We start from the raw sequence: 57,671 nt of genomic DNA, 5'->3' as shown, positions 1-57,671 counted from the left end.
TCCTCGCAGGTCACCGGGCAGCTCGGCTTCCGCTTCCTCGAGGACAAGCTTACAGTCGGCGGCGAGGTGCAGTACAACGGCAAGCCGAAGGGCAATCCTGTTGCCAAGGATTATACGCTGGTCAACGCCTTCGCCAGTTACCAGGCAACCGACAATTTGAAGGTGGACTTCCGCGCCGACAATTTGTTCGATGTCAAATACACCAACCCGCTGAACGGCGGCACCACCGCCGTCATCTACGAGCCCGGCATCACGCTGAAGCTGGCCGCAACCATGCGCTTTGGAGGCTGACACCATGACAAGCTTGACGACATCGCTTCGTCTCCTGACCTCGACGCTGGCGATGTCGCTTGGCTTGGCGTCGGCGTGGGCGCAGCCCGCGCCGGCGCCGCAACTCAGCCTCGAACTCAATGCCGCGCAGCCCTCCGACAAGGGTTGCCGCCTGACTTTCGTCGTCAACAATGCGCTCGGCGCCGATCTGTCCAAGGCGGCCTTCGAGATCGCGTTGTTCAACGAGGCCGGCGTCGTCGACCGTCTGAGCGTGCTCGACTTCAAGGATCTGCCCGCCGGCAAGACCAAGGTGACCCGCTTCGACCTCGCCGGCACCAACTGCACCAAACTCAGCCGCGTGCTGATCAACAGCGCCACCGAATGCGCCGGCACCGGCGTGGAGCCGGAAGCCTGCATGCGCGGTCTGAAGACGCAGACCAAGACCGGTATCGCTTTCGGCGTCTGAGGTGGGCCTGCATCCCACCTTCAAGCACAACAGCGCGGCTTGGCCCGTCTCCGGCCCGCCGTCATGGCCGGCAACCGATCTTGATTTGACAATCCCGCCTCGCTCGCGGCAGGTCTCGCCGCGACACATGCAGGACATCAGCCCCCTCCCCGACGACGCCGGCAACGAACTGGCGATTGCGCCGCCCGTGCCGCTTGAGCAGGCGCGTCCGTCAGCAGGAGACCGCAAATGGACGATGGCGATCATCGCTTCCTGCCTGTTCCATGCTGCGGCAGCGGCGGCGTTTTTTATCGCGCCGGCTGGAACATTCGATTCAAGCAACGCGATACAATCCGAAGGCACCGATCAACCGGGCGCCGACGTGGTCGGCAGCGCTTTGGATAGCCAGGCGCCCGACGCGATCGATGTCGCCTTGGTGACCGATCCGCAGCCGCCCAAGCCCGAGGCTGTTCAACCCGCCCCGCCAACCGAGGCGCCTCAATCCGTCAAGGAGCCGCCGGCACCCAAGCCTGCGCCGGAGGCTGCCGAACAGGCAACCGTCGCTCCAGATACACTGACGGCCGCCATCCCGAATGATAAAAGTGTCGCCCCAGCGGTTGAGAGGTCGACACCGCCAGCGGTTCAACCGCAAAGTTCAGAGGCGCCTCCCGCCGCCGAGCCTCCTGTTGATTTGCCTGCCGCCAAGCCGCCGGTCCCGAGCCCGAGGCCAAGCGCACCAGCCGGATCGGGAGAGGTTCGCGGCGCGGCAGATGGCGAGGAGCGCGACGCGCCAGCGGTTGCTAGCAAGGGCAAAAAACAGGGCGCGGCCGGCAATGCGATGGAAGCCCGCTACAGCGGTGAAATTCAAAAGAAGCTTGCTCGCGCCAACCGCCGCGTTTCGAAAGCGATTCAAGAAAAGGCCAGCAACAATGCCAGGGTCGTCTTCGTCGTCATGGCCGATGGCAGCATCGGCGAGGTACAGCTTGCCGAAAGTTCAGGGTCGGATGAGCTTGACCAATTCGCCTTGAAGCTGGTGCGCCAGCAGGCGCCCTTCCCGCCCATTCCACCGGAGACCGGCAGATCAAGCTGGGTGTTCAGGGCGCGGATCGGTCCGTTTTAAGAATCTGCGCCCCGCAATCTCTTCAATGCCCGAGGTAACCCATTCAGAAAGGACGCCAATGTACATCGCCATGAACCGCTTCAAGGTCCAGAACGGCTCGGAGGCCGCCTTCGAGGATGTCTGGAAGAACCGCGATTCCAGCCTCTCGGAGATGAAAGGTTTTAGGGAATTCCATTTGCTGCGCGGCCCGGTCAACGAGACCGAGGGCTACACGCTGTTTGCCTCGCACACGGTGTGGGCAAGCCATGAGGATTTTGTCGCCTGGACCAAATCCGAGAATTTCCGCGCCGCCCACCGCAACGCCGGCACCTCGAAGGTGCACTATCTCGGCCATCCGCAGTTCGAAGGCTTCTCGGTCGTCGAAGGCGCCTGAGATATTTTCGCCTCAGGCAGCCGCATTCGGGACCGTCAAGCCCGACCGATCAATCGCCGCAAAGAGCGGGTGACGCGCTTGCGCAGCCATCGCAACCGGCCTCTGCGATCCAGAAAGGGCGGGACGCGCGGATCATCTCCCAGGCGGCCGAACCGCCTGATGTGTTGCGCCAGGAATCCAGGCACGAACTCGCGGCCATTGACGGCACCGAGCCGCTCGGCATTGGCGAGCACATAGTCGAGAACATCCGTACCCAACGTGATCTCATGCGTACGATAGGCCGCCGACTGCTGCACGTGGCCTCCGGCATAGGAGACGCCGGCCGATGCGTTGGCGCCGTGCAGGCGATAGAGGCCGAGACATTCCGACAAGAGCAGGCTGCCGGCCGACAGATGCGCGCATGTCGCAGCCAGATAGTCGGTCCCTATCCTGGTCTTGAAGGGGAACGCCAGAACCGGTTCCAGTGCGCCACGCCTGAAAACCATCGATGATGTCGGCGCCCACATCCAGCCATAGACCCCTGGCCCAAAATAGATGACCGGATGATCCGATGCATAGGCGAACTCGGGCGCCATCTCGCCAAGCTCCTTGCCGGCCGGGATGATGGTCCCGAGGCTATCCGGCTTCGGACGCGGCTTGCGCAACAGGACATAGGTGCCGCCCAGCAACGTTCGGTCGCCATCGACCAGGAACACGTCTGAACTGGACAGCGCCGCAGAGCGCACTGCATTGAGATGGGCCGAAATATGCGCCAGCAGAAAATCCGGCAGCCAGACGTCATCCGCGTCAAGGAACGCTACGAACGGCGCATCGGTCGCTGCGAAGCCGTCGCGAAATCCCGCGATTTGCCCGCCATTCTCGGAACGGACCAGCAGACGAAAGCGCGGATCGTCTATTGTCTGGAGGAGTTGCCGGATATGTTCGGCCGAGCCATCGGTCGAGGCATCGTCAACGATGACGCAGTCCCATCTCTGATAGGTTTGCGTCAGGACCGAACGAATCGCGTCCTCGACATAGGGCCGGTAGTTGTGACTGGTGATAACCACCGACACGCGCGGCAGCTCAAACGGTCGGAACGTGTCTTCCATCTGATCGGCTGCGCCTGCTCAAGTTGCTGCCCTGTAGCATTAGCGCATACCCTTACAATCCAACGCAGGCAAGCGAGCCGCGAAAAGCCCCCTACGCCGCGGCCAGCAGGCTGGCATTGCCGCCGGCAGCGGTGGTGTCGACGCAGACGGCGCGTTCATGCGCATAGGCCGCCGGGTTGAGCACTTCGCTGACCAGCGGCACGATCGGGCCGCTCCGGTTGGCGATGACCTTGCGCACGATCCGGGCTGCTTCCGGCTTGCCCGAGAAGGCGACAACATCGACGCGCAGCGAACGCGCCTCGACCGGGTCGGGCCGGCCATCTATGGCTGCCAACGGCAGCCCCTTGCCGGTCAACGCGGAGAGGGCTGCCGGCGCGCCGGGCGCCACGGCCAGCACCGCGTTGCCGGCGGCAAGCGCCTGGATCGTCTGGGCAAGCAGCGTGTCGGCGTCCGGCCCGAGGCACAGCACCCGGCCGCGCGGCGACAGCGACAGCGTGTTGGCCTCGCCGGTCGGCCCGGGCAGGTCGACCTGGCCGAAATCGATTGCAGCGGCAGCGCCGATCGCCGCTGCACCCTTGCCGCGCAGATGCTTTCTCAAAATGGCGATGCGGTCCGGCCGCGTCGACCAGCCGCCAAGCGTCGGCTCGGGCAGATTGTCGGCGAGTTCGGTCGCCGTCACCTTGTGGCCCTCGGCAATCTCGGTGCCGGCCTCCGGCCCCTTGCGGAAACGCCGGAGATAGTGCGGCCCGCCGGCCTTCGGCCCGGTTCCCGAAAGCCCCTCGCCGCCGAATGGCTGCGAACCGACGACGGCGCCGATCTGGTTGCGATTGACATAGATGTTGCCGGCATGGATGCCGTCGACAAAATGCTGGACGCGGCCCTCGATGCGGGTGTGCAGGCCGAAGGTGAGGCCATAACCCTTGCGGTTGATGGCGGCGATAACGGCGTCGATCCCGTCGGCGTCGAAGCTGGCGACATGCAGCACCGGCCCGAACACCTCGCGCTCCATCTCCTCGATGCCTTTGACCCGAAAGACATGCGGCGCGACGAAGCGGCCATCCTTCGGCGCCTCAAGTTTGGCGATCAGCCGGCCCTGCAGGCCCATCGTGGTGCAATACTCGCGGATCGAGCTCTGCGCCTCATCGTCGATCACCGGACCGACATCGGTCGAAATCTGCCAGGGATCGCCAATGGTGAGCGCCTCCATGGCGCCCTTCAGCATCTCCAGCATCTTCTTCTCGACGTCCTTCTGCACATACAGCACGCGCAGCGCCGAGCAGCGCTGGCCGGCGCTCTGGAAGGCCGACGCCAGGATGTCGCGCACCGCCTGTTCGGGCAGCGCGGTAGAATCCACGATCATGGCGTTGAGGCCGCCGGTCTCGGCGATCAGCATGGCATCAGGCGCTGCCGTCTCGGCCAACTGCTTTTCGATCAGCTTGGCGACCTCGGTCGAGCCAGTGAAGCAGACGCCGGCAATGCGCGGATCCGCAGCCAGCGGTCCGCCGACCGACGGGCCATCGCCGGGTAGAAGCTGGATGACATCCTCCGGCACGCCGGCCTCGCGCAGCAGTTCGACGGCGCGGAAGGCGATCAGCGGCGTCTGTTCGGCCGGCTTGGCGATGACCGAATTGCCGGTGACGAGCGCGGCCGCGATCTGGCCGGTGAAGATGGCGAGCGGGAAGTTCCATGGCGAGATGCAGACTATGGCGCCGCGCGCCTCGGTGCCCGCTTCATTGTTCGCCGCTTCGGCAGCGTAGTAGCGCAGGAAGTCGACGGCTTCGCGCACTTCCGCCACACCGTCGGCCAGCGACTTGCCGGCCTCGCGGGTGGCGAGCGCGAAGAACTCGACGGCATTGGCCTCATAGAGATCGGCGGCGCGGTTGAGGATCGCGGCGCGCTCGGTGACGGGACGTTTTGCCCAGGCCGGCTGCGCTTCCACCGCGAAGCGCACGGCGGTCGCGACCTGCTTGGCGGCGGCTTCGGCGACCGTGCCGACGATCTCGGCAGGCTTCGCCGGATTGACCACAGGGCGCTGCTTGCCATAGCCGGCGGCGCGCGTGATCGGCTTGGCATGCCAGCGCTCGGGCCCGGCAAAGGCCGCCTTGGCTTTGTCGATCGCCGCCAGCGTCACCGGATCGGTGATGTCGAACCCCTTCGAATTGCGGCGGCCAGCGCCGAAGATCGTCGCCGGACGAGCGATTGCCGGATTGGCGGCCGGACCCTGGTTCTCGACCGTTTCGAGCGGATCACGCGCAATATCCTCCGGCTCGACATCCTCGTCGGTGAGCTGATGGACGAAAGAGGAGTTGGCGCCATTCTCAAGCAGACGACGCACCAGATAGGCCAAAAGATCGGAGTGCGCGCCCACCGGCGCATAGATGCGGCAGCGCGTGCCTTCGGCCTGGCGCACTGTCTCATGCAGCGCCTCGCCCATGCCGTGCAGGCGCTGGAACTCGAAGGCGTCGCGATTGTCGGCCATCGACAGGATGGCGGCGACGGTATGGGCATTGTGGGTGGCGAATTGCGGATAGATGCGGTCAGTCATCGACAGCAGCTTCTTAGCGCAGGCGATGTAGGAAACGTCGGTGTTGGCCTTGCGGGTGAAGACGGGGTAGCCGGAAAGTCCGAGCGTCTGCGCCCGCTTGATTTCGGTGTCCCAATAGGCGCCCTTGACCAGCCGCACCATGATGTTGCGGTCGTACTTTTTCGCCAGCGCATAGAGCCAGTCGATGGTGAAGGCCGCGCGTGGCCCATAGGCCTGGACGACGACGCCAAAGCCGTTCCAGCCGGCAAGCTCCGGCTCGGCCAGCACGCGCTCGATGACATCCAGCGACAGATCCAGCCGGTCGGCTTCCTCGGCATCGATGTTGAGGCCCATGCGCGAATGCCGCGCGGCCAGCGCCAGCGACAGCAGCCGCTCGGCCATGACAGGCAGCATCTTTTCCTTCTGCGCCTCTTCGTAGCGCGGATGCAGCGCCGACAGCTTGACCGAGATGCCGTGGTTCTGGCGGATATCGGGACCGTTGGAGCCGGAATCGAGCGAGGAAATGGCGTCGGCATAGGCCTTGAGATAGCGCAGCGCGTCGGCCTCGGTGCGAGCCGCCTCGCCCAGCATGTCGAAGGAATAGAGATAGCCTTTCTGGATCATCGGCCGGCCGCGCTTGACGGCTTCGGCGATAGTGCGGCCAAGCACGAACTGCTCGCCCATTTCGCGCATGGCGGCGGCCACCGCCTTGCGGATCACCGGTTCGCCCAGCCGCCGCACCATCGAGCGCAGCGTGCCTTCGATGCCGCCCTCGCCCTCGTCGAGCACGCGGCCGGTCAGCATCAGCGCCCAGGTCGAGGCATTGACGAAGATCGAGCTCGAACCGCCCGAATGCGCCGACCAGTCATGCGGCGCGATCTTGTCGGCGATGAGGTCGTCCATGGTCTCGGTGTCGGGCACGCGCAGCAGCGCCTCGGCCAGGCACATCAGCGCCACGCCTTCCTTGGTGGAAAGGCCGTAGGCCGAGAGAAAAACCTCCATCAGCCTGGGGTCGGACGAGCCGCGCACCGCCCGCACCAGGTCGGCGGCACGAGCCGAGATCGCATCGCGGTCTTCGGTAGAAAGCCCGGTTGCTTCGGCAAGCCTCTTCACCGCCGCGTCTTCGTCGGGCAGGTAGTTGGCGCGGATCTGCTGGCGGATGGTGTCGAGCGGCATGGCGGTCCTGCGGAGCGAGCATCAGGGAACGGGCCGGCGGTCGCCGGACCGAATGGCGCAAGCTAGCACAGAGCCGTATTTTCAGCCGGTCCAAAGAAATCGACATGGCAAGCCGATCGATCTATCATTGCGATCAAATCGCCATCAAATGGACTGCAATATCAGTGACAGAAGACCAATTGGACCGCATCGATAAAAACATCCTGTCGTCTCTGGCGCGCGACGGGCGGTTGTCCATGTCGGAGCTGGCCGGCAAGGTCGGCCTATCGAAGACGCCGGTGCAGGCGCGGGTAAAGCGCTTGGAAAAAGACGGCTACATCAGGGGCTACCAGGCGATCATCGACCGCGAGCGCATGGGCGAAGGCCATGTTGCCTTCGTACAGGTCAAACTGTCGGACACGCGCTCGGCCGCGCTCGACGCTTTCAACCGCGCGGTGCAGGCGGTGCCGGAAATCGAGCAGTGCCACATGATGGCGTCGAGCTTCGACTATCTGCTGAAAGTCCGCACCACGGACATCGCCGCCTACCGCCGCGTGCTCGGCGAGCGCATCTCGGCGCTCCCGCACGTCGCCCAGACCTCGACCTTCGTGGCGATGGAGACGGTGAAGGACCGCTGACTCCTCACTCCGACAGCGTCTTCAAGAACGCCACCAGCGCCGCGCGCTCGCGGTCCGACAGTTGCAGCGGGTGCACCTCGGAGGTACCCTCGACAGCAGCGGGTGCCGCCGAATAATGCGCCACCACCTCCTCCAGCGAGGAGAACTGGCCGGCATGCATATAGGGCGGCCTCGTCGCCGCGCCCCGCAACGACGGCGTCTTGTAGGCGCGCATCAGTTCGGGCGCGTCCTTGACCATGAAGCGCAGTTCGCCGCAGGCGCCGGCGCCACCGTCGCGGAAGGCGCCGAAGCAGTTGAAGGGATCAGCCTCGACCTGGGCTATCGCGTCGAAGCGGCCGCGATCCAGCGGCAGGTCCTTGACCGGCGGCACGCCGGTGTTGTGGAAACTGTTGTCGGTGAAGCGCGGCCCGTTGTGGCAGGTCACGCAATTGGCCTTGCCGATGAACAATTTCAGCCCGAGCATTTCCTCCAGCGAAAAGGCATCGTCGGCTTTCGGCTTGGCGCCGGACGCCAGGTCGATGGCAAAACGGTCGAAGCGCGTCTGCGCCGGTTCGATCGACCGTTCGAAGGCGGCGATCGCCTTGCCGATATTGGAAAAGACACGGTTGACATCGTCCATCTGGGCCGCAGTCATCGCCTTCCACGCCGCCTGCTCTGCTTCATTGCCGAGCGGACTGGCATTGGCCGGCACGGCGGAAAGGTCAGGCAGCGGCCCGAAGATCCGCTCGTAGCGCTCGCCGAACCGCTTCTGGATATAATGCGCGAAGGCGGCGCGGTTTCCCGCCTGCTCGAGCGGGTTTTCCAGCGGCGTCAGCGCCTGCGCCCACAGGCTGTCGCGCCGCCCATCCCAGAAGAACCACGGATTGCGCGCTACCCCGGCCAGCGGCATCGAGCGCCTATTGGTGCGGCCGACGCCGACGGCCTGCGGCAGGTCGTCCTGGAATTGCCGGTCGATCTTGTGACAGGTCGAGCACGACACGTTGCCGTCATGGCTCATGCCCTGATCGAAGAACAGAGTGGAGCCCAGGGCCGCCGCGGCGGGCACGTCGGCAAAGCGGTTGGTGGTATCGGGCTTCAGCGCCGGCAAGGCGTTCAGCGCCAGCGAGGCAATGGTCTTCTTCTCGGCATCGGAAAAATCCGGCTTGCCGCAGCCGGCAACCAGCAAAACCGCCGCCAGGGCCAGAAAGCGCAACAGGCAGTTCATCTGGTCACAGCACCACGTTGAAGACGACCGTGTCGGAACCGGCCGCCGCTGAAATGGCGAAGCGCAACTGCCACACGCCGCTCATGGTGAATTTCAGCCCCTCGATGCGGTAGCGCCCCTCGCCCAGATAGTCGGTCGCCTGCGGACTGGTCGGCAGGCCGTGATTGTGCTGCGGCATGCCGCCGGAGACCGAGATCGCCGCGCCTTCCACGGGATTGCCTTTGACCGTCTTCAGGGTGAGCAGCCAGGATTGCAGTTCGCCTTGTTTGATAACGCCCCGCTCCGGCTGGAAACTGGCGACAAACAAGCCGTTCGCCGTTTTCTTCGAGCGCGAAATATCCGGGCCCGGCGCCGATTGCGGCGCGGTCAGATAGACGATCGCCAGTATGCCGGCCAGCAGGGCGGCCAGACCAAGGCCCGCAAGAAGATAACGCCATAGTGATGCCAAACCGGTTCCTCTTCCAAACATAACGTCCCGGGGAGCAATTCGCGTCCCGCCGCTGCTGTGGGAAAACGCTTCTGGCGCAAAAAACCGCCGCCGCCAAGCATGGCGCTGCCGGCCGCAAAAAGCTACAGGACCGAAACCAAACCCCGAGGGAGAGTTATGGCAGCAGACGGCGTCGCTTCGATCGGTGAATGCATGCTCGAACTGTCCGGCCAGACCGGGCCCAACTGGCGCATGGGCTTTGCCGGCGACACGTTCAACACGCTGTGGGCACTGCATGCGCTGAGCGGCGAGAGGCCCGCCACTTACGTCTCTGCCTTTGGCGACGACCCGTTCTCGCAGGGTCAGATCTCGTTCTTCGCCGAAAACGGCATCGGCATCGGCGCCAGCCCGATCATCCCGGGTGCCCGGCCCGGCCTTTACGCCATCACCTTGACCGGCGCCGAACGCGCCTTCACCTATTGGCGCAGCGACGCGGCGGCCAGACGGCTTGCCTCGGACCCGGCGGCCTTGGCAAAAAGCCTTGAAAACCAGGCGCTTGTCTATTTCTCCGGAATCACTTTGGCAATTCTGGACGCCGCCGCGCGCAAGACGTTGCTGGCAGCGGTGGCCAAGGCGCGCGCTGCCGGATCGCTGGTCGCCTTCGACCCTAACTACCGGCCGCGCCTGTGGCACGGCCGCGAGGAGGCGCAAGCCGCGATCCTTAACGCGCTTGCCGTCACCGACATCGCGCTGCCGACCTTTCCCGACGAGCAGATGCTGTTTGGCGATACGGCACCCCAGGTGACCGCCGAGCGGATGGGAAAACTGGTCGGCGAAGTCGTCGTCAAGAATGGCGAGGAGCCGGCGCTGATCGCCACTGGCGGAACCCTGCAGCCCGTTCCGGCCCAGCATGTCGCCACCCCCGTCGACACCACCGGCGCCGGCGATTCCTTCAATGGCGGCTATCTAGCCGCCCGGCTTGCCGGCCATGCGCCAGCAGAGGCCGTGCAGCACGCGCATCGTGTCGCCGCCGCCGTCGTGCAGGTGCGCGGCGCGCTGGCGCCGTTCGAGGTTCTAAGAACCGCTTTCGAAGGCTAAGACCTTAGGGAAGCCGGAAGCGATATTCCGTCACCTGATGATAGATCTGCCCCGGCCACAAAGTGGCTTGCGGGAAATAGGGCCGGTTGGGCGCGTCGGGCCAGGCCTGTGCTTCGAGGCAAAAACCGGAAAACGCCTTGTAGCGCCGCCCGTCCAGGCCGCCCGACGTCGGCACGACATATTGGCCGGTGTAAAGCTGCAGGCCGGGCTCGGTGGTCCAGACCTCCATCTCGACGCCTGAACTGGCGCCTTGCGCCCACGCCACCTGGTGAAGCGGGCCTCGAGCTGACGCCAGACAGAAGTTGACGTCGTAGGCGAGCTGCTCGCCTTCTGTTTCCATGCGCAGCGGCCGCGCCTGGCGGAAGTCAAAAGGGGTATCGTCGACAGGCTTGACGACACCGGTCGGGATCATCTCGCCATCAACCGGCGTGTAGGCGCCGGCATTCAGCATCAGCCGGTGATCGAGGATGTCACCGGTGCCGCCATCGTCGAGATTGAAGTAGGAATGCTGCGCCAGATTGCACAGCGTCGGCTCCTCGCAGGTGGCGGTGAGCTCCATCGAGAGCGTGCCGGGGATCTTCAGCCGGTAGGTGCAGGTGACGTCGAGCGCGCCGGGAAAGCCCATCGTGCCGTCGGGATCGTGCAGCGTCAGCGTGACAAAATCCCGGCCGTGCAGCGAAACCGTCCATGGCCGGTGGAAAAAACCCCGCGAACCGCCATGCAGCGTGTGCTTGCCGAGGAAATTGCGCTCGGTCTGGTAGCGCTGGCCGGCAATGGTGAAGCGGCCGTCGCGGATGCGGTTGGCATAACGACCGACGACCGCGCCGAAGAAGGCCCGGTCGGTCTCGTAGGGCTCGAAGCGGTCATAGCCCAGCACCAGCGGCGCATCGTGGCCGGCGAGCCGCAGATCCTGGATGATGGCGCCGAGCCCGATGATGTTGGCGCTGATGCCGCCGCCACGGATGGTGAAACGGCGGACGGGTTCGCCCGCCTGGGTCGTGCCGAAGACTTCGCCGTCCTTCATCGCTATGCCCAAATGCTATTTCGTGGATCTGTCGACTTAGAGCAATTCCAGGAAAAGTGTGAAACGGTTTTCCGTCCGGAATTGCGAAAAACAAAGAGATAGAGCGGTTCGGCGTTTCCGCTGAACCGCTCTAGGCCGGCTGAATGTCATCTGGCAAGGGCAGGCGCATGGCCTGCCCTGCCCGTCAGCGGTTTAGAGGCCGAGGCCGCCAATGCAGACATATTTGGTGTCGAGGTAATCCTCGATGCCCTGATGTCCGCCTTCCTTGCCGAGGCCCGATTCCTTGACACCGCCGAACGGCGCTTCCGGCGTGGTGATCAGGCCTTCATTGACGCCGACCATGCCGTATTTCAGCCCTTCCATGACCCGGAAGGCGCGGCCGAGATCGCCGGTGTAGAAATAGGCGGCGAGGCCGAACTCGGTGTCGTTGGCGAGCGCGATGGCCTCTTCCTCGGTCTCGAACTTGAACACCGGGGCGATCGGGCCAAATATCTCTTCCTTCATGAAGCGCATGTCAGGCTTGGCATTGGCGATGACGGTCGGCTGGAAGAACGAGCCGCCAAGCGCGTGGCGCTTGCCGCCGGCGACGACCTTGCCGCCCTTCGAGGTGGCGTCGGCGATGAATTCCTCGACCTTCTCGACCGCCTTCACGTCGATCAGCGGTCCCTGCTGCACGCCCTCTTCCAGGCCCGAGCCAACCTTCAGGCCATTGCTGGCTGCGACCAGCTTCTCGACAAACTTGTCGTAGATGCCGGCCTGCACGAGGAAGCGGTTGGTGCAAACGCAGGTCTGGCCGGAATTGCGGTACTTGGCGGTGATGGCACCGGCAACGGCACGGTCGAGATCGGCATCGTCGAAGACCAGGAACGGCGCGTTGCCGCCAAGTTCCATCGACACTTTCTTGACGGTGACGGACGACTTCTGGATCAGAAGCTTGCCGATCTCGGTCGAACCGGTGAACGTGATCTTCGATATCAGCGGGTTGGCGCAGATCTCGTCGCCGATTTCGGCAGCCGAGCCGGTCAGGATGTTGACGACGCCCTTGGGGAAGCCGACTTCCTCGGCCAGCGCACCCCAGGCAAGACCGGAATACGGTGTCTGCGAGGCCGGTTTGACCACGGTAGTGCAGCCGGCGGCAAGCGCAGGGCCGAGCTTGCGGGCAAGCATCGAGGACGGGAAATTCCACGGCGTGATCGCCGCGATGACGCCAACCGGCTCCTTGGTCACCAGGATGCGGCGATCGCCCCACGGCGACGGCACGACATCGCCATAGGTGCGGCGGCCTTCCTCGGCGAACCACATGATGTAGGCGGCGGCAGAGCCGATCTCGCCCTTGGATTCGGCCAGCGACTTGCCCTGCTCGATGGTGAGCAGTTCGGCCAGCACGTCCTGATTGTCCATCATCGCGTCATGCAGCTTGCGCAAGAGCTTCGAGCGTTCGAGCGCGGTGGTCTTGCGCCAGGTCTTGAAAGCCTCGGCGGCGGCTTCGATGGCGCGGCGGGTTTCCGCCTTGCCCGACTTCGGCACGGTGCCGATCTTGAGGCCGGTGGCCGGGTTGTTGACGTCGACCGTCTGGCCGCTGTCGGCCTGCACCCATTCGCCGTTGATGAGATTGGCCTGGCGCATGAAATGGCTGGTTTTCTGAAGCATGGTCTAGCCTCCGTTCGGCGCACTGACGGGCCGGTTTCTGGATCTCTTCGATGAGCGTGCGCAAAGGCTGCGGAGCCGGCACGCTGAAGCCACTGCTCTTAACCTAGGGCAAGCCCCGCAAGCAATCGCAAGATGGCATATAGGGGTTGGGCCAGAGCAAGACGAGAGCCGCAACAGGCAAATTGCCGTGTGGCCTAACCGAAGACGTGAACCACCACCGTCAGCCAGCAGGTCGTGGTGAGAACGGCACAGGCGGTGGCGATGGTCATCTGGTTCGACGCCAGCGCCTGGCCGGTGTTGAACTGCACGGCGATCAGGTAGGAATTGATGCCGGACGGCATCGCGGCCACCATCACCGCCACCTTGGCCGTCAAGGGCGGCAGGCCGAGCAACCAGACGAAGACAAGCACCAGCGCCGGCATCAGGAACAGTTTCAGCGCCGAAAGCACCAGCGCCGGCCTGACATTGCCCGAAATGCCGAAGCGGCGCAGGCTGAGCCCCATGGCGAACAGCGCCACCGGCGCCGCCGTAGCGGCCAGCGTATCGACCAGGCGCATGGCGACAGCAGGCAGCGGCGCGCCGGTGATGCGCCATGCGAGCCCCGCCAGAATGCCGATGATCAACGGATTCATGAACAGCCGCCTGAGGAAGCTGCGGACAACGCGCAAGGGATGCACGGGTTCGCCGCTACCGCGGCCGAACACTTCGAACAGCACGATCGAGGCCATCAGCATGGTCGGCAGATGCACCGAGACCAGCAGAGACAGCACCTCGAAGCCATCCGTTCCGAATATGCCGAGGATAAAGGGCACGCCGAGCAGCACGACATTGGAAAACGCCGACGACACGCCGCCGACGACACCGGCGCGAGAATCCCTGCCGAAGACACGGGTGGTAACCAGATGGCCGGCGGCCCAGGTGATCGCGACGGCCGCAAAATAAGCGCCCCATAGCGACCATGGCGCAACACGATGGAAGTCGGACTTCACCATCGTCTGGAACAGCAGCAGCGGCATCGCCACGTTGATGGCGAATTCGGAGATGCCCTCACCGCTCGCTGGCCTGAGATAGCGTGTCCACCCGGCGACATATCCGAGCGCGACAAGGCTGAAGACGAAGAGGACGGTTTCGGTGAGCGGCGACATTTCCAGAGGGATAAGCGAGCCATGCTCGCGGCGCAATCGCGCCCGAATTTGATCATCGTCGGCTGGCAGGCTTATAGAGGGTTTGGATCATTGGGCGGACGACACGACAAATGGGCTTTGTCGGCACCTCGAAAGGCAATCGTGTCCGGCGGCTGACGGCTTTCGTCGCTGTGCTGCTTTGCCTTGCCGTATCGGTAGCTCAGGCGGCCGAGACCAAAAGTCTCAAGGGCGTGGCGCTGATCATCGGCCAGTCGAAATACGACCATATCGCCGCTCTTGCCAATCCGGCCAATGACGCCCGCGACATGGCCAAGATGCTGACCGACCTCGGCTTCGATGCCCGCAACGTCACCGATCGCGATGCCGCCAAGCTGAAGCGCGACCTGGAGCGGTTTACCGAGGATGCCGAAGGCGCAGACGTCGCCTTCATCTACTATTCCGGCCATGGCATCGAGGCCGGCGGCGAGAACTATCTGGTGCCGGTGGACGCCGACGTCTCCTCGCTGAAACATGCCGGTGAGGCGCTGGTGCCGATTTCGGCCGTCATGGACGAATTGAAGAAGACCGTGCCGGTGACGATTGTGCTGCTCGACGCCTGCCGCACCAATCCGTTTCCGGCCGACGCGGTCGTGCGCCGGGCGCCAACGGCTTCCGCCGAGCCCATCGGCGCCGGCGGGCTGGAACCGGTGCGCGGCGCCAAGGCGCTCGGCAATGCCTCGGTGGACGATGCGAGCCTCGGCACGGTGGTCGGCTTTGCCGCCGAACCGGGCCGCCCGGCGCTCGACGGCGACGCCGGCGAAAACAGCCCCTACGCGGCGGCGCTTCTGCGTCACCTCACGGCGATGAAGGGTACGGAATTCGGCTCGGTTATGCGCATGGTGACGGAAGAGGTCTATCTCGACACCAAGGCAAAGCAGCGCCCCTGGGTCAGCGAGAGCCTGCGCCGTCTCCTCTATTTCGGCGTCGCGCCGCCGGAGCCGACCGGCGATGATGGGCTGATCACTGGTGAGCGGCGGCAATTGCTGTTGACCATCTCCGACCTGCCCGATCCCAAGCGGGCGCAGGTGGAACTGGCCTCGCTGAAGGACGGCGTGCCGCTCGATGCGCTCTACGGCGTGCTCAAGGCGCTCGGCACGGAAAAGATCCCGGAGGACCCGAACGACCTTCAGAAGGTTCTGGACAGCCAGGCCGAGCGCCTGAAGAAGATGATGGCCGAGCGCGCGGCGCTGCGCACCGACGATCCCCAGATCAGCCGCCTGGTCGCGTCCGCCGACAAAGCCATCAACCAGGGTGCCATGGTGACAGCGCGCAAATTCCTCGATGACGCGGTCGGCCGGGTCGAGGAAAACAGCGGTGCGGTCGACGAGGCCGAAGATCTGGTCAGGCAAAAGCGCATCGCCGACGCCGCCATCTATGCCAAACGCGCCGACGCCGCCGCACTGGTCTTCGACTACAAATCCGCCGCCAACGACTATGCCAAAGCTTTCTCGCTGGTCGAGAAGTGGGACGAGAAGCTGCGCTGGAACTACAAGAACCAGGAGGCCGAGGCGCTGAACGCTTATGGCTACGCCACCGGCGACCTCGATGCCCTGCAACAATCCATCGAGGCCTATCATGTCATCCTGAACTTCATCCCCAACGGTGAACAGAACCGCGATTGGGCAATCACTCGCAACAACATGGCGGTCGTGCTGCAAACCATCGGCGAACGCGAAACCGAGACCGCGCATCTGGAAGAAGCGGCGCAGATCTTTCGCGATTCGCTTGTCGTCTTCGAGCGCGAGAAAGATGATCGCAACTGGGCCGCCGCGCAGAACAACCTGGCCAATGTGCTGCTGAAGATAGGGGAACGCGAAAGCGACCCCAAGCGCCTGAACGATGCGGTGGCGGCCATGCGCGCCACGCTGGAGAAGCGCCCGCGCGACAAGCTGCCTTTGGACTGGGCATCTTCGCAGAACAATCTTGGCCTCGCCCTCTATGCACTCTCCGAACGCGAACCCGCCGGCGAGCATCTGAAGCAGGCCGAAGCCGCTTACCGGCTGGCGCTCGAGGAGTACACACGTGCCAAAACGCCGGTGGAATGGGCGATGGTCGAGAACAATCTCGGCAACACGCTGGTCACGCTTGGCATCCAACTCAACGACAAGGCCAAGATCAATGAGGCGGCCGACGCTTTCCGCGCCGCGCTGGAAGTGCGAACCCGGGAAACCTTTCCGGTGTCCTGGGCCACCAGTCGCCTCAATCTCGGAAATGCGCTGAGCGGTGTCGCCCGCTTCGACATGGGCACGGCGACGCTCGAAGAAGCAGCTTCCGCCTATGACGACGCACTGACAGTGTTTACCCGCCAGCGCTTCCCGATGGACTGGGCGTCGGCGCAGAACAATCTTGGCTCGATCTACCAGACGCTGGGCCAGCGCACGCGTGATGCGGCCAAGCTGGAACAGTCGGTGGCAGCCTTCCAGGCGGCACGGCAGGTCTATGTCAGGCGGAAGTTCCCGCAGGACTGGGCCATGAGCTACTACAATCTCGGCAACACGCTGCAGCTACTGGGCGGCGTGACCGACAAGCCCGAGCCCTATAGCGCTGCGGTCGACGCCTACGGCAATGCGCTGCGCGAGTACAAGCGCGAGACGAACCCGCGGCAATGGGCACTGGCCCAGGCCGGCCTGGGCTCGACGCTGCACTGGTTGAGCATGAGCAATGCCGATGCCAAGACCCTGCAGGATTCGATTGCGGCGCGGCGGGCAGCGCTCGAAATACTCACCATCGAGGCAGCACCGGTTGACTGGGCCAATGCTCAAAATGGCATCGGTATGAGCCTGCTCAATCTCGGCAATCTCCAGCGGACCGACAAATATCTCAACGACGCCGAAGCTGCATTCACGGCGACGCTGAAGGTGTTTACGCGTGAAACTCAGCCACTGCAGTGGGCCTTCGAACAGAACAATATCGGCGACGTCCACTGGAACCGCGCCAGCTACGGCGCGGGCAAGCCGGAATATCTCAAAGCGATCGAATTCTTCGAGAACGCCAAGCAGGGCTTTACTGAAGCCGGCTACACGATCCCCATCCCGCTCACCGACCAGAAGATCGATCTGGCGAAGAAGCAGATGGCGAAAAAGTGACGTTGCGGACGGAGCGTCCGCCTTTCGCTTGTCTTTGTGGCGGCTTTCCGATCCCTATATGCGAATGACCAGGGCCGACATCCGGCTCTCGGAAGGTTTCAGATGATTCGATTTGTGCTGGCGCTATTTCTGCTTGTTGTCCCGGCCGCGGCCCATGCGACAGATGCCGGCTGGGCGCTTTTGCGTGACGGCGGCCATGTCGTGCTGCTTCGCCACGCGCTGGTCACCGGCACCACCGACCCGGCCAATTTCGACATCGACAACTGCGCCACCCAGGTCAACCTCTCGGCCCGCGGCAAGCAACAGGCGAGCAAGATCGGCGCCTTGTTCGGCGCCCGCGCCGCGCCCATCGAGCGCGTGCTGTCCAGCCGCTACTGCCGCTGCCTCGACACCGCCCGCATCGCCTTCGAAGCCGAGCCGGAGCTTTTTGCACCGCTCGATCTCCTGAAGAGTGATCCGACCGAGAAGGCCGCGCAGCTCGCCGCGGTCATAAAGGAGATCCGTGCCTATTCCGGCTCCGACAATCTGGTCATGGTCACCCATCTCGAAAACATCGTGGCGCTGACCGGCGTCTCGCCGCGCGAAGGCGAAGCGGTGGTGGTGGAGCCGCAAGGCGATGGCTTGCGTGTGCTCGGCCGCGTCACCTTCTGAGCAGCCCGTCAGCCCGCGCACTGTTGCTGAAATACCACCGCCGAAAGAAGCCGCAAATTCGCCGCCACAATGCCGCTTGCGACAACCCGTCGCAGGGTCTATAGGCGCGCTCCCGGTCACGAAAACCGAAGCGAGCACAACGGTTGGAGCTTTCGTCTCCGCCCGTGCAGGCGGCTTTGCCGCCCTGTATACGGCGCCGTTTTGGGGATTGGGATCGCGGATGTAGCTCAGTCTGGGAGAGCGCCGGATTTGGATCCGGAGGTCGCAGGTTCGAATCCTGCTGTCTGCACCACGGATAGCTCAGTTGGGTAGAGCATCAGATCGCGAATCTGACGGTCGAAGGTTCGAATCCTTCTCCATTGGCCTTCCAAGCCAAGCCACCCTGTCACGGTGTTATTCGGAAAATCGGTCCGGGGACCGGAATGCTGAAGACCTCAAGGCGGCCGAAGCCCACGGGCCGAGGCCGGCTCGAAAGGTCCGACGCCATCGGCTCACGGCCAGGCCCGCGGTGACGATCAAGGCGCAGTGTCGCCGGCAAGGGAGGCCAAGGCCTCCGGCGCCCGCTTCGCTGCCCCGCGATCCGCTCCCGAAGGCCCGCCGCGATTTGATGCCACCGGTCCCCGGATCATTCGTGCCGGGAACGACGAAGTGAAACGAGAAACGAAAGGGAAGATCGACGCATGACGTGACGCCTCGCATGGGGCCATGCCCGACAGGAGTAAGACAATGACGACTATTCTCGACAAGGTTCTTGGACGCGAGCGCGTCCTCGTAAGGGAAAACGAACGTGCCCTCACCCTCTACAAGGGGGAGATCAAGGCTGTCCTGCTGCCGGGTGAGCATTCGCTCGTCAACCGGCGCGGCAACCTTGAAGTGTCCCGGCACGATCTGAAGAACCCGGAATTCGTTTCGGCGTACGAGAAGGCGTTGTTCGACAAGCTCCCGGATGTGGCCGCGCGTCATTTGACCGTGGTTCGCACCGGACGCACGGAGGTCGCCGTCATCGAGCGCGACGGCAATCTGCATGCTGCGCTGGCGCCGGACCGCAAGCTGGTGCTGTGGACGGATGCCGGGCCGTGGAAGGTGACGCTGGTCGACACCGCAGTCGATCTTGCCATCGATCCGGCGCTGATGCGCCGGCTCGGTCAGGCCCGGAAGACGGAATTGATGTCCGTCCATCCGATCGTCGATGGCCAGGCCGGACTGCTGTTCGTCGACGGTGTGCTGGTGCGCACGCTCACTGCGGGCGTGCATGCGTTCTGGAATGTCGGGCGCATGGTGCAGGTGAAGGTCGTCGACCTCAAGCGCCAGTCGCTCGATGTCGCCGGGCAGGAAGTGCTGACCAAGGATCGCGTGACGATCCGCGTCAACATCGCCGCCGAATACCAGGTCGTCGACCCGGTCAAGGCGGTGAGCACGGTGAAGGACTTCTCCGAAGCCCTCTACCGCGCCCTGCAGTATGCCTTCCGCAAGACGCTTGGCGCGCTGACGCTCGACCAGATCCTTGAAAAGAAGGTGACTGTCGATGAGGAGGCGGCGGCCAAGGTCCGTGCCGACATGGCCGCGATCGGCGTCGAGGTCAGCGATATCTCGCTCAAGGATGTGATCCTGCCGGGCGAGATGCGCGAAATCCTCAACCAGGTGGTTTCGGCCGAAAAGCAGGCCGAGGCCAACGTCATCCGCCGCCGCGAAGAGACGAACGCCACGCGTTCGCTCCTCAACACGGCCCGGGTGATGGCCGAAAACCCGGTGATGCTGCGGTTGAAGGAGCTCGAGGCTCTGGAAACGATCGCCGGCAAGGTCGAGCGGCTGACCGTCCACAACGGAACGGGCGGACTGCTCAACGACATCGTCAAGCTCCGCGAGAGCTGAGCTGACGTTGCGTCAAATGGAAGGGCCGCTGGTTAACTGGCGGCCCTTCTTGCGCTTCTAGACCCCCCTCCCCATCTGCGCCCGGCGCATCAGGCCTTTTCCTGCCGGGAAAAACCGATTAGACAGCGCCCAAACCAGATGCGGACAGATTCCGCCCGCAACCGAAGGAAGAGCCCTTGTCCACCACGTTCGACAAAGTCGCCAAGATCATTGCCGACACCAGCGAGATCGATATCGACACCATCACCCCCGAAAGCCACACGATCGACGATCTCGGCATCGACAGCCTCGATTTCCTCGACATCGTCTTTGCCATCGACAAGGAATTCGGCATCAAGGTGCCGCTGGAAAAGTGGACCCAGGAAGTCAATGACGGCAAGGCCTCGACCGACGATTACTTCGTCATGAAGAACCTGTGCGCCAAGATCGACGCGCTGGTCGCCGCCAAGAACGCCTGACATCGGGCAAGCGCGCGGCCTTGACGGGCTGCGCCGCCTGACCCACAAAGCCGCTCATGAGCAGCCCCCGCGACGTCGTCATCACTGGTATTGGCCTTGTCTCCTCGCTTGGAGAGGGTCCGGACGCACACTGGCAGAAGCTGGCGCAGCCAGGCCTGCAGCCGGTGCTCGAAGCCGCGCGTTTTGCGCCCTACACCGTGCATCCCCTGCCCGAGATCGACTGGAACCTGCAGATTGCCAAGCGCGGCGACCAGCGGCAGATGGAAACCTGGCAGCGGCTCGGCACCTATGCCGCCGGCCTGGCGCTGGACGATGCCGGCATCAAGGGCAATGACGAGCTCAGCACCACCATGGACATGGTTGTCGCCGCCGGCGGCGGCGAGCGCGACGAGGCGGTCGACGCCGCGATCCTTGCCGCTTCGGAAAGCCGCAACGACCGCGACGTGCTGCTGAACGAGAAGCTGACCACCGAATTGCGGCCGACTCTGTTTCTGGCGCAGCTTTCCAATTTGCTCGCCGGCAACATCTCCATCGTTCACAAGGTGACCGGATCGTCGAGGACCTTCATGGGCGAGGAAGGTGCCGGTGTCGCCGCCGTCGAGACGGCTGCCGCGCGTATCCGCTCGGGACAGTCGACGCATATTCTGGTCGGCGGCGCCTTCCAGACCGAACATTCCGACATGCTGCTCGGCTATGAACTGGCCGGCTACCTGCATCGCGGCCCATGGAAGCCGGTCTGGCAAAGACAGGGTGCCGAGGGTGGCGGCCTGGTCTCCGGCTCCGGCGGCGCCTTCCTGGTGCTGGAACAGCGCGAACACGCGACAAGCCGTGGCCGCAAGATCTATGCCGAGCTCGGACCGGTCGTCTCTGGCCGCGCCCGGCGCTCGCGCGGCGAACTCGACGCCGAGATCGCGGCCTTGCTCAAACAGGCAGCACTCCCGAACGGTAAGCTGCTTGCCATGTCCGGCGCTTCCGGCGCGCATAAGGCAACATCAGCCGAGAAGGCAGCGCTCGATACCAATCCGGCGATATCGGCGCGCGGTTTCGCGACGCTGACGGGGCATATGAAGGAAGCGCAGTTTCCGTTCGCTGTGGCGCTCGCCGCACTGGCTGTCGACCGCAAGGCCGCCTTCCCCGTTTTCGACGCCGCGACCGAGAAGCCGTTCGAAGGCATTCCGCAAACCGTGCTTGCAACGGCGATCGGCTATCACCAATTCGAGGGCATGGCGCTGGTCAACGTTGCTTGAAGCAGTGCTGCGCGATCATGCTGCAAAGTTAAGAGGTTCCGGATGGCCAATCTCAGAGATCACATGGGCAGGCCGATCGTCGCCGTCACCGGCATCGGCGTGGTGACCTCGCTCGGCGTCGGCAAGGCAGACAATTGGGCGGCGCTGACCTCCGGCAAATCCGGCATCCACCCGATCACTCGCTTTCCCGTCGACCACCTCAACACCCGCATTTCCGGCATGGTCGACTTCCTCGACTCAAGCTCGAAGGGCGCCAGCCTGCTGACCTACGAGCTGGCCGAAACCGCCGCGAATGAGGCCGTGGCCGAATCCGGCCTCGATTCCTCTGATTTCGGCGGGCCGCTCTTCCTTGCCTCGCCGCCGGTCGAGCTCGACTGGCACGATCGCTTCTCGCTCTACAATTCCGACGGCCAGGGCGCCGGCGCCGAAAGGCTGCTCAGGGTGGCGCGCGGGCTGAAGGAAACAGATACTTTCGAGACCACGCAGTTCGGCTCGATCGCTGACCGGCTGGCCGATCGGTTCGGAACGCGCGGCCTGCCGATCACGCTGTCGACCGCCTGTGCTTCCGGCGCTACCGCCATCCAGCTCGGCGTCGAGGCAATCCGCCGCGGCGAATGCGACCGGGCGCTGTCGATCGGCGCCGACGGTTCGGCAACCGCCGAGGCGCTGATCCGCTTCTCGCTGCTGTCGGCGCTGTCGACCCACAACGACATTCCGGAAAAGGCCTCAAAACCCTTCTCCAAGGACCGCGACGGCTTTGTCCTGGCCGAAGGTTCCGGCGCGCTGGTGCTGGAATCGCTGGAGGCCGCCCTTGCCCGCGGAGCGACCGTGCTCGGCATTCTGCGCGGCTGCGGCGAAAAGGCCGATGATTTCCATCGCACCCGCTCCAAGCCCGACGGATCGCCGGCGATCGCTGCCGTGCGCGCTGCCCTCGCAGATGCCGGCTTGAGCAAGGACGAGATCGACTACGTCAACGCTCATGGCACTTCGACGCCTGAAAACGACAAGATGGAGCATCTGTCGCTGTCGACCGTGTTCGGCGAGCGGATCGGCTCGATGCCGGTCTCGTCGAACAAGTCGATGATCGGCCACACGCTGTCGGCCGCCGGTGCCGTCGAAGCGGCGTTTTCGCTGATGACCATGCGCGAAAGCGTCATTCCGCCGACCATCAACTACGACAATCCCGACCCGGCGATCGTGCTCGACGTGGTGCCGAACAAGAAGCGCAATGCCGAAGTCGGCACGGTTTTGTCGAACTCCTTCGGCTTTGGCGGCCAGAACACCTGCCTTGTCATGGCGCGGGAACCGGTCTAAGCGAGCGCTTTCCGCTCCAACAGAACCGACAGGCCTTATGCGCGCACTGCAACTTATCGAGGACCGCCGTCTTGAAACGGTGGACCTGCCGCCCCCGCCGCCGCCCGCACTGGGCGAGGTCACGCTGCGCATCAAGGCGGTGGCGCTGAACCATATCGACGTCTGGGGCTGGCGCGGCATGGCCTTCGCCAAGCGCAAGCTGCCGCTGGTCGTCGGCGCCGAGGCCTCCGGTGAGGTCGAGGCCGTCGGTCCCGGCGTTTCCAGCCTGCTGCCCGGGCAATTGGTGTCGATCTACGGCGCCCGCACCTGCGGCCTCTGCCGTGCCTGCCGCGAAGGCCGCGACAATCTCTGCGAACATGTTTCGGGCGTGCACGGCTTCCACCTCGACGGCTTCGCGCAGGAGAAGATCAACCTGCCGGCGCGTCTGCTGGTCCCTGCCCCGCCCGGCGTGACCGATATCGGCGCGGCTGTCGCGCCCGTCACCTTCGGCACGGTCGAGCACATGCTGTTCGACAACGCGAAGTTGCAGCCGGGCGAGACCATCCTGATCCATGCCGGCGGCTCCGGCATCGGCTCGGCGGCGATCCAGCTGGCCAAGCGCATGGGTTGCACCATCATCACCACGGTCGGCTCGAACGACAAGATCGACAAGGCCAAAGCACTCGGCGCCGACCATGTCATCAACTACCGTGACGACCGTTTCGAAGGCGTCGTGCGCAAGCTGACCAGGAAGAAAGGCGTCGACGTCGTGTTCGAACATGTCGGCGCCGACACCTTTGCCGCCTCGATGCTGTGCCTGAAGCGCGGCGGCCGCCTGGTCACCTGCGGTTCGACCTCGGGCGTGTCGACGCAGATCAATCTGATGCAGCTCTTCCAGCAGCAGTTGAAGCTGCTCGGTTCATTCGGCTGCCGCATGGAAAACATGGCCAATGCCATGCAGAAGATGGCGGCGGGTCAGGTCGCCCCGGTCATCGACACCGAAGTCGACTTCGACGGCATCGACGCCGCGCTGAAGCGCATGGAAGGCCGCGACGTGTTCGGCAAGATCATCCTGCGCGTTTCCTAGGCCAATGGTCGGCAAGGTGTTCAAGAAAGCCCGTCGGGACTTCATGTTCCGCTATGGCCGAAGACTGCGCCAGATGGAGCACTGGCTGGTGGCGCGTGCGGCGATGACAATCATCTCGCTGCTGCGCCTCTTGCCCGCCGACAGCGCGCTCAATTTCGCCGACCGCGCCGCCCGCCGCATCGGCCCGCGCGTCGGACGCCACCGCGTCGCTGTCAACAATCTGCGTCTCGCCTACCCCGACAAGAGCGACGCCGAGATAGAGGCCATCGCCTCCGACATGTGGGGCAACATGGCCCGGCTTGCCGCCGAATACATCTTCCTCGATGCGCTGTTCGACTATGACCCGAACGCGACGACGCCCGGGCGCGTCGAAGTCGGTGGCGTCGATCACTTCAAGCACATCGCCACCGAGCAGAAGCCGCACATCCTGTTCACCGGCCATCTCGGCAATTTCGAGCTTTTGCCGGTGGCGGCCGCCACCTTCGGCATGAAGATCACGGCGTTGTTTCGCCCGCCCAACAACCCGTACCTCGCCGACTACATCCACTCGACCCGCCGTTCGAGCATGGGCGCTCTGTTGCCCTCCTCCACCGGCGCCTCCTTCGCGCTGGCGTCCATTCTCGAGAATGGCGGCAATATCGGCGTTCTGGTCGACCAGAAATTCTCCAGCGGACTGGAGACGACCTTCTTCGGTCGCCCGTGCCAGAGCAATCCGGTTCTGGGCATGCTCGCCCGCCACTATGATTGCGATGTCTATCCGGCGCGCTGCGTCCGGTTGCCTGGCAACCGCTTCCGCCTCGAGATCGAAGACAAGCTCATTCTACCGCGCAATGAGAGCGGCAGCGTCGATGTCCCAGCCACCACCCAACTGCTCGCCGACGTCGTCGAGCGCTGGGTTCGCGAGGACCCAGGACAGTGGATGTGGTTCCACAAAAGGTGGGAAATCTCAGGCCGGCGTCGCCGCCGGCGTGGACAGGCAAAGGACGCCGCCGGCCAGCGGCAGCGTCAATCCTAGGTCGTCGAGACCGTTAGTTCGTCACCACGATGCGCGTATTGCCAAAGCCGACTTCGCGGACCATCGAATAAAAGACCGCGGCATTGGCCGTGTGCAGCCGCACGCAGCCATGAGAGGCCGGACGCCCAAGCTGCCTCACCGCATTGGTGCCGTGGATGGCGTAGCCGCCATGGAAGAACACCGAATACGGCATTGGCGACATGTGGTATTTTTTCGAATACCACATCCGCGCCGTCCGTTGCGGGCGATAGGTGCCGGGCGGCGTGAAGTAGCCGCGGCGCGCGGTCGACACGCTCCAGCGATATAGCACCTGGCCGTATTGGCTGACGGTCATGGTCTGCGATGAGACGTCGATGCTGGCCACCAGCGAAGCAGCCCTGCTTTCGATGGACGTGCCGAACAGCATCGCAGCAAAAGCTGCCGCCATGAAAACGATTTTAGTCATGAGATCAAACCCCTTTGATGCCCCTTGCCTGCTCTGTCATCACGCGGTTTTTCATCTTTTTAACGACAGGTGAGTGATCTAACACACACTCCTTGATAAAATCGCCAATCTAAAGCAGCGAATTTGAACGATTTTCCCGCCATAGTTGCTGCCGCGGCACGTGGTTTTGGCGCCAGTGGCGTAACGCTTGCAAAAGCCACCCGTTCGTTGCTCAACTCTCCTGATGAACGAACGACTCTTCAAAGCGATCGACGACCGTTCCGATGAACTGGTCCAGCTCACCGCCGACCTGATCCGCTTCCCGACCATCAACCCGCCGGGTGAAGCCTATCGCCCCTGCGCGGAATATATTGCTGCCCGGCTAAGCAAGCGCGGCTTCGAAACCGAATTTATCCGCGCCGAGGGCACGCCCGGCGATACCGACCGCTATCCGCGCATCAATGTCGTCGCCCGCTTCGACGGCCGCTCGCCCGGCGCCTGCGTCCATTTCAACTCGCATATCGATGTCGTCGAAGCCGGCGAAGGCTGGAGTGTCGATCCCTTTGCCGGCATCGTCAGGGATGGCAGGGTCTATGGCCGCGGCGCCTGCGACATGAAGGGCGGCCTCGCCGCCTCGATCATCGCGGCCGAAGCCTTCATGGAGGTTTTCCCCGATTTTCCCGGCGCCATCGAAATCTCGGGCACGGTCGATGAGGAGTCAGGCGGCTTCGGTGGTGTCGCCCACCTGGCGAAACTTGGCTATTTCTCGAAACCCAAGGTCGATCACGTCATCATTCCCGAGCCGCTGAACAAGGATCGCATCTGCCTTGGCCATCGCGGTGTCTGGTGGGCGGAGATCGAGACCAAGGGCGAGATCGCGCATGGCTCGATGCCGTTCCTCGGCGACAATGCGGTGCGCCACATGGGCGCCGTGCTGCAGGCCTTCGAGGACGAACTGTTTCCGGCGCTCGACCGCAAGATGACGCGCATGCCTGTCGTGCCCGAAGGGGCCAAGCGCTCGACCATGAACATCAATTCGATCCATGGCGGCCAGACCGAGGATTTCCGCCCCGGCCTTCCCTCGCCCAACGTGCCGGATGCTTGCCGGCTGACCATCGACCGCCGCTTCCTGCTCGAGGAAGACCTTGCCACGGTCAAAAGCGAAGTGACCGATATCCTCGACCGGCTGAAACGCGAGCGCAAAAAGTTTGACTACGAAATCCGCGACCTGATGGAAGTTCTGCCGCTGATGACCGAACGCGATGCGCCGGTGGTCAAGGCGGTGGCGCAAGGCATCATGGCGATCTTCGACCGCGAGCCGGATTACATTATTTCGCCAGGCACTTACGACCAGAAGCACATTGCCCGCATCGGCCACCTCTACGATTGCATCGCCTATGGTCCGGGCATTCTCGATCTCGCCCACCGGCCCGACGAATGGGTCGGTATCTCGGACATGGTGGAATCGGCCAAGGTGATGGCAATCGGGCTCAATGTGCTGCTGAGAGGCACGGCCGCGGGCTGAACCACCGACTTCGCTGGAAAAACATTCCCCTTGGCACAACTGGGGAGCACGAAACGCAATTTACTCCACCTCGAAATCACGCTTCTATCCATCAGGGTCCGAGCATTTGGGAGTTGCACGATGAAATTGTGGAAAACCATTCTTGCCGCGGCAGTTTTGGCGCTGGCCGCCGGCAGCCAGGCCTTTGCCGCGCGTACCGACCTGGTGATCGGCATTACGCTCGAACCGCCGCATCTCGATCCGACCGCCGGTGCCGCCGCGGCGATCGACGAAGTGCTCTACGCCAACGTCTTCGAAGGCCTGACCCGCATCGGCCCGAACGGCGAAGTGCTGCCCGATCTCGCGGAGAACTGGGCCATTTCCGACGACGGCAAGGTCTACACCTTCAAGCTGCACACCGGTGTCAAATTCCATGACGGCACCGATTTCGACGCCAGCGACGTGAAATTCTCGCTCGACCGCGCCCGCGCCGACAATTCCGTCAACGCGCAAAAGGGCCTGTTCGCGGCCATCGACACGGTCGAAGTCGTCGATCCGGCGACGGTCCAGGTCACGCTGAAGAACCCGCAAGGGTCGTTCCTCTACAATATGGGGTGGGGCGACGCCGTGATCGTGGCGCCGGAGAGCGCCGACACCAACAAGGAAAAGCCCATCGGCACCGGCCCGTTCAAGTTCCAGAGCTGGGCCAAGGGCTCATCGATCACGCTGGTGAAATCGGACACCTACTGGGGCGCTCCGGTATCTCTCGACAAGGCCGAGTTCCGCATCGTGCCCGATGCCGCGGCCGCCGTGCCGGCACTGCTCTCCGGCGACATCCAGGCCTTCCCCTTCTTCGATCCCGACAGCGTCGCCCAGGTCAAGGACGACCCGCGTTTCAAGGTGGTGATCGGCTCGACCGAGGGCGAAACCATCCTCGCGATCAACAACAAGAAGCCGCCTTTCGACAAGCTCGAGGTGCGGCAGGCGATTGCCTTCGCGCTCGACCGCAAGGCGATCATCGACGGCGCCTCGGCCGGCCTCGGCGTGCCGATCGGCTCGCACATGTCGCCCGCCAGCAAGGCCTATGTCGACCTCACCGGCCTCTATCCGCACAATGTCGACAAGGCGAAGGAATTGCTGAAACAGGCCGGCCTGGAAAATGGCTTCAAGGCGACGCTGAAACTGCCTCCGCCCTCCTATGCCCGCCTCGGTGGCGAGATCATCGCCTCGCAGCTGCGCGATGTCGGAATCGATCTGGAGATCATTCCGGTCGAATGGGCGCAGTGGCTGGATCAGGTGTTCACCAAGAAGGATTACGACCTCACCATTGTCTCCCACACCGAGCCCAACGACATCGATATCTATTCGCGCAAGGAGTACTACTTCAACTACGACAACCCGGCCTTCGACAAGATCATCGCCGAGCTGAACCTCACCTCCGACGACGCCAAGCGCAACACGCTGCTCGGCGAAGCCCAGAAGATCCTGGCCGACGATGCCGTGGTCGGTTTCCTCTACGAACTGCCGAAGGTCGGAGTGTGGGACGCCAAGCTGCAGGGGTTGTGGGAAAATGCGCCGATCCAGGCGAATGATCTGACCAAGGTGAAGTGGAGCGAGTGAGGCTGTTGGCCAAGGCGCGACGCTTGCGCTCCGTCACACCCCCCTCTGTCCTGCCGGACATCTCCCCCTCAAGGGGGGAGATTGCGCTCTCATCTCTGCTTTCGCCAATTGCCAACGCCGCAAAGGAAAGCCCCGCGCTGGAACTGCTGATCTCCCCCCTTGAGGGGGAGATGTCCGGCAGGACAGAGGGGGGTGGGCGGGAACTCGATCTCTGCCCGTTCTTCGCCTGCAGCAACCCTGCACTTCCCGCATCATGACCGCCTACCTCCTCAAACGCCTCGCCATCGCCATCGCCACGCTGATCCTGGCCTCGATGGTCGTGTTCGCCGTGCTGGAGATCCTGCCCGGCGACCCGGCGCGGTTGATGCTTGGCCTGAACGCCAGCGCCGACCAGGTCGAGCAGCTCCGCAACCAGATGGGGCTCAACGCGCCACTGGTCCTGCGCTACCTCCACTGGGTGGGCGGCCTGCTCAGCCTCGATTTCGGCCGCTCCTACACCTATTCGGTGCCGGTCATCGACCTTGTGCGCGAACGCATGGCGGTTTCCCTGCCGCTGGCGCTGATCGCGTTGGCGCTGTCCACCATCATTGCCATTCCGGTCGGGCTCTATTCCGCCAGCCGGCGCGGCCGGGCCGGTGACACCATCGCCATGGGCGCTGCCCAGCTCGGCGTCGCCGTGCCGAACTTCTGGTTCGCGCTGATGCTGATCTACCTCTTTGCCGTCTGGCTGCGGCTGGTGCCGGCCGGCGGCTTTCCCGGCTGGAGCGCCGGTGTCTGGCCGGCGCTGAAATCGCTGCTGCTGCCGGCCGTAGCACTTGCTCTGCCGCAGGCTGCGATCCTGGCCCGCGTCGCCCGCTCGGCGCTGATCGAGGTGCTGAACGAGGACTATATCCGCACCGCCCGCGCCAAGGGTCTGCCCTACCGCGCCGTGCTGTGGCGGCACGCGCTGCGCAACGCGATGATCCCGGTGCTGACCATTCTGGGCCTGCAATTCGCCTTCCTGCTCGCCGGCACCATCATCATCGAAAACGTCTTCTATCTGCCCGGCCTTGGCCGGCTGGTGTTCCAGGCGATCACCCAGCGAGACCTGATTGTCGTCGAAAGCATCGTCATGCTGCTGGTCGTCGCCGTCATTGCGGTCAACCTCGTCGTCGATGTCTCCTACGCCATCGTCGACCCCCGCCTTCGAGGCCGGCAATGACGCTGCACATCGACATCCCAGAGGAGACGTTTGGCAGCGTCCTGGCCAAAGCATTCCGCAACCGCTCCTTCCTCATCGGCTTCGCCATCACTGTGTTGGTGGTGGCAATGGCGCTCGTCTCTTACGTCTGGACGCCTTACGACGTGACCAAGCTGGTGATCTCGGACAAGACGCTCGAGCCCTCTTCGGCGCACTGGTTCGGCACCGATCATTTCGGCCGCGACATCCTGTCGATGATCATGGTCGGCGCCCGCAATTCGATTGCCGTGGCGCTGGTCGCCGTCGGCATCGGCATGGGCGTCGGCGTGCCGCTCGGCACCTTTGCCGCCGCGCGCGGCGGCTTTGTCGACGAGGCGCTGATGCGGCTGAACGACCTCGTCTTTGCCTTCCCGGCGCTGCTGTCGGCGATCATGATCACGGCCATTTTCGGGCCGGGCGCGATCAACGCCATCATCGCCATCGGCATCTTCAACATTCCGGTGTTCGCCCGCGTCGCCCGCGCCGGCGCGCTGGCGATCTGGCCGCGCGAATTCATTCTCGCCGCGCGTGCTGCCGGCAAGAGCAAGACCCAGATCAGCATCGAACACGTGCTGCCCAACATCGCCACGCTGCTTCTGGTGCAAGGCACCATCCAGTTCGCGCTCGGCATCCTCGCCGAAGCCGGGTTGTCTTATGTCGGCCTCGGCGCACAGCCGCCAATGCCGAGCTGGGGCCGCATGCTGTTCGACGCCCAGACGCGCATGGTGGTGGCGCCATGGATGGCGATTTTCCCGGGCATGGCCATAGTCATCACCGTGCTCGGCCTCAACCTGCTCGGCGACGGCGTTGCCGACATCCTCGACCCGAAATCGCGGCGGCAGCGATGAGCCTGCTGGAGATCGAAAACCTGTCGCTGGCGATCGGCGACACGCCGATCCTGAAAGGGGTGGAGCTCTCAGTCGCGCCCGGTGAGGTGATGGGGCTGGTCGGAGAATCCGGCTCCGGCAAATCGATGACGGCGCTGACCATCATGCAGCTTCTGCCGCACGCCGCGCGCGCCAGCGGCCGCGTCTCTTTCGACGGCATCGACATCCTTGCGGCCACCGAGGACCAGATGTGCGCGCTGCGCGGCGACGATATCGGCATGGTCTTCCAGGAGCCGATGACGGCGCTCAATCCGGTAAAAACCATCGGCGAGCAAGTCGCCGAAGGCATACGCTGGCACACCAAGGCAAGCCGAGCCGAAGCTGAGGACCGGGCGCGCAAAATGCTCGACCGCGTCGGCCTGCCCGAAGCGAAATTCCCGCTGTCTCGCTATCCGCACGAACTGTCGGGCGGCCAGCGCCAGCGCGTCGTCATCGCCATCGCCTGCGCATTGAAGCCCAAGCTCTTGATCGCCGACGAGCCGACGACGGCGCTTGACGTGGTGCTGCAGGCGCAGATCCTCGACCTGCTGCGCGGCCTTGTCAGCGAAAACCGCATGGGCCTGCTGTTGATCTCGCACGACCTCGCTGTCGTGACCGAGATGGCCGACCGCATCACCATCCTGCGCCATGGCGAGGTGATGGAGACCGGTGACACTGCACGTACACTGTCGGAACAGCTTCACCCCTACACGCGCCAGCTGGCACTGGCCTCGATGCATGTGCCGGCGCGCGCCAAGGCGCATGCTACCGGCCAAGGCAAGCCGCTGCTTGAGGTCGAAGGCGTGACGCGGGATTATTCCGGCCGGCGCACCTCCCTGTTCCAACGCCCGACGCCAATCCGCGCTGTCGACGACGTCTCCCTGTCGTTGGCGCCCGGTCAATCGGTGGCGCTGGTCGGACGCTCCGGCTGCGGCAAGTCCACGCTGGCCCGCATGATCCTGGCGCTCGACAAATCTACCTCGGGAACGATCCGCTTCGGCGGCGAAACCATCACCGGCAGGAGCGAGGCGGAGCTGAAGCCAGCGCGGCGCGACATGCAGGTGGTGTTCCAGGACCCTTACGGTTCCTTCGACCCGCGCCAGAAGGTCGAGAAACTGGTGGCCGAGCCGCTGCATGTGCTGGAGAAAAAGCCGACGCCTGCCGAGCGGCGCGAGATGGTGGCGCATGCGCTGCACGAGGTCGGCCTCGGCGTCAGCGACATGGACAAATATCCACATGAATTCTCCGGCGGCCAGCGCCAGCGCCTGTCGATCGCCCGCGCCATCATCACACGCCCGAAATTGGTGGTCGCCGACGAGCCGGTCTCGGCACTCGATGTCTCGATCCGCGCCCAGATCCTCGATTTGTTCGCCGAGCTCAATCAGAAGCTCGGCATCGCCTATCTCTTTATCACCCACGATCTGACCGTCGCCCGCGCCATCACCGACGAAGTGCTGGTGATGCATGACGGCAGGATCGTCGAGCGCGGCAAGACCAGTGATGTACTCGACCATCCCCAGTCGGAGGCGGCAAAGGCGCTGGTGGCGGCTGCTCCCGACCTGCACCGGGCGATCGCACGGCGCATGCAGGAACAGGGGTGAGCGGCCGGTTCGCGCAGCGAATTCATCGTGCCAGTGGCACGATGAAAGGTCGCGAACGCTGGGACGCTGCGAAGCAGCGGGGACCCGGCTAGCCGCCGTCGAGCCCGGCTCTGCCGGCTTACTCTTCCGGCTTCACCACATCGACCGGGCTGATGTCCAGCAGGTCGAGCGTACGGCGGAGCAGCCGCACCTCGCTCTCGGCCAATTTTGAATCGGCCTTGGCGATCTCGGCCATATGGCGTGCCAGCAGCTTGCGCCGCTCTACATCGAGATCGCGAAACAGCGCGATGGCCTGCGAGCCGTTGGTCTCGTAGCCGAACTCGTTGAGATATTCGACGACCGCGTCGATGCTGGTTTCCGGGATGCCGAAGGCCTCCTTGCAGATGCGCCGGAAGGCGACCATCTCGCTCTCCGACACCGAGCCGTCGGCGAGGATCATGCGAAACAGCATCAGAAGTTCCGCCGACAGCACCGGGTCGTCGGCCACTTTGCGAACGCCGGGGTCGCCATCGAAGATCGAGCGTATCTGGTCGAGCAATGCCATCGCCAACAGCGTCCCTTTTCCTAATCCGCCCCGGTGACCCAAAAGTGCGCAGCGGTTTTGGGATAATGACATGCACCACAGGAAATCCAAGCGCAACGTGCCTGGATAGGGGTAGCGCGGATTCGGCCTTGCGCAAACCAGGTCGCCATGATCGAAGGCGCGGCATCTCTTTTCCCGCCGGAATGCCCAGAAAATCCCGATGTTCGACCTCGCCCACCAGACAATCATCATGCTCGCCTTCGCTGCCTTTGCAGCCGGCTTTGTCGATTCGATAGCCGGCGGCGGTGGCCTGATCACCATACCTGCTCTGCTGCTTGCCGGTTTCCCGCCGGTGGCAGCACTTGGAACCAACAAACTGCAAGGCATTTTCGGCACGGCGTCGGCGACCATCCACTACGCCATGAATGGCCATGTCGATCTGCGCCGTCAGTTGCCGTCCGCGCTTCTGGCCCTTGCCGGCAGTGCCGTCGGCGCCTTGCTGGCGGCCTTCGTGCCCGGCGATCTCTTGCGGGCGCTGCTGCCGCTGCTGCTGATCGCCATTGCGCTCTACTTCGCGGTGAAACCCAACATGAACGATGTCGACCGCGCCGAGCGCCTGCCACCCTTCCTGTTCGGGCTGACCGTGGCACCTGCTGTCGGCTTCTATGACGGCCTGTTCGGGCCGGGAGCCGGCTCCTTCTACATGCTGGCCTTCGTCAGCCTCGCCGGCTTCGGCGTGCTCAAGGCGACGGCGCACACCAAGCTGCTCAATTTCGCCTCCAACATCGGCGGCTTCATCGTCTTTGCCGTCGCCGGTGTCGTCTATTGGAAGATCGGCCTGATGATGGGCGTCGCCCAGTTCCTCGGCGCGCGTCTCGGCGCCAGCCTCGCCATCCGCATCGGCGCAAGGCTGATCAAGCCGCTGCTGGTGATCATCTGCCTGGCGCTGGCGATCAAGCTGCTGGCCGATCCGGCAAACCCACTACGCCAGCTAGTTGGTGTATGAGCCCACGCCCTGATAGAATGTGGTCGTACGAATCATGTTGGAGGGACCACACATGAATCTTAGTGCACCCACTCAGCTTATTTTCATTATTTCCCTTGTCATCGCCATCATCGGCCTTCTCGCCGCGCTTGGCGTTCTTGCGTTTATTCCCTTGGCATCGGTCTGGATTATGCTCATCGCCTACATCGTGCTTGCCGCCGGCTGCATGATGCGCGGCGCCTAAGCACGCATATCTCAGGCAACCGAAGCGCCCGGCCAAAAGCCGGGCGCTTTTGCTTTCGGCCCGTTTTGATTCAGGCCCCGTTTTGATTCAGGCCCCGTTTTGATTCAGGATTGGGCGTCTGCTAGATTTGATCGGCAAAGGATGGCCTATGCCGATCGAGATGCAGCGCCGCAAGGAACAGGACCTCTCCATCGCCGGGCGGTTCGAGATGCGCCGGCGGGCTCCGCCGCCCGCGCTCGAGGGTATTGTGTCGGACATTTGCGGCTATCGCGAAACAGCAGTCGGCCATTTCCGCAACATCGAATATGCCTCATTGACCGTGCCGCTGGTGATCAGCTTCGCCGAGCCGTTCGCCATCGGCCTTGGCAAGGATCCCGGCGACAATGACCGTTTCGCCAGTTTCGCCGCCGGCCTGTTTGCCGGCCCGGTAATCATCGAATCCTTTGGCGCCGCCTGCTGCGTGCAGATCAACTTCACCCCGCTCGGCGCCCGCCGCTTCTTCGGCCTCCCGATGAGCGAGCTGACCGACAGCATGGTCGTGCTCGACGATGTGCTCGGCGCCGAGGGCATGGCGCTGCGCGCAAGGCTTGGCAATGCATCGGATTGGGCGGCGCGTTTCGACCTTGCCGAGGCCTTCGTCGCCACCCGCCTCGGGCATGCCGCCGATACGTCGCCTGAAATTGCCTGGGCCTACGACCGCATCGTCACATCTGGCGGCCGGACCCGCATTTCCTCGATCGCCGAAAAATTGGGCTGGAGCCGCAAACATCTCGCCGGCAAATTCTGCGATGCGACCGGCATCGGGCCGAAGACGCTGTCGCGCATCGTGCCTGTCTCGGCAGGACCAAAGCGACTGGGCCGATATCGCCGCCGATTGCGGCTATGCCGACCAGGCGCATCTGGTGCGCGAGTTTCGCCAGCTCGCCGGCGATCCGCCGACAGCGCTGAGGTAACATTTCTTCAAGACGGCAGGACGGCCTTCGAACAGAGTGGGTTATCGACCAACTTGAATGAAGGAGGCTTTCATGCCCGCAATCACTGAAGCACCCCGGCTCTACCCTGCCTTGCGCTACAAGAATGCAGGAAAAATGATCGACTGGCTGGGCGAGGCCTTCGGCTTCCAAGTCCGCTCCCGTTATGGCGAGGGCGACATCGTGCACCATGCCGAACTCACTTTCGGTTCCTCGATGATCATGCTGGGTACAGCGCGCAGCGACGACTACGGCAAGATGGTCGGCGAGCCGGGCTCAGGCGGCGGCAAGTCGATCTACGTCGCCGTCGACGATGCCGATGCCGCCCACGCCAGGGCCAAAAAGGCCGGCGCCACGATCATCCAGGAATTGACCGACCGCGACTACGGCAGCCGCGAATTCATCTGCCGCGATCCCGAAGGCAATGTCTGGTCGTTTGGAACGTATTGGCCGAAGGCGGGCGAGAAGGCGTGACTATCATCCCTTTCGCCAGGCCTCTCAGCTTCGTCATCCTAGGGTGGAGCAGTCGCGAAGCGACGTCGCGGAAACCTGGGATCCATGCCGTGACGGCCGTCGAAGAATGCAGCGGCCAAGAATGAAGGGCACGCTCACGAGAGCCGGTTCTGCACCGTAGCATCGCACAGACGTCGCGGCATGGATCCTCGGGTCTGCGCTGCGTCGCTACGCTCCTTGCGTCGCCCGTGGATGACGAAGCGGCGGGCGTCTTCGCTATTCGCAGAGGGTGTATGGTTCGCCGATGGGATCTACCTTGCCAGCCCGAAAATGGCATCGCAGTCGAGATGCCTGTCCAGCTCAGTTGCGATCTCGTCCAGCGCCCGTTCCACCTCCGCGCGATAGTCGATGCCGCCACCTTTGACGCCGAGGCTCTCCAGGAATCTCGACCGGAAAGCATCGGCGGAAAACAGCCCGTGCAGATAGGTGCCAAAAACCTTGCCGTCGGCGGAGATGGCGCCGTCATCGGCGCCGTTGATGACGGCGGACGGCCGCGCCATATCCGGCCCCGTGGTGCGGCCGAGATGGATTTCGTAACCCTCGAGCGGCAGGCCGAACGGCACCGAGCGCGCGCTGACATTGCGCACCGTCTTTTCCGGTTCCATCACCGTCTCGATGTCGAGCAGGCCGAGCCCTTCCGCCTCTGTGACGCTGCCCTCAATGCCATCGGGGTCGCGCACCATGCGGCCCAGCATCTGGAAGCCGCCGCAGATTCCGACGACATAGCCGCCGCGTTTGCGATGCGCCAGGAGATCGCGATCCCAGCCATTCTCGCGGAACTTCATGAGGTCGCCGATCGTGGATTTCGAACCGGGAATGATCACCAGCCCGGCATCCTCCGGCAGCTTCTTTCCCGGCGGCACGAATACCACCTCGACCTGCGGCTCGGCCTTGAGTGGATCGAGATCGTCGAAATTGGCGATGCGGCCAAGCATCGGCACGGCAACTTTCAACGCCCTTCTCTCGCCGGAAGCCAGTCGTTCGAGCACGACCGAATCCTCCGACGGCAGCCGCGCTGCCGCCTTCAGCCACGGCACGACGCCAAAGCAGCGCCAGCCGGTGAATTTTTCGATCGCCCTGATGCCGTCATCGAACAGCGAGACATCGCCGCGAAACTTGTTGATGAGGTAGCCGACGATCATGCGCCGGTCTTCCTCCGGCAGGATCAGATGCGTGCCGGCGACCGAAGCGATGACGCCGCCGCGGTCGATGTCGCCGACCAGGATCACCGGCACGTCGGCGCGCGTGGCAAAGCCCATATTGGCTATGTCGCGGTTTCTCAGATTGATCTCGGCCGGCGAGCCCGCCCCTTCGACGATGATGAGGTCAGCGCCCTCACCGACCTTTGCCCAGGATTCCAGCACGGCGTCCATCAGCCCTGCTTTCATCGTCTGGTAGTCCCTCGCTCGCGCCTCGCCGAACACCTTGCCCTGCACGATCACCTGCGAACCAATGTCGCTCTGGGGTTTGAGCAGTACTGGATTCATATGCACGGTCGGCTGAACACCACAGGCCAGCGCTTGCAGCCATTGCCCCCGGCCAATCTCGCCGCCGCCGGCGCGGTTGTCGCCGGGAATGTCGGCGACGGCGGCATTGTTCGACATGTTCTGTGGCTTGAACGGCCTGACCTTCAGCCCACGGTTTTTCGCGGCGCGGCAGAGACCCGCCACCAGCACGGTCTTGCCAACATCCGAGCCAGTGCCTTGCAGCATGATCGCTTTGGCCATGGCTCAGCCCCTGCCTTGCGCGCCGGGAATGGTCGACTTCTGCGCCAGCGGCCCGCCGCGCCAGATGTAGAGCGCAAACAGCGGCTCGTCGCCGGTGCGCATGGCATGGCTGACATTGGAAGCATGATGGATCACTTCGCCCGCCTGGCGGACGTGAAAGCCGCCCTCGCCCATCCGCCATTCAGTGCCGCCGGTCAGCGGAATGTAGATCTCCTCGGCAATGTGATGATGGTCGGGATAGGTGATATCAGGTCCAAGGATCAGCAATCCGGCCGCGGCCTCGTCGTTGAAGAAATGGCCGCGCAGCCCGAAAACCTCCAGCCAGCCATATCTCTGCAAGAATGCGGCGCCGAAATCCGCCGCATTGTAAGACTGCCCCCAATGCAGATCATTGCGGCGCTCCGCCAGCAGGCGCACCAGCGGCTGCGCGTCTGGCGGCGCCAGTTCGGCGATGCGGTTGAGCTGATCAACGCAAGGCAGCGGATGCGATTCGAGCGCACGGGCCGGCATTCTCCAGTCGATTCGAGCGACAGCGTCCCGCACCAGCGCATCGTCGATGCCCTCGAGATAGGCATGGAAGCGTTCGAGCAGCTCATCGAAATGTGTAGGCACGCAATGCTCCGTTGATCCATTCATGCACAGCCGCTGCGCAGCAGGCCGGGTTGCGCGGCGGCATCATTGGTCTAGATTGGGCGGCGCGCAAAGCCAAAAACAACAGGCCAGCAAGCCAACCCCCAGCAAGGGGAAACATAGGGAGCACGCCATGGACGCCGCGGTCGATGCGAGCACCAGCCAGTTCGAACTCAACGAGGAGCAGCGCGCCATCCAGGAGATGGCGCAGGCCTTCGCCGCCGATCGCGTCGCGCCTAATGCACTCGAATGGGACCGGGCAAAACACTTTCCCGCCGATGTGATCCGCGAGACCGGCCCGCTTGGCCTCGGCGGCATCTATGTCAGGGACGATGTCGGCGGTTCGGCGCTCGGCCGGCTCGACGCCGTGCTGATCTTCGAGGCGCTGTCGCACGCCGATCCGGCGTTTTCCTCCTTCATCTCCATCCACAACATGGCGGCCTCGATGATCGACCGCTTCGGCAGCGACGAGCAGCGCCAGCGTTTTTTACCGAAGCTGACCTCGATGGAATGGCTGGCAAGCTATTGCCTGACCGAGCCCGGCTCGGGCTCCGACGCGGCGGCGCTGAAAACGCGCGCGGTAAAGAGCGGCGACGATTATGTGCTGAACGGCGCCAAGCAGTTCATTTCCGGCGCCGGCGACAGCGACCTCTATGTCGTGATGGCGCGCACCGGTGCCGACGGACCCAAAGGCATTTCCACCTTCGTCGTGCCCAAGGACGCGCCCGGTCTCTCCTTCGGCGCCAATGAGCACAAGATGGGCTGGCACATGCAGTCGACCCGCCAGGTCATCTTTGAGGATTGCAAGGTGCCGGCGGCAAACCTGCTGTCCGGCGAAGGCGCCGGCTTCGGCATCGCCATGGCCGGGCTCGACGGCGGCCGCCTCAACATCGCCGCCTGTTCGCTCGGCGGCGCGCAATCGGCGCTCGACAAGGCGCTGGCCTATACCGGTGAACGCAAGGCTTTCGGCTCGAAGATCAACCAGTTCCAGGCGCTGCAGTTCAGATTGGCCGACATGGAAACCGAGCTGCAGGCGGCTCGCATTTTCCTCTATGCCGCCGCATCGAAACTCGACCGCAAGGCGCCGGATGCCGGCAAATGGTCGGCCATGGCCAAGCGCTTCGTCACCGATATCGGCTTTAACGTCGCCAACGAGGCGCTGCAGCTGCATGGCGGCTATGGCTATCTGCACGATTACGGCATCGAAAAGCTGGTGCGCGACCTGCGCGTCCACCAGATCCTCGAGGGCACCAACGAGATCATGCGCGTCATCATCGCGCGGGCACTGATCGGCCGCTGAAGCCAGCAATACCGGGAGAGAGATATGACGACGATCGCCTTCATCGGCCTCGGCAATATGGGCAATCCAATGGCCGCCAATTTGGTCAAGGCGGGGCATATTGTGAACGGCTTCGACCTGATGCCGGAGAATCTTGCGGTAGCGCGTGAACATGGTGTGACGGTAATGGCCAATGCTGTTGCCGCGGTGAAAGACGCCGATGTCGTCATCACCATGTTGCCAGCCGGCAAGCACGTGCTCTCGGTCTACGAGGACATCGCGCCCAGGGCCAAGCAAGGCGCTCTGTTCATAGATTCCTCGACCATCGATGTCGAGTCGGCCAGGAAGGCGCATGCCGTTGCAAAGAAGCACGGACTGCATTCGATCGATGCCCCCGTCTCCGGAGGCACAGGCGGCGCTGCAGCCGGCACCCTCACCTTTATGGCCGGCGGTTCGGGGGAAGCTTTTGCTGCCGCCGAGCCGATCCTGAAGCCGATGGCCGGCCGCATTGTCCATTGCGGCGATGACGGCGCCGGCCAGGCGGCAAAAATCTGCAACAACATGATGCTCGGCATTTCGATGATCGGCGTTGCCGAGGCCTTCGTGCTGGCCGAAAAACTGGGCCTCTCGCATCAGGCGCTGTTCGACGTCGCCTCGACCTCGTCCGGCCAGTGCTGGTCGCTGACCACCTACTGCCCGGTGCCCGGCCCGGTGCCGGCATCGCCGGCCAATAGGGATTACAAGCCGGGCTTTGCCGCGGCACTCATGCTGAAGGACCTGAAACTGTCGCAGGAGGCTGCCCAAAGTGCCGGCGCGGTGACGCCGATGGGGGCCGAAGCAGCCCAGCTTTATGCCCTGTTCAACGCGCAGGGAAATGGCGGCGCCGATTTTTCCGGCATCATAAATTTCCTTCGCGGCAATTCTCTATAAGTTTCGAATTTTGCACCGTTTTATCGATTTTTCTCGTATGGAAAAGTTGCAAATTTAGATTTGCTTAAGCTCTCGATAACCCGACGGTAACGATGTGCCTATACAACGGATGGCGAGGCGGACATATCGCATCCGCCCGGCGCTCCGGATCAGGTCTCGCGTACCGGAGCCCGTAAGTTTCGCAAGTGTTTTGTTGACGAAACGCCATGCGTATCTGGCAAAGCCGCGTTCCCGATGGGGCGCGGTTTTTGCGTTTCTAGGAACTATTGCCGCGTCGTCCGATTATATTTTGGTTGCCGCACCTGGACTGCCGATGTGATCCTCGTCAACCAGCACGATCGGCGCCCCTCCGGCCATGACGACAAGCAGGCGCAGATTCCATTTTCCCGCGCTGCGCACGGCATGCGACATCACCCAGCCCCAGCCATGGCTGCCATGGACGGGAACGCTGAGCTGGGCGTCGCCCGAGCCGTCTCCGACGACCTGGACGCTGCCGACCACCCAATAGCCGGCGTCAATATCTTCACCCAGCGCGGCCTTGACGCGGTCATCGGCGCGCACCGTCTCCATGGTCAGCCGGTAGGCGTCGCTGTTCTTCATCATGCGAGGAACGACGAGGGCCACGGCGGCAATACTGACAAGCGAGACCACGAACAGGCTGAACCCAGCGATCGCCCAGTTGCGTTGCACCCTGCGAAAATGCTCGGCATCGCGCCAGGACACATTCTGCCACGCCCAGCGGCTGCCCTTGGCGCCCAGGACGAAGAGCATGACGATGTTGACCAGCGGGACGAACATCAGCAGCGCGATGAAGGTGTTGTTGGCGATACCCCAGATCCAGTTGAGGAAAAACGCGCCCCAGTTCCAACGGTCGAGTTCGGACGGAATTTCAGCGGGCTGGTTGAGCGGTTGTACGGCCATCATGTCCCCCCATCGGCAATATGCCGCATGGGAGTCTAGCGTAGGCGCAATAAAACCGGAAACCGGTTTTCACCGCCACCAAGTCGGACAGAAGATGTCGTCGGGCGCGAAGCCTCAATCAATCCTTTGACGACAGCCGGCGGAAATTCGCCTTCACCGCGCGGCTGGCAGGCTTCAGCGCCGCGCTGATCGACCGTTCCACGGCTATGCCGTTGAACAGCGATGGCGTGCGGCCTGCAAAAACCTCCGGCCAGAAGCGCGCCGCCGATTGGAACAGCGCCATTTGCGCGGCAAACGCGCCTTCGGCAACAGCCGTGGCTTTCTCATTGATGGCGCGAGCCGTCTCGGAGCCAAGACCCCTGCCGCTTTGCGCGTCGGCTGCCATCAGCGGCAGGCGCATGGCCATCACCAATGGCGCCAGCATCAGGTCGGCCCCTATGGCGCTCGCTCTTCGCGTGCGCAGTGTCGTCGTGATCTTTTTCATGAACCCCTCAACTGCAGCCGATCCTGACGGCTGAGAACACTACGCGCGACGGCGGCTATCGTTCCCTGAAGCCACGAAGTTGCCCGGGGCGCCCTGATCGCAGCGCGCCCCGGCGATCGCTTCGCCTACTTCTTGCGCAAATCCGTTTGCGCCAGATCGAGCGCCCTGGCGATGCGTTCGCAAGCCGTGTCGATCGTCTCACGCGTCCAGATCAGCGGCGGCGACAGGATCATCGTGTCGCCGGTGGCGCGCAGCATCATGCCTTGCGCGATGGCGTGGTCACGAACGGTGACGGCGGCACTGCCCGCCGGCAGGAAGCGCTTCTTGGTCGCTTTGTCCTTGACGATCTCGATCGCCCCCATCAGCCCGATCGAACGCACCTCGCCGACCAGCTCGTGGCCGGCGATGCGCTCCTGCAGCGCCTGGGCGAAGTAAGGTCCGGTGTCGTTCTTGACGCGGTCGACCAGACCTTCGCGCTCCATGATCTCGAGGTTCTTCAGCGCCACCGCGCAGGCCACCGGGTGACCCGAATAGGTATAGCCGTGATAGAACTCGCCGCCTTTCTCCACCAGCGTCGCCGCGATGCGGTCGCCGACCAGCAGCGCCGAAAGCGGCTGGTAGCCCGACGTCAGCGCCTTGGCCGTGGTGATGGTGTCGGGCTCGATGCCGAAGGTCTGCGCGGCGAACCATTCACCGGTGCGGCCATAGCCGGTGATGACCTCGTCCAGCATCAGCAACACATCGTATTTGCGACAGATGCGCTGCACTTCAGGCCAGTAGCTCATCGGCGGGATTTTCACTCCGCCCGCCCCCATCACCGGCTCGCCGATGAAGGCGGCAACCTTGTCGGCGCCGGCCTCGAGGATGGCGTCCTCCACTGCCTTGGCGGCGCGCAGGCCGAAATCATGGTCGCTTTCGCCAGGCAGAGCCAGCTCATAGGCATAGGGCATCATCACATGGACGATGTTGGGGACAGCACCACCGAGCTGCTTGTGCATCAGATCCATCCCCCCCAGCGACGTCCCGGCGATAGTCGAGCCGTGATAGGCCGACTTGCGCGAGATGATACGGTTCTTCTCGGGCTTGCCTTCGAGCGCCCAGAAATGGCGGACAAGCCTGAGTGCCGTGTCGTTGGCCTCCGAACCGGAGGAGCCGTAGAACACTTGGGCGATGCCCTTGGGCGCCAGTTCGGCCAGCTTCTTCGACAACAGCACCGGCGTCGGCGTCGAGCATTTGAAGAAGGAGTTGTAGTAGGGCAATTCCTTCATCTGCGCGTAAGCAGCGTCGGCCAGCTCGTCACGGCCATAGCCGACATTGACGCACCACAGCCCTGCCATGCCGTCGAGAATCTCGGTGCCATCGGCATCGTAGATGAACGGGCCGTTGGCGTGGGTAATGATGCGCGAGCCGGCCTCGCGCAACTCCTTATGGTCGGTGAACGGATGCAGATGATGCGCGGCGTCGATCTGCTGAAGCTGCTTCAGCGAATAATTCTGATAGGTCATATCTGGGTCTTTCCTCTGAAATCATTCCGGCGATGCCGGGGCGAATTCGTCAGAGGACGGCAGGCGGTGAATAGCCGATGCGGGCGCACAGCCGCAAAAGTTCGGCACGCAGCGTGCGCGGCGACGGTGTCACCGCCACCCGAAATACGCGAGCCCCTAAGGCGCTGACCAAGATCCTGACGAGAGCCATGGCCGCACCTTAGAGCAAAGGCTGGTCGAGGTGAACCACCCTTTGCTTGGCCACGAGGGGTCTAGGCCGTGGCGGACAACGCCCTTTGCAGGAAGACGTATTTCATCGCCGTTTGTGCAGCCTGTGGCCGGCGGTCGCCGCGCCCGCCATGGCCACCCTCGGTCTCCTCGAAGAACAAAGTCCTGTCGTGCCCGGCTTCCTGCAGCCGCGCCGCCATCTTGCGGGCATGGCCGGGATGGACGCGGTCGTCAGCGGTCGACGTCGTCAGCAGCACCGGCGGATAGGCAGCGTCGGCTGACACATGCTGGTAGGGCGAATAGGCGCCCAGCCACCTGGCCTCTTCCGGTTTCGACGGATCGCCATATTCGCCCATCCACGAGGCGCCGGGCGGCAGTTCGGTGTAGCGCAGCATGTCGAGCAGTGGCACTTCGATGATGACGGCGCCGAACAGCTCGGGATGCTGCGTCAGGGAAACGCCGGTCAGCAGGCCGCCATTCGAACCGCCCTGGATGCCAAGTGAACCGGCCGTGGCGATGCCACGCTTGACGACATCCTGCGCCACCGCGGCGAAATCGTCGAAGGCATTCTGGCGGTTGCCCTTCAGCGCCGCCTGGTGCCAGGCGGGGCCGAACTCGCCGCCGCCGCGGATGCAGGCCTGCACATAGGCGTTGCCCTTTTCCAGCCACAGCCTGCCGCGCACGCCGGCATAGCCGGGCAGCAGCGGCACTTCGAAGCCACCATAGGCATAAAGCAGCGTCGGCACCGGACCCTTCTGGTCGCGTCGCCTGACGACGAAATACGGGATCATGGTGCCGTCCTTCGAGCGCGCCTCGAACTGTTCGGAAATCAGCGGCGCGGCATCGAAACGCGCCGGCTGCGACTTCACCGTGGCCAGCGTCTCGCCATCGTCGTCCGACCAGATGATCGAGCTCGGCGTCAGGAAATCGGTGAAGGAGAACGAGACGCTGGAGCCGAAATGCTCGGCGTGCGCAATACCGACATTCCCGTTTTCAGGCAGCGCCACCGGCTTGAGCGACCAGCTTTCCCCCTTGCGCTCGGCGACGATGACCTTGCCGCGCACATTGTCCATCAGATTGATGAACAGCCGGTCCTGCGTGCGGGCAATGCCGGCGATGGACACGCGATGCGCCGGCTCGAGCATGGTTTCGACAGGGCCCAGTTCACCGGTGTCGATCCAGCGTTCGAAATCCAGGGAATAGAGGCCGTCCGGCAAGCATTCAGTGCCGTCCGGCGCCGTCCACGGGCTGCGCACGCTGAACACAAACCGACCCTTGAACAGGGCCGTATCGGTGACATCGTCCGGCAGCGGAATGCGCCGGTTTTCGCCCGATGGCAGGCACAGGAAACTGTGCGAGGAGAAGAAGGCGATCGCGCGGGACAGAAACAGATACTGCCTGTCGCCGTCATATTCGACCCAGACGCCGGCCGCGAGATCCTGTTTCTCCGCCTCGAAGATCGGCGTCGCGTCTTCCAGGCGGGTGCCGCGCTTCCAAAGTTTGACGACGCGCGGATAACCGGACTGGGTCTTGTCCTCTTCCTCGAAGGCGGCCGAGACAAGGACGGTCTCCTTGTCCAGCCAGGAAAAGCCGGATTTGGAGGCCGGGGCGCTGAAGCCGCCCTCGACAAAGGATTTGGCTTCAATGTCGAATTCGCGCATCTCGCTGGCATCGCCGCCATCCGGTGACATCGCCACCAGGCAAAGGTTGAAGTCGGGATAGAGGCGGCTGGCGCCGCTGAACACCCACTTCACGCCCTCCCTGGCCGAAAGCACGTCGAAGTCGATGATGGTTTCCCAATCCGGCTTCTCGGTCTTGTAGGAGGCGACCGTCGTGCGGCGCCAGAGGCCGAGCACATTGGTCTTGTCCTGCCAGAAGTTGTAGACATGGCCGTTGAGCGCCGCACCGACCGCGATGTTGTCTTCGGCCGTCATCAGGTCGAGCGCCGTCTCGAACGCCGCCTGATAGGAAGGATCGCCCTGCAGTTCGCCTGATGTGACCTCGTTCTGGCGATGCACCCAGTCGAGCGATTGCTTGCTGGTCCGATCTTCCAGCCAGAGGAAATTATCCTCGGCGGCGGTCTCGGTCTGGCGTTTTGTCGTCGATTGGGTCACGCATGGTCTCCAAGCTATTGGCGGGCGGCCCTGCCTACATCGCGTCCCAGGCGGTTTTATTCAAGATGGTGACGTCAGGTCATCGAGACTGATGGGGTTAGCCTCTGCTCCAGACAACCCCTGTCAGGCGTTTTGGCGCTTGAAGGATCGATAGAGCGCGAAGCTCACCAGCAGTGCGTCGAGGCCGGCGATGACCACCGGCAGGCCGAGCGGGCCGATGACCTGCATCAAGGCACCAGCGCCGGGCGGGCCGACAATGCCGCCGGCGCCCCACATCAAGGCGAAGGCGGCGTTACCGGCGACCAGCACCGTTCCCTTGAAGCGGCTGCCGAGCTCGACCAGCGCCATGGTGTAGACGCCGTAACCGACCGCGCCCATCACCACCAGCACCGGCCAGACCAGCGGCGTGGTGATCAGCATCGGCAGCGACAGCGCGCACGCTGCTGTCGCCAGTGCGCAAAAGACGATCATCGCCCGGCCGCCGAAACGTTCGGCCATCAGCCCGAGCGGGATCTGCAGAAGGATATTGCCGGCCGACAGCGCCGTCACCAGCGCCGCGAGCTTTGCTTCGGGAAGCGCATAGCCGGCGCCGAAGACCGGGATCAGCGCATAGGTGCTCTGCTGCACCGCCGCTGAAACCAGCACCGCCAGAAGCAATGCCGGCGCCAGCCTGGCAAAGCCGAAAAGGCCGCTGGCCGGCTGGCCGTCATCTTCGAAGCCGGTCAGCTTCGACGACACTGCGCGCAGGATCAGCGCGCAAAGCGCAAAACCTGCTATCGCGGCAATGAAAGGCGGCCATCCCGAGGCACCGACGGCGATCAGGATGAGCGGCCCGGCCGCGTAGCCGGCACCCATCAGCGCATTGAACACCCCCATCACCCGGCCGCGGCGCGACGGCGGCGCCAGCGACAGCGCCCACACTTCGCCGAGCACATAGAGCGGGTTGATGACCACGCCGACGAAAAAGCGGATACCGAACCAGGCCACCCAGTCCTGCAGGTAGCCGATGCCCAGAAAGCACAGCGCCCCGATCAGCGAACAGCCGACGGCGAGATTGCGGGCGCCGAACAGCCGCACCGCGGCCGGTACGAAGGACGCCGACAGGATGAGGCCGACCGGCATCATCGCCGCGGAAAGCCCGATCAAGGCCGGCGACATGCCTTGCCGCTGCATCAAGAGCGTGAACAGCGGATAGCTCAAGCCTTGCGCCGCACCGAACATGGCCAGGGCCGCGGTGACGCCGGCAAGCGCTGCCCATTGCGTCCCCGCCTCGCCCTCGCTCGCGCCGGTGGTGGCCATATTGCTTTCCATGTGAACTGCCGGCCCATTCAGCGGCAAACCATGAGCTAGCGGTTCGAATTTGCGAAAGAAAGGGCCGCCGCCATAATCCCCTTACGCCAAGGGCTAGTGGGCGCGTCCTATCTATCGCAACCTGCCGTTCCGGCATGTCGCTTCCCTCGTCCTAGTGGTCGCCGCCTCCGCAATGGCCGGACAGCCGCCGGTCCATTATGCCGGCCGCTACCCGCATTGTACGAGGACCATCATGACCGCCGCCCTGCATCCAGCCGAACCGCCTTTGGCAACCGACCGCGCCCGTCGTGGTGGTCGTGCGGGCAAGCGCGCCGGCGGCTCGGCCGCCTTCGAACAGCCGGCTTTCCGGCAATTGAGAAACCCGCTGACGCCGACCAAGCTGGTCTCCGACGACGAGCTGGAATCGATCCACCTCGCCTCGCTGCGCGTGCTTCGGGAGATCGGCGTCGACGTGCTGCACGACGAAGCGCGTCGCATCATGAAGGAAAATGGCGCCGACGTGACCGCGGGCAGCGAGCGGGTGCGCTTCGACAGCGACATGATCCTCGATCTGATCTCGAACTGCCCGTCGGAATTCACGCTGCATGCCCGCAACCCGGCGCACGATATCCGCTTCGGCGGCAACAATGTGATCCTGTCGATGATGGCCTCGGCGCCGAACTGCTCCGACCTCGATCGCGGCCGCCGCCCGGGCAACCAGCAGGACTATCGCAACTTCCTGCGCCTGGCGCAGATGCACAACATCCTGAACTGCACCGGCGGCTATCCGGTCGAGCCGACCGACATCCATCCCTCGGTGCGCCACCTCGAATGCATCCGCGACCTCGCCACCCTGACCGACAAGGTGTTCCACATCTATTCGCTCGGCAAGGAACGCAATGTCGACGGCATCGAGATCACCAGGATCGCGCGCGGCATCAGCCATGAGCAGATGCTGGAAGAGCCGTCCGTCTTCACCATCATCAACACCAATTCGCCGCTGAAGCTCGACGTGCCGATGATGGAAGGCATCATCCAGATGTCGAGCAAGGGCCAGGTCGTTGTCGTCACGCCCTTCACCCTGTCGGGCGCGATGGCGCCGGTCACCATCGCCGGCGCGCTGGTGCAGCAGAATGCCGAGGCGCTGTCCGGCATCGCCTTTGCGCAGATGGTGCGCAAGGGCGCGCCGGTCGGCTATGGCGGCTTCACCTCCAATGTCGACATGAAGTCCGGCTCGCCGGCCTTCGGCACGCCCGAATACATGAAGGCGCAGCTTGTCGGCGGCCAGCTTGCCCGCCGCTACAAGATCCCCTACCGCACCTCCAACACCTGCGCCGCCAACACGGTAGACGCACAGGCCGCCTATGAAAGCGTGTTTTCGCTGTGGGGCGCCATCCAGGGCGGCGGCAATCTGATGATGCACGGCGCCGGCTGGCTGGAAGGCGGCCTGCGCTGCTCCTACGAGAAGACCATCCTGGACATCGACCTGTTGCAGATGGTGGCGGAGTTCCTGACCCCGCTCGACCTCTCCGAAGAGGCGCTCGGCTTCGACGCCATCCAGTCTGTCGGCCCCGGCGGCCATTTCTTCGGCACCCAGCACACGCAAGACCGCTACAAGAACGCCTTCTATTCGCCCATCCTTTCCGACTGGCGCAATTTCGAGACCTGGGCCGAAGCCGGCTCGCCGACCGCGCTGGAAAAGGCCAACAAGGTCTGGAAGGAACGGCTGGCGTCCTACGAAGAACCCTATATGGACCCGGCGATCCGCGAAGAGCTCAACGACTTCGTCGAAAAGCGCCGCTCCGAAGGCGGCGCGCCGACCGATTTCTGATCATCTGTGTTGGTTTGATGAACTGATCATTCGTATGGATTTGATGAACGGTCGACCCCCACTCCGTCGAGCTGCGCTCGACACCTCTCCCCCGATCGACGGGGGAGAGGAAAGGCGCGAGCTTACGCAGGCTGGTTCCCTTCCTCTCCCTCCGGAGGGGGGAGAGGTGGCGCCGCGAAGCGGCGACGGAGTGGGGGAAGGCGTTCATGAAACCCGCAGTCGCCGAAAAACAGGCACAACGAAGCGAGCGCGTAATCTCCGGCAAGCGGGTAACCAGGCGGAAGCATTGCTTTGGCTTGAGTTGAAAGCTCGCAAGCTCGGCGGCTATCGCTTTACGCGCCAGTTTTCCATCGGCCCCTTCTTTGCCGACTTCGCTTGCCGCGAAAAATGGCTCGTTGTTGAAATCGATGGCCACCAACACGCCGACCGTTCATATGACCGCCGCCGCGATGACTTCATGCGCGCCGAGGGCTATTCGATCCTGCGTGTCTGGAACCATGATGTCCTGAAACATCGTACTTCCGTCTGTGAAACCATCCTTGCCGCGCTTGATGGCAGGCTGGCCGAGAACATCACTGCATCCGATCTGCGCTTTGTTTTCACGCCCCGTCCATTCGAATCAGTCTCTTCAAAAACGGACCCATCTTTATGAAATCTCACGTCAAAGCGGTTGTCATTGGCGGCGGCGTCGTTGGCTGCTCGGTTCTCTACCATCTGGCCAAGGCCGGCTGGACCGACATCATGCTGATCGAGCGTTCGGAGCTGACCTCCGGTTCGTCCTGGCATGCGGCGGGCGGCTTCCACACGCTGAACGGCGACCCGAACGTCGCCAAGCTGCAGGCCTATACGGTGCAGCTCTACAAGGAGATCGAGGAGATTTCCGGCCAATCCTGCTCGCTGCATCTGACCGGCGGCGTGATGATGGCCGATACGCCCGAGCGCATGGACTTTCTGCGCCTCGCCCACGCCAAGGGCCGCTATCTCGGCATGGACACCGAGCTGATCACCCCGTCCGAAGCCAAGGCGATGTTCCCGCTGATGGACGAGACCAATTTTGTCGGCGCCATGTGGGATCCGGTCGAAGGCCATCTCGACCCCTCCGGCACCACCATCGCCTATTCCAAGGCGGCCAAGAAACTCGGCGCCGAGATCGTGCTGCGCAACCGCGTCGTCGACCTGACCCAGCAGCCTGATGGCACCTGGAACGTCGTCACCGAGCAGGGCACGGTCCATGCCGAGCATGTCGTCAATTGCGGCGGCCTGTGGGCGCGCGAGATCGGCCGCATGGTCGGCGTCGAACTGCCGGTGCTGGCGATGGAGCACATGTACCTGCTCACCGAGCCGATGCCGGAGGTCGAGGAGTTCAACAAGTCGACCGGCCGCGAAATGATCGGCGTGCTCGACTTCAAGGGCGAGATCTACACCCGCCAGGAACGCAACGGCATCCTGCTCGGTACCTATGAAAAGGCCTGCAAGCCGTGGTCGCCGGTCAACACGCCGTGGGATTTCGGCCATGAACTGCTGCCGCCGGACCTCGACCGCATCGCGCCGTCGCTGGAAATCGGCTTCAAGCATTTCCCCGGCATCGAAAAGGCCGGCATCAAGCAGATCATCAACGGCCCCTTCACCTTCGCGCTCGACGGCAATCCGCTGGTCGGCCCGGTGCAAGGCCTGACCAATTTCTGGTGCGCCTGCGCCGTCATGGCCGGCTTCAGCCAGGGCGGCGGCGTCGGCCTCGCACTGTCCAACTGGATGGTGCATGGCGACCCGGGCTTCGACGTCTGGGGCATGGATGTCGCCCGCTTCGGCGAGTGGGCCGGCCTGCGCTACACCAACGCCAAGGTGCGCGAAAATTATTCGCGCCGCTTCTCCATCCGCTTCCCCAATGAAGAGCTGCCGGCGGCTCGCCCGGCGCAGACGACGCCGCTCTATGACACCATGCTGGCCAACAACGCCGTCATGGGCGACAGCTGGGGCCTCGAAACCCCGTTGTGGTTTGCTCCAAAGGGCAAGGAGCCGAAGGACATCGTCTCCTTCCACCGCTCCAACGATTTCAGCCCTATCGGCGAGGAAGTCCGTGCCACGCGTGAGAAGGTCGGCGTCACCGAAATCGCCAACTTCGCCAAATACGAAGTGTCGGGACCTGCGGCTGAGGATTTCCTCAACCGGCTGATGACCAACCGCATGCCGAAGATCGGCCGCATCGTGCTGACGCCGATGATCAACGAATTCGGCAAGCTGATCGGCGACTTCACCATCGCCAAGGCCAGCGAGGACCGCTTCATGATCTGGGGTTCATCGGCAGCGCAGAAATACCATATGCGCTGGTTCGAAAAGCATCTGCCTAGGGATGGGTCGGTGCGCATCCACCGCTTCGACCAGACGCTGGTCGGTCTCTCCATCGCTGGTCCGAAATCGCGCGACCTGCTGCAGAAGCTGGTCGATGTCGACATTTCGACCAAGGCTTTCCGCTTCATGGATTTCCGCGAAATGGCGGTCGGCGGCGCGCCCTGCATGGTCAACCGCATCACCTATACCGGCGATCTCGGCTACGAGATCTGGATGGCGCCGGCCTATCAGCGTCTGGTCTACAAGGCCATCAAGGACGCCGGCGAGGAGTTCGGCCTGGTCGATTTCGGCATGCGCGCTTTGCTCTCCATGCGCCTGGAAAAGAACTTCCCAACCTGGTTCCGCGAGCTACGCCCGATCTACGGGCCGTTCGAAGGCTCGATGGACCGCTTCATCAAGCTCGAGAAGAACGACTTCATCGGCCGCGAGGCCGCCGCCAAGGAACAGGCGGAAGGGCCGAAGCTGCGCCGCGTCTCGTTTATCGTCGATGCGACCGATGCGGATGTGATGGGCGACGAGCCGATCTGGGCCAAGGTCAGCAAGGACTACGGCACGGTTGAAAAGCCGCATGGCTATGGCGCGCCGCGCTTCGACACGGCGGGCAAGGAAGTCCGTGGCTCAAAGGCTGCCGAGGGGGCTTCGGCCGTGCGCGGTATCGTCGATGGCGACTGGCGCGTGGTCGGCTGGGTCACCTCGGGCGGCTATGCGCATTCCGTGCAGAAGTCGATGGCTCAAGGCTATGTGCCGGCAGCGCTGGCCGAGGACGAAAGTGCCGGCCTGTTCGAGATCGAGATCCTCGGCCATCGGCGTTCCGCCCGCATCAATGTCGAGGCGCCCTTCGATCCGAGCGGCGAGAAGATGCGGACCTAAAGCAATTCCAGGAAAAGTGTGAAGCGGTTTTCCGTCCGGAATTGCGTAGAAACATAAAGATATAGAGCGGTTCGGCGTTTCTGAACCGCTCTATATCGGCGACAGCGTGTGTGAGATCGTGTAAGGGGCATCGGCGGTGGCCACAGGCCTTTCCCTCGATGAGAAGACGATCCCCTTGCAGTATCTAGAGAAATGGACGGACTGGCTGTGCGAAGGCAAGGCCGGTCCTTTCAACGCCGCGCTGGTCTCTCTCGCGGTCTATTGCCTTGTCCAGATCGTGGTGATGACGCTGTTGTCCCACATCGTGGGAACCGGCGTCGGCGTCGACGATTCCGAACAGCTGATGTACATGCATTACCTCTGGGCCGGCTATGGCGGCTCGCAGCCGCCTCTCTATACGTGGCTTGCCCGCCTCGTCGCCGGCGTCGTCGGGACGAATATACTCGCGCTCAAGATCGTGAAGTATCTTTTGATCGGCGTGGCGCTGGCGTCGGCTTTCATCGCAGTGCGCCGTCTCGGCTATTCCAGCCGGGCTGGCGCCGCCGCTATGTTCGGCCTGTTGTTGTTTCCGCAGATGGTGTGGGAGATGCAGCATGCCCTCACCCACTCGATTGCCGCCTTCTGTTTTTCAGTGGTGCTGTTTCTTGCGCTCGTCGAACTGGTGCAGCGGCGATCGCTCTTGGCTTATGTGCTTTTCGGTGTGGCTATCGCTGCCGCGATCCTGTCGAAATACAACAATGTGATTTTTCTCGCCGCGCTGATCCTGTCGACGCTTTCGCTGCGCGAAACACGCAGCGTCGTGCTGAATCGCCAGTTTTTGATTAGTGTCGCGCTGGCTGTGCTGCTTTGCCTGCCGACACTCTACTGGAGCCTGACTCACACCGACCAGCTGCTGTCGCACGCCGGCGGCTTCGGCATGGCCAGGGAAAATGGTGTGATCCAGAACGCGCTCACTGGAGTATGGGGACTCGGCAGGGCGATGCTGAATTTCGCCGGGCTGCCGGCCGGCATATTCGCGGTGGCTTTTCTCATCGCAAGGAACAGACCGGCGCCAGCCCTGCAACCGCCGCCATGGGCCCAAAAGCTGGTATGGCGCACCATCGCTTTTGCCTTTGCCATCACCCTCGTGCTCGTCCTTGCGAGCGGCGCAACGCAGTTTCGCGATCGCTGGATGCTTCCCATACTCGTGCTGCTGCCCACAGCACTGGCCATACACATGGACGCCAGGGGAGACCGCGGCAGAAAGGTGCAGGACGTCGCCGTCTTTGTCGGCGCGACGCTTGCCATCCTTGTGTTGCCATTGACCTGGTATGCGCATCTTTATGGCGGTGACAGTCGCGGCAGCATCGTGCGCATGGACTACACGGCGCTTTACGCTCAGCTGACGGCAAACGGACCGATCCGCACAACGGTATCGAGCTGGCACTGGTTGGGAAATCTGCGTCTCATCGATCCCGATCTCATCGTCCTCGATGAAGAATTGCCGGACTTCAGCCAGCTGCTGAAAGAGCCGGCAGTGCTTGTCACGACGAACGACAAGGAAGATGTCGACGCCGTCCTCGAGCTGCTGGATCAGGCTGGCTATGTGGCAGATGGACCGCCGCAGCAGCTTGCCGTGCCGCAGCTGTTCGGCAGCGACCCGCCCATCCGCATTGTAACCGTCACGCGGCTGAAGAAGGTGGCGGCCGCGGCAGGCGCAACACCACAATAGCGTCGGCAGGGAGGCCTCGGGTGGAGAAGCAAGGGTTCGGTCGTCACCGCAAGATCATGCCGTTCGAGCCGGGCTCGGTCGAGGCCTTGCGCGACGCCTCGCGCCAGAAGGCGGCTTCGCTGAACCAGCACGTGCTGGGCTATGGCGCGCTGGCTGAATCCGAATGGCAAGCGGCAGGCATCGCAGCACCCGACCTGCCCGCGATGCGTAAATACCGGCTCAAGCGCATCCGCGCTGAGCTGAAGCGCCGCGGCTATGCCGGCACCCTGCTCTACGACCCCGTCAACATCCGCTACGCCACCGATTCGACCAACATGCAGCTGTGGGTCGCGCACAACCCGACCCGCCACTGCTTCGTCGCCACCGAGGGACCGGTGGTGCTGTTCGACTATTTCTCCTGCGAGCATCTCTCCGACCATTCCGGCGTCGTCGACGAGGTGCGGCCGGCAGTGTCGTGGATGTATCTCTATGGCGGCGAGCTGACCGAGCAGAAAGTCCGCCGCTGGGCGGCCGGCATCGCCGATCTGGTCAGGCAACATGGCGGCGGCAACAGCCGCATCGCCGTCGACCACATCAATCCCGAAGGCGTCGAGGAACTCGCCCGCCTCGGCATTGCCATCGGCAATGGCGAAGCGGTGATGGAAAATGCACGGCTGATCAAGTCGCCGGACGAGATCCTCGCCATGCGCCGCGCCATCGTCGCCTGCGAGGCGGCGATGGGCGAGATGGAAGCGGCGCTGAAGCCTGGCATTTCCGAAAACGAACTCTGGGCCGAGCTGCATCGCGGCAACATTGCGCGCGGCGGCGAATGGATCGAAACCCGGCTGCTGACGTCGGGGCCGCGCACCAATCCATGGTTCCAGGAATGCTCGTCACGCGTTATCGAAGCAGGCGATCTCGTCGCCTTCGACACCGACCTGATCGGCCCCTACGGCTTCTGCGCCGATCTCTCACGCACCTTCCTTTGCGGCGACGAAAGGCCGTCGAACGAGCAGCGTGATCTCTTCCGCATCGCGGCCGACCAGATCGCCCACAACACGCAACTGCTGCAGCCCGGCATCTCCTTCCGTGACCTGGTCGAACGCTCCGTGGTGCCGCCGGGAGATTGCTTCCCGACCCGATACGGCGTGCTCTATCACGGCGTCGGGCTAGCCGACGAATATCCGACCCTGCCGCATGCCAGCGACTGGACGCCGGGCACGCCCGACGGCGTGCTGGAGCCGGGCATGGTGCTGTGCGTGGAAAGCTATATCGGCAGGCTTGGCGGCCATGAGGGCGTCAAGATCGAGGAGCAGATCCTGATCACCGCGGCCGGCAACGAGCAGCTTTCAACCTACCCGTTGGATGCGAGGTTGCTCGGCTAGACTGGCGAGGGCCTCGCGCATTGCGCGGGCCATCTTTTCCGGCGTGGTCCTGGCAGTGATGTATGGCAAGCCTTTGCGCCGCGCCGTCCAGCCGACAACAGCGACCTTGCGTGCCGCTGGCTCGAAACGCTGCGCCAGCGCCCAGCTCTCGCAGTCGATCGCGGCGATATCCGCCTTGCCCTCGGCAACCGCGACGATCGAACCGCGATGGCCGCCACTCTCGCTGCGCGACGAAAAGATATCGAGACTTTCGCCGGCCGCTTGCAGGTCGCGCGTCAGCGCAATGACGCCCGACATCGAATCGAGACTGTTGAAGGTGAAGCGCTTGCCACGCATGAGATCGAGCGGCAGCAAGGTTTTGCCATCCGCAGGCGACCGAACCTGTGGCCCCTCGCCTATCCGCATCACCAGCGCGCTCGAATAGAGCTCGCCTTGTCCGCCCTCAAAGGCGTCGTACCTCGGCTGTCCGACCACCTGCACCTGTTTGGACAGGCCGAGCTCCATCGGCCCCCAGCAGGTCTGCGCGAACAGCAGCGCCGGATGCAGCCAAAGCTGGTGATGGTCGAGTTCGTTCGGCGGCAGCGTTGCCGGATCGGGCGCGATCAGTCTGCCCTCGGCGTCGTGGATGCCGCCCGGCACCGGCGGCAGGTCACCATTGCGGCGCACGATTGTCTGCGGCGCATCGATGCCCTTTTGCCTAAAAGTCTCGCGCAACCCGGCCCATTGTGCATCGACCTCGTCGCGCACTTCGGGCCAGTCATACATCGGCAAAGCCGCAACCAAGTCACTCATGCCGACACTCAATCATCATGTCTCAGGAAAGGATCGCAAAAACGCGGCGTCCAATCAGAATTGGCCGACACGGGTCCTGGGATGCCCCGGATTATTCCTTGGGCGGCTCGGCGGGAACCGGCGCGCTGCCGAGCCCGCTGATGCTGCGCGCCCTGATGCGCGGCTTGAACGCCCTGCCCGGCTCGGCCTGGCGCCGCAGCACCGGGTGCACGATCGGCTCCTTGGCCTTGAAGGCGTAAGCTTTGATCAGCGCGAAGTAGTTCGGATAGGCATAGCCGTTGTTCATCCGCAGCCACTCGTCGCGGCGGTCGCGAAACAGCTTCGGCAGTCTGTACCAGGCCACTGTCGGTATCTTGTGATGGACGAAGTGCAGATTGTTGTTGAGGAAAAGGAACGACAGCGGCGAGCGCTCGATGATCACCGTGCGCCCCTCAGGATGCTCGGACCACTGATGCTCGGCGAAGGTGCGGACAGCGATCAGCGACTGGCCGAGCCAGACCGGCACCAGAATGTAGAGCCATACGGGGATGCCGAAGCTGAACTGCACGACCGGCAGCACGATGGCGAGACCGACCGCATGCAGCAGCCATGCCTTGCCGATCACCTTGTCGCCGGCAATCATGTGCTTGGCGTCGTCGATGAAGAAACCGATGCAGGACAACCAGGGGCCGAGAAAGAAACGGCCGACCATTGTGTTGTTGATCTTGAGCAGGAATTTCATCGTCGGCGGCAGATCGTCATGCATCCACAGCGCCTGGTAATAGCTCTCGGGATCGTCGAGCGGATCGGTCAGTCGCTCGTCGGCGTGGTGGCGCAAGTGAAGCGTCTTGAAGCGACGGAACGGCCAGACCAGGCCGATCGGCAGGAAGACGAAGGCTTCATTGATCAGCGCGCTGCGCGTCGGATGGCCATGCAGCACTTCGTGCATGATTGACGACTGCAGGGCCAGGATGAAGCCGAGGAGAATGAGAGCCAGGATCGGATAAGAAGGCCAGAACAGCAAACCGACAGCAAGCCATGTTCCGTAACAGAAGAAAGCGAGGACCACGGTCGGCCATTCGATGGCCGCTGCGTTGCGTCGCTTGATGCTCTTGCCTGCCATGCTATCGACCACTGTCCTTCAGTCGCCGGAACCCCAATTGATTCCTGACAGCATAGTGTCAGGAGAAGCGATTCCACTCAACGAGACAAAGTGTACAAAATGTTGCGATTGCGCATTTTTGACCGCACATGTTACACATTGTAAACAGCCTCAGGGATTCATTTACGCCTGGAGCCCTGATTCGACGGCTCTGGCGCAAATTTTTCCTCAAAGAGCGGGGAGGACGAACAGTGGACAAACGGGACCTGTCAGCCATCTTTCGGGAGCGTCTGAAGCTGCTCCTGACACGATCCGACCTCAACCAGTCAGCCTTCGCGTCAGCAGTCGGCATCGATCGGTCGGCGCTGTCGCAACTGATGTCCGGCGCTTCGACGCGGCTGCCGCGCGCCGAAACGCTGCTCAACATCGCCGCCGAATTCAAAGTGTCTCTGGATTGGCTGCTTGGGCTCAGCCAAGACGAAGGCGTCACCGGCGAAATCCGCGAAAGCCTGGAGATCGAGGAGGCGCCCGACGGTTTCGACCGCACGCTCTTGGCCAAATGGTTTGCGGAAGCCGCGGGCACCAAGATCCGCTATGTGCCGGCCGGCATTCCCGACCTCCTGCGCACACGCCAGCTGGTCGATTACGAAGCCAACATCACCAACCGCAGCCGTCTGGCGCAGGCCAGCGAGACCCAGTACCGCATCGAGTACAACAGGCGCCCGGAGACCGATATGGAGGTCTGCATGCCGCGCCACACGCTGGAGATTTTTGCCCGCGGCCTCGGCGTCTGGGATCGTTTTCCCGAGGCAGACCGGCGGCAGCAGCTCGCCCATATGGCGACGCTGCTTGACGATCTCTACCCGACCTTCCGCCTGTTTCTCTATGACGGCCGCATGCGCTACTCGATCCCGCTGACCATCTTCGGTCCCTACCGCGCCGCCATCTATGTCGGCGACATGTATGTGGTGCTGAATGCCACCCAGCCGGTGCAGGCGCTGACCCGGCATTTCGACAATCTGATCCGCGCCGCCGACGTCAACCCGCACGAAGCAGCCGCCTTCGCGCGCAATCTGGCCGGCGCGTCATTTCCGTCGGGTTCTGCCTGATCGTCAACGCCCCGGAAAGGGGCGCAGTGCGGCGACCGCGGGCCGCAAACACATTGACTGGACATAAAGACTTCTTTATATCCTTATTCCATTCGAAG

The 57,671-nt window shown here is 63.5% G+C and carries 48 protein-coding genes, 2 tRNA genes and 1 pseudogene (1 of these 51 only partly in view); 33 read left to right on the top strand and 18 right to left on the bottom strand.

Going from position 1 to position 57,671, the window contains the following annotated elements; genetic code table 11:
- The 4 genes from AC04SH_RS11575 to hmuQ all read left to right on the top strand — a co-directional run.
- Positions 1–291 carry the 3' end of a TonB-dependent hemoglobin/transferrin/lactoferrin family receptor gene (locus AC04SH_RS11575; protein WP_488575104.1) on the top strand. The gene continues 1,869 nt to the left of window position 1, outside the view, so the window shows 291 of its 2,160 coding nt (coding positions 1,870–2,160); its start codon lies beyond the left edge, outside the window; its stop codon occupies positions 289–291.
- 4 nt (positions 292–295) lie between these two features.
- Positions 296–736, top strand: coding sequence for a hypothetical protein (locus tag AC04SH_RS11570; RefSeq protein WP_488575103.1), 441 nt, complete (start codon positions 296–298; stop codon positions 734–736).
- A gap of 127 nt (positions 737–863) precedes the next feature.
- Positions 864–1,835: an energy transducer TonB family protein gene (locus tag AC04SH_RS11565; protein WP_192257426.1), complete on the top strand. Its 972-nt coding sequence runs from the start codon at positions 864–866 to the stop codon at positions 1,833–1,835.
- A 58-nt stretch (positions 1,836–1,893) separates the two neighbouring features.
- A complete protein-coding gene (hmuQ, locus tag AC04SH_RS11560) occupies positions 1,894–2,208 on the top strand; it encodes a heme-degrading protein HmuQ (protein ID WP_142865136.1) in 315 nt (104 codons plus the stop codon).
- A gap of 35 nt (positions 2,209–2,243) precedes the next feature.
- Here the strand turns inward: hmuQ and AC04SH_RS11555 are convergent, their stop codons facing one another.
- Both AC04SH_RS11555 and putA read right to left on the bottom strand, forming a co-directional pair.
- The gene (locus AC04SH_RS11555) at positions 2,244–3,296 is read right to left on the bottom strand and encodes a glycosyltransferase (RefSeq protein ID WP_477231298.1); all 1,053 of its coding nucleotides are present in this window, start codon (positions 3,294–3,296) and stop codon (positions 2,244–2,246) included.
- Between the two features lie 91 nt (positions 3,297–3,387).
- Positions 3,388–6,996: a bifunctional proline dehydrogenase/L-glutamate gamma-semialdehyde dehydrogenase PutA gene (putA, locus tag AC04SH_RS11550; protein WP_477231299.1), complete on the bottom strand. Its 3,609-nt coding sequence runs from the start codon at positions 6,994–6,996 to the stop codon at positions 3,388–3,390.
- 164 nt (positions 6,997–7,160) lie between these two features.
- Between putA and AC04SH_RS11545 the strand changes: the two genes are divergently transcribed.
- Positions 7,161–7,613: an Lrp/AsnC family transcriptional regulator gene (locus AC04SH_RS11545; protein ID WP_112565348.1), complete on the top strand. Its 453-nt coding sequence runs from the start codon at positions 7,161–7,163 to the stop codon at positions 7,611–7,613.
- A 4-nt stretch (positions 7,614–7,617) separates the two neighbouring features.
- Here AC04SH_RS11545 and AC04SH_RS11540 read toward each other — a convergent pair whose 3' ends face one another.
- Together AC04SH_RS11540 and AC04SH_RS11535 are read right to left on the bottom strand one after the other, a co-directional pair.
- The gene (locus AC04SH_RS11540; RefSeq protein ID WP_477231300.1) at positions 7,618–8,817 is read right to left on the bottom strand and encodes a cytochrome-c peroxidase; all 1,200 of its coding nucleotides are present in this window, start codon (positions 8,815–8,817) and stop codon (positions 7,618–7,620) included.
- Positions 8,818–8,821: 4 nt separating this feature from the next.
- Positions 8,822–9,265: a FixH family protein gene (locus AC04SH_RS11535; protein WP_477231301.1), complete on the bottom strand. Its 444-nt coding sequence runs from the start codon at positions 9,263–9,265 to the stop codon at positions 8,822–8,824.
- Positions 9,266–9,421: 156 nt separating this feature from the next.
- Between AC04SH_RS11535 and AC04SH_RS11530 the strand changes: the two genes are divergently transcribed.
- Positions 9,422–10,342 (top strand): sugar kinase, encoded by a 921-nt coding sequence (locus tag AC04SH_RS11530; RefSeq protein WP_477231302.1) that lies wholly within the window; start codon positions 9,422–9,424, stop codon positions 10,340–10,342.
- Between the two features lie 4 nt (positions 10,343–10,346).
- Here AC04SH_RS11530 and AC04SH_RS11525 read toward each other — a convergent pair whose 3' ends face one another.
- From AC04SH_RS11525 to AC04SH_RS11515, 3 genes are all read right to left on the bottom strand, one after another.
- Positions 10,347–11,372 carry an aldose epimerase family protein gene (locus AC04SH_RS11525; protein WP_477231938.1) on the bottom strand — a complete coding sequence of 342 codons (1,026 nt, stop codon included), beginning with the start codon at positions 11,370–11,372 and terminating at the stop codon, positions 10,347–10,349.
- A gap of 186 nt (positions 11,373–11,558) precedes the next feature.
- Complete coding sequence (locus AC04SH_RS11520; protein WP_477231303.1) at positions 11,559–13,016, bottom strand: NAD-dependent succinate-semialdehyde dehydrogenase; 1,458 nt, start codon at positions 13,014–13,016, stop codon at positions 11,559–11,561.
- Positions 13,017–13,210: 194 nt separating this feature from the next.
- Entirely contained in the window at positions 13,211–14,161 is a 951-nt protein-coding gene (locus AC04SH_RS11515; RefSeq protein WP_488575102.1) for an AEC family transporter, read from the bottom strand.
- 110 nt (positions 14,162–14,271) lie between these two features.
- Between AC04SH_RS11515 and AC04SH_RS11510 the strand changes: the two genes are divergently transcribed.
- The 10 genes from AC04SH_RS11510 to AC04SH_RS11465 all read left to right on the top strand — a co-directional run bounded on the left by AC04SH_RS11510 (position 14,272) and on the right by AC04SH_RS11465 (position 24,909).
- A complete protein-coding gene (locus AC04SH_RS11510; RefSeq protein WP_488575101.1) occupies positions 14,272–17,286 on the top strand; it encodes a caspase family protein in 3,015 nt (1,004 codons plus the stop codon).
- Between the two features lie 102 nt (positions 17,287–17,388).
- Complete coding sequence (locus AC04SH_RS11505) at positions 17,389–17,937, top strand: histidine phosphatase family protein (RefSeq protein WP_488575100.1); 549 nt, start codon at positions 17,389–17,391, stop codon at positions 17,935–17,937.
- Between the two features lie 216 nt (positions 17,938–18,153).
- Positions 18,154–18,229: transfer RNA gene (locus tag AC04SH_RS11500), tRNA-OTHER, on the top strand.
- A 2-nt stretch (positions 18,230–18,231) separates the two neighbouring features.
- Positions 18,232–18,307, top strand: a tRNA-Arg gene (locus tag AC04SH_RS11495).
- Positions 18,308–18,663: 356 nt separating this feature from the next.
- Positions 18,664–19,809, top strand: a complete 1,146-nt coding sequence (locus tag AC04SH_RS11490) for a slipin family protein (protein WP_488575099.1) — start codon at positions 18,664–18,666, stop codon at positions 19,807–19,809.
- Between the two features lie 176 nt (positions 19,810–19,985).
- Positions 19,986–20,267, top strand: a complete 282-nt coding sequence (locus AC04SH_RS11485; RefSeq protein ID WP_006335407.1) for an acyl carrier protein — start codon at positions 19,986–19,988, stop codon at positions 20,265–20,267.
- Between the two features lie 56 nt (positions 20,268–20,323).
- Positions 20,324–21,514: a beta-ketoacyl-ACP synthase gene (locus AC04SH_RS11480; protein WP_488575098.1), complete on the top strand. Its 1,191-nt coding sequence runs from the start codon at positions 20,324–20,326 to the stop codon at positions 21,512–21,514.
- Positions 21,515–21,556: 42 nt separating this feature from the next.
- A complete protein-coding gene (locus AC04SH_RS11475; RefSeq protein WP_488575097.1) occupies positions 21,557–22,828 on the top strand; it encodes a beta-ketoacyl-ACP synthase in 1,272 nt (423 codons plus the stop codon).
- A 37-nt stretch (positions 22,829–22,865) separates the two neighbouring features.
- Positions 22,866–23,894 (top strand): zinc-binding dehydrogenase, encoded by a 1,029-nt coding sequence (locus tag AC04SH_RS11470; protein WP_488575096.1) that lies wholly within the window; start codon positions 22,866–22,868, stop codon positions 23,892–23,894.
- A 4-nt stretch (positions 23,895–23,898) separates the two neighbouring features.
- Complete coding sequence (locus AC04SH_RS11465) at positions 23,899–24,909, top strand: lipid A biosynthesis lauroyl acyltransferase (protein ID WP_488575095.1); 1,011 nt, start codon at positions 23,899–23,901, stop codon at positions 24,907–24,909.
- A 13-nt stretch (positions 24,910–24,922) separates the two neighbouring features.
- Here the strand turns inward: AC04SH_RS11465 and AC04SH_RS11460 are convergent, their stop codons facing one another.
- Complete coding sequence (locus AC04SH_RS11460) at positions 24,923–25,354, bottom strand: L,D-transpeptidase (RefSeq protein WP_477231312.1); 432 nt, start codon at positions 25,352–25,354, stop codon at positions 24,923–24,925.
- A 223-nt stretch (positions 25,355–25,577) separates the two neighbouring features.
- Between AC04SH_RS11460 and AC04SH_RS11455 the strand changes: the two genes are divergently transcribed.
- The 5 genes from AC04SH_RS11455 (at position 25,578) to AC04SH_RS11435 (ending at position 32,143) form a co-directional block, all read left to right on the top strand.
- A complete protein-coding gene (locus tag AC04SH_RS11455) occupies positions 25,578–26,858 on the top strand; it encodes an acetylornithine deacetylase/succinyl-diaminopimelate desuccinylase family protein (protein ID WP_488575094.1) in 1,281 nt (426 codons plus the stop codon).
- A gap of 120 nt (positions 26,859–26,978) precedes the next feature.
- The gene (locus AC04SH_RS11450; protein WP_488575093.1) at positions 26,979–28,457 is read left to right on the top strand and encodes an ABC transporter substrate-binding protein; all 1,479 of its coding nucleotides are present in this window, start codon (positions 26,979–26,981) and stop codon (positions 28,455–28,457) included.
- A gap of 253 nt (positions 28,458–28,710) precedes the next feature.
- Entirely contained in the window at positions 28,711–29,658 is a 948-nt protein-coding gene (locus AC04SH_RS11445; protein ID WP_488575092.1) for an ABC transporter permease, read from the top strand.
- Entirely contained in the window at positions 29,655–30,524 is an 870-nt protein-coding gene (locus AC04SH_RS11440) for an ABC transporter permease (protein ID WP_477231316.1), read from the top strand. Before AC04SH_RS11445 ends, AC04SH_RS11440 begins: the two co-directional genes overlap by 4 nt.
- Complete coding sequence (locus AC04SH_RS11435) at positions 30,521–32,143, top strand: ABC transporter ATP-binding protein (RefSeq protein ID WP_488575091.1); 1,623 nt, start codon at positions 30,521–30,523, stop codon at positions 32,141–32,143. The genes AC04SH_RS11440 and AC04SH_RS11435 overlap by 4 nt, the downstream gene beginning before the upstream one ends.
- 118 nt (positions 32,144–32,261) lie before the next feature.
- Here AC04SH_RS11435 and AC04SH_RS11430 read toward each other — a convergent pair whose 3' ends face one another.
- Positions 32,262–32,693: a TerB family tellurite resistance protein gene (locus AC04SH_RS11430; protein ID WP_192257465.1), complete on the bottom strand. Its 432-nt coding sequence runs from the start codon at positions 32,691–32,693 to the stop codon at positions 32,262–32,264.
- A 193-nt stretch (positions 32,694–32,886) separates the two neighbouring features.
- On the opposite strand from AC04SH_RS11430, the gene AC04SH_RS11425 reads away from it, so the two are divergent.
- The 4 genes and pseudogenes from AC04SH_RS11425 (at position 32,887) to AC04SH_RS11410 (ending at position 35,340) form a co-directional block, all read left to right on the top strand.
- The gene (locus tag AC04SH_RS11425) at positions 32,887–33,672 is read left to right on the top strand and encodes a TSUP family transporter (RefSeq protein WP_488575090.1); all 786 of its coding nucleotides are present in this window, start codon (positions 32,887–32,889) and stop codon (positions 33,670–33,672) included.
- Positions 33,673–33,724: 52 nt separating this feature from the next.
- A complete protein-coding gene (locus AC04SH_RS11420) occupies positions 33,725–33,895 on the top strand; it encodes a hypothetical protein (protein ID WP_192257469.1) in 171 nt (56 codons plus the stop codon).
- 148 nt (positions 33,896–34,043) lie between these two features.
- Positions 34,044–34,848 (top strand): annotated as a pseudogene (locus AC04SH_RS11415) (helix-turn-helix domain-containing protein).
- Between the two features lie 72 nt (positions 34,849–34,920).
- Entirely contained in the window at positions 34,921–35,340 is a 420-nt protein-coding gene (locus AC04SH_RS11410; RefSeq protein WP_488575089.1) for a VOC family protein, read from the top strand.
- Positions 35,341–35,630: 290 nt separating this feature from the next.
- On the opposite strand, the gene AC04SH_RS11405 is transcribed toward AC04SH_RS11410, so the two are convergent.
- A complete protein-coding gene (locus tag AC04SH_RS11405; RefSeq protein ID WP_488575088.1) occupies positions 35,631–37,106 on the bottom strand; it encodes a cobyric acid synthase in 1,476 nt (491 codons plus the stop codon).
- Between the two features lie 3 nt (positions 37,107–37,109).
- A complete protein-coding gene (locus AC04SH_RS11400) occupies positions 37,110–37,718 on the bottom strand; it encodes a dimethylsulfonioproprionate lyase family protein (RefSeq protein ID WP_488575087.1) in 609 nt (202 codons plus the stop codon).
- A 151-nt stretch (positions 37,719–37,869) separates the two neighbouring features.
- Between AC04SH_RS11400 and AC04SH_RS11395 the strand changes: the two genes are divergently transcribed.
- Positions 37,870–39,036 carry an isobutyryl-CoA dehydrogenase gene (locus AC04SH_RS11395; RefSeq protein ID WP_112565303.1) on the top strand — a complete coding sequence of 389 codons (1,167 nt, stop codon included), beginning with the start codon at positions 37,870–37,872 and terminating at the stop codon, positions 39,034–39,036.
- A 24-nt stretch (positions 39,037–39,060) separates the two neighbouring features.
- Positions 39,061–39,945, top strand: coding sequence for a 3-hydroxyisobutyrate dehydrogenase (gene mmsB, locus AC04SH_RS11390; RefSeq protein ID WP_488575086.1), 885 nt, complete (start codon positions 39,061–39,063; stop codon positions 39,943–39,945).
- Positions 39,946–40,227: 282 nt separating this feature from the next.
- Here the strand turns inward: mmsB and AC04SH_RS11385 are convergent, their stop codons facing one another.
- From AC04SH_RS11385 to AC04SH_RS11365, 5 genes are all read right to left on the bottom strand, one after another.
- Positions 40,228–40,866: a cytochrome c oxidase assembly factor Coa1 family protein gene (locus tag AC04SH_RS11385; RefSeq protein ID WP_488575085.1), complete on the bottom strand. Its 639-nt coding sequence runs from the start codon at positions 40,864–40,866 to the stop codon at positions 40,228–40,230.
- Between the two features lie 118 nt (positions 40,867–40,984).
- On the bottom strand, positions 40,985–41,350 hold the full coding sequence (locus AC04SH_RS11380) for a hypothetical protein (protein ID WP_488575084.1): 366 nt from the start codon (positions 41,348–41,350) through the stop codon (positions 40,985–40,987).
- Between the two features lie 125 nt (positions 41,351–41,475).
- Positions 41,476–42,855, bottom strand: coding sequence for an aspartate aminotransferase family protein (locus AC04SH_RS11375; protein WP_488575083.1), 1,380 nt, complete (start codon positions 42,853–42,855; stop codon positions 41,476–41,478).
- Between the two features lie 251 nt (positions 42,856–43,106).
- Positions 43,107–45,176, bottom strand: a complete 2,070-nt coding sequence (locus AC04SH_RS11370) for a prolyl oligopeptidase family serine peptidase (protein WP_488575082.1) — start codon at positions 45,174–45,176, stop codon at positions 43,107–43,109.
- A gap of 123 nt (positions 45,177–45,299) precedes the next feature.
- On the bottom strand, positions 45,300–46,475 hold the full coding sequence (locus tag AC04SH_RS11365) for an MFS transporter (protein ID WP_488575081.1): 1,176 nt from the start codon (positions 46,473–46,475) through the stop codon (positions 45,300–45,302).
- Between the two features lie 244 nt (positions 46,476–46,719).
- Here AC04SH_RS11365 and AC04SH_RS11360 point away from each other — a divergent pair, with 244 nt between their 5' ends.
- The 5 genes from AC04SH_RS11360 to AC04SH_RS11340 all read left to right on the top strand — a co-directional run bounded on the left by AC04SH_RS11360 (position 46,720) and on the right by AC04SH_RS11340 (position 54,591).
- Complete coding sequence (locus tag AC04SH_RS11360; protein WP_488575080.1) at positions 46,720–48,297, top strand: trimethylamine methyltransferase family protein; 1,578 nt, start codon at positions 46,720–46,722, stop codon at positions 48,295–48,297.
- 166 nt (positions 48,298–48,463) lie between these two features.
- On the top strand, positions 48,464–48,949 hold the full coding sequence (locus AC04SH_RS11355) for an endonuclease domain-containing protein (RefSeq protein WP_488575079.1): 486 nt from the start codon (positions 48,464–48,466) through the stop codon (positions 48,947–48,949).
- Positions 48,946–51,516, top strand: coding sequence for a GcvT family protein (locus tag AC04SH_RS11350; RefSeq protein ID WP_488575078.1), 2,571 nt, complete (start codon positions 48,946–48,948; stop codon positions 51,514–51,516). The genes AC04SH_RS11355 and AC04SH_RS11350 overlap by 4 nt, the downstream gene beginning before the upstream one ends.
- A gap of 136 nt (positions 51,517–51,652) precedes the next feature.
- Positions 51,653–53,227, top strand: coding sequence for an ArnT family glycosyltransferase (locus AC04SH_RS11345; protein WP_488575077.1), 1,575 nt, complete (start codon positions 51,653–51,655; stop codon positions 53,225–53,227).
- Positions 53,228–53,283: 56 nt separating this feature from the next.
- Positions 53,284–54,591 carry a M24 family metallopeptidase gene (locus AC04SH_RS11340; RefSeq protein WP_488575198.1) on the top strand — a complete coding sequence of 436 codons (1,308 nt, stop codon included), beginning with the start codon at positions 53,284–53,286 and terminating at the stop codon, positions 54,589–54,591.
- On the opposite strand, the gene AC04SH_RS11335 is transcribed toward AC04SH_RS11340, so the two are convergent.
- Both AC04SH_RS11335 and AC04SH_RS11330 read right to left on the bottom strand, forming a co-directional pair.
- Positions 54,556–55,383, bottom strand: coding sequence for a phosphate/phosphite/phosphonate ABC transporter substrate-binding protein (locus AC04SH_RS11335; RefSeq protein ID WP_488575076.1), 828 nt, complete (start codon positions 55,381–55,383; stop codon positions 54,556–54,558). The two genes, AC04SH_RS11340 and AC04SH_RS11335, sit on opposite strands and share 36 nt — an antisense overlap.
- 91 nt (positions 55,384–55,474) lie before the next feature.
- On the bottom strand, positions 55,475–56,485 hold the full coding sequence (locus tag AC04SH_RS11330) for a fatty acid desaturase (protein ID WP_488575075.1): 1,011 nt from the start codon (positions 56,483–56,485) through the stop codon (positions 55,475–55,477).
- Between the two features lie 230 nt (positions 56,486–56,715).
- On the opposite strand from AC04SH_RS11330, the gene AC04SH_RS11325 reads away from it, so the two are divergent.
- Positions 56,716–57,573: a helix-turn-helix domain-containing protein gene (locus AC04SH_RS11325; protein WP_203278444.1), complete on the top strand. Its 858-nt coding sequence runs from the start codon at positions 56,716–56,718 to the stop codon at positions 57,571–57,573.
- Positions 57,574–57,671 lie beyond the last annotated feature (98 nt).

This window comes from Mesorhizobium sp. CNPSo 4688, assembly GCF_057784295.1.
Note: the sequence above shows the minus strand (reverse complement) of the source record. Positions and strands in the feature narration are given on the sequence as shown.

What these genes read in the sequence shown, in the direction of transcription:
- putA (WP_477231299.1), bottom strand. Translation starts at nt 6,996, where the DNA reads ATGCCGCTCGACACCATCCGCCAGCAGATCCGCGCCAACTACCTGCCC.
- AC04SH_RS11410 (WP_488575089.1), top strand. Translation starts at nt 34,921, where the DNA reads ATGCCCGCAATCACTGAAGCACCCCGGCTCTACCCTGCCTTGCGCTAC.
- AC04SH_RS11350 (WP_488575078.1), top strand. Translation starts at nt 48,946, where the DNA reads ATGAAATCTCACGTCAAAGCGGTTGTCATTGGCGGCGGCGTCGTTGGC.
- AC04SH_RS11360 (WP_488575080.1), top strand. Translation starts at nt 46,720, where the DNA reads ATGACCGCCGCCCTGCATCCAGCCGAACCGCCTTTGGCAACCGACCGC.
- AC04SH_RS11555 (WP_477231298.1), bottom strand. Translation starts at nt 3,296, where the DNA reads ATGGAAGACACGTTCCGACCGTTTGAGCTGCCGCGCGTGTCGGTGGTT.
- AC04SH_RS11450 (WP_488575093.1), top strand. Translation starts at nt 26,979, where the DNA reads ATGAAATTGTGGAAAACCATTCTTGCCGCGGCAGTTTTGGCGCTGGCC.
- AC04SH_RS11330 (WP_488575075.1), bottom strand. Translation starts at nt 56,485, where the DNA reads ATGGCAGGCAAGAGCATCAAGCGACGCAACGCAGCGGCCATCGAATGG.
- AC04SH_RS11395 (WP_112565303.1), top strand. Translation starts at nt 37,870, where the DNA reads ATGGACGCCGCGGTCGATGCGAGCACCAGCCAGTTCGAACTCAACGAG.
- AC04SH_RS11445 (WP_488575092.1), top strand. Translation starts at nt 28,711, where the DNA reads ATGACCGCCTACCTCCTCAAACGCCTCGCCATCGCCATCGCCACGCTG.
- AC04SH_RS11425 (WP_488575090.1), top strand. Translation starts at nt 32,887, where the DNA reads ATGTTCGACCTCGCCCACCAGACAATCATCATGCTCGCCTTCGCTGCC.
- AC04SH_RS11340 (WP_488575198.1), top strand. Translation starts at nt 53,284, where the DNA reads ATGCCGTTCGAGCCGGGCTCGGTCGAGGCCTTGCGCGACGCCTCGCGC.
- AC04SH_RS11540 (WP_477231300.1), bottom strand. Translation starts at nt 8,817, where the DNA reads ATGAACTGCCTGTTGCGCTTTCTGGCCCTGGCGGCGGTTTTGCTGGTT.
- hmuQ (WP_142865136.1), top strand. Translation starts at nt 1,894, where the DNA reads ATGTACATCGCCATGAACCGCTTCAAGGTCCAGAACGGCTCGGAGGCC.
- AC04SH_RS11505 (WP_488575100.1), top strand. Translation starts at nt 17,389, where the DNA reads ATGATTCGATTTGTGCTGGCGCTATTTCTGCTTGTTGTCCCGGCCGCG.
- AC04SH_RS11515 (WP_488575102.1), bottom strand. Translation starts at nt 14,161, where the DNA reads ATGTCGCCGCTCACCGAAACCGTCCTCTTCGTCTTCAGCCTTGTCGCG.
- AC04SH_RS11465 (WP_488575095.1), top strand. Translation starts at nt 23,899, where the DNA reads ATGGTCGGCAAGGTGTTCAAGAAAGCCCGTCGGGACTTCATGTTCCGC.
- AC04SH_RS11480 (WP_488575098.1), top strand. Translation starts at nt 20,324, where the DNA reads ATGAGCAGCCCCCGCGACGTCGTCATCACTGGTATTGGCCTTGTCTCC.
- AC04SH_RS11455 (WP_488575094.1), top strand. Translation starts at nt 25,578, where the DNA reads ATGAACGAACGACTCTTCAAAGCGATCGACGACCGTTCCGATGAACTG.
- AC04SH_RS11435 (WP_488575091.1), top strand. Translation starts at nt 30,521, where the DNA reads ATGAGCCTGCTGGAGATCGAAAACCTGTCGCTGGCGATCGGCGACACG.
- AC04SH_RS11570 (WP_488575103.1), top strand. Translation starts at nt 296, where the DNA reads ATGACAAGCTTGACGACATCGCTTCGTCTCCTGACCTCGACGCTGGCG.
- AC04SH_RS11380 (WP_488575084.1), bottom strand. Translation starts at nt 41,350, where the DNA reads ATGAAAAAGATCACGACGACACTGCGCACGCGAAGAGCGAGCGCCATA.
- AC04SH_RS11490 (WP_488575099.1), top strand. Translation starts at nt 18,664, where the DNA reads ATGACGACTATTCTCGACAAGGTTCTTGGACGCGAGCGCGTCCTCGTA.
- AC04SH_RS11405 (WP_488575088.1), bottom strand. Translation starts at nt 37,106, where the DNA reads ATGGCCAAAGCGATCATGCTGCAAGGCACTGGCTCGGATGTTGGCAAG.
- AC04SH_RS11510 (WP_488575101.1), top strand. Translation starts at nt 14,272, where the DNA reads ATGGGCTTTGTCGGCACCTCGAAAGGCAATCGTGTCCGGCGGCTGACG.
- AC04SH_RS11565 (WP_192257426.1), top strand. Translation starts at nt 864, where the DNA reads ATGCAGGACATCAGCCCCCTCCCCGACGACGCCGGCAACGAACTGGCG.
- AC04SH_RS11475 (WP_488575097.1), top strand. Translation starts at nt 21,557, where the DNA reads ATGGCCAATCTCAGAGATCACATGGGCAGGCCGATCGTCGCCGTCACC.
- AC04SH_RS11440 (WP_477231316.1), top strand. Translation starts at nt 29,655, where the DNA reads ATGACGCTGCACATCGACATCCCAGAGGAGACGTTTGGCAGCGTCCTG.
- AC04SH_RS11365 (WP_488575081.1), bottom strand. Translation starts at nt 46,475, where the DNA reads ATGGCCACCACCGGCGCGAGCGAGGGCGAGGCGGGGACGCAATGGGCA.
- AC04SH_RS11335 (WP_488575076.1), bottom strand. Translation starts at nt 55,383, where the DNA reads ATGAGTGACTTGGTTGCGGCTTTGCCGATGTATGACTGGCCCGAAGTG.
- AC04SH_RS11460 (WP_477231312.1), bottom strand. Translation starts at nt 25,354, where the DNA reads ATGACTAAAATCGTTTTCATGGCGGCAGCTTTTGCTGCGATGCTGTTC.
- AC04SH_RS11520 (WP_477231303.1), bottom strand. Translation starts at nt 13,016, where the DNA reads ATGCTTCAGAAAACCAGCCATTTCATGCGCCAGGCCAATCTCATCAAC.
- AC04SH_RS11385 (WP_488575085.1), bottom strand. Translation starts at nt 40,866, where the DNA reads ATGGCCGTACAACCGCTCAACCAGCCCGCTGAAATTCCGTCCGAACTC.
- AC04SH_RS11530 (WP_477231302.1), top strand. Translation starts at nt 9,422, where the DNA reads ATGGCAGCAGACGGCGTCGCTTCGATCGGTGAATGCATGCTCGAACTG.
- AC04SH_RS11420 (WP_192257469.1), top strand. Translation starts at nt 33,725, where the DNA reads ATGAATCTTAGTGCACCCACTCAGCTTATTTTCATTATTTCCCTTGTC.
- mmsB (WP_488575086.1), top strand. Translation starts at nt 39,061, where the DNA reads ATGACGACGATCGCCTTCATCGGCCTCGGCAATATGGGCAATCCAATG.
- AC04SH_RS11375 (WP_488575083.1), bottom strand. Translation starts at nt 42,855, where the DNA reads ATGACCTATCAGAATTATTCGCTGAAGCAGCTTCAGCAGATCGACGCC.
- AC04SH_RS11470 (WP_488575096.1), top strand. Translation starts at nt 22,866, where the DNA reads ATGCGCGCACTGCAACTTATCGAGGACCGCCGTCTTGAAACGGTGGAC.